Below are 56,743 nucleotides of genomic sequence, written 5' to 3' on the forward strand. Positions count from 1 at the left end.
ACTTCGAGGTGTCCACCCCGGCCCTGGACACGGCGGTCGACGCCGCGCTGGCCGCGGGGGCGCACGGCGCGCGGATGGTCGGCGGCGGGTTCGGCGGAAGCGTCGTCGCGCTGGTCGACCAGGACCGCACCGCGACGGTGGTCAAGGCGGTCCGGCGGCGCTTCGCCGCCGCGGGTCTTCCCGGTCCGCGCACGTTCGTGGTGGTCCCCGCCGCCGGAGCGCATCGGATCGGCTGAGTGCCCGGCCGGATTTGTGCGCGAATGTGCCCCGCCGGTAGGGCATGATCGCGCAGAGTGGTGTCTGCCGACACCATTCGGCGGGCGACGAAGAGGTCGCGCGCGCCGGGCAGGCCCAGCACGACGCACGCTGTCGCACGACGAGCGATCCCGCTCGCCGCCCCGGTTGTACCCGCCAGGAGGAACGCTGTGCCGCTCGCCGATCCGTCCGTTCTCGCCGCCGTGCCCGGACTGCACCCGGCCGCCCCGCCGCCGCAGCTGGTAGCCGCCGAGACCCTCCGGCTGGACGCTCAGCCCGTCGATTACGCGCTGGTCGCGCTGTATTTCGTGTTCGTGCTCGGCATCGGCCTGCTGGCCAGGCAGCGGGTGTCCTCCAGCATCGACTTCTTCCTGTCGGGGCGCTCGCTGCCCGCGTGGGTGACCGGTCTGGCGTTCATCTCCGCCAACCTCGGCGCGGTGGAGATCATGGGCATGTCCGCCAACGGCGCGGAGTACGGGTTCCCGACCTTCCACTACTTCTGGATCGGCGCGGTGCCCGCCATGCTGTTCCTCGGCGTGGTGATGATGCCGTTCTACTACGGCTCCAAGGTGCGCAGCGTGCCGGAGTTCATGCGCCGCCGCTTCGGCACCGGAGCCCATCTGGTGAACGCGCTGAGTTTCGCCATCGCGCAGATCCTCATCGCGGGGGTCAACCTGTACCTGCTCGGCTCGATCGTGAACGTGCTGCTGGGGTGGCCGCTGTGGGTCTCGGTGATCGTGGCCGCGGTGATCGTGCTGTCCTACATCACCCTCGGCGGTCTGTCGGCCGCGATCTACAACGAGGTGCTCCAGTTCTTCGTCATCGTGGCCGCGCTGCTGCCGCTCACCCTGGTCGGCTTGCACAAGATCGGCGGCTGGGAGGGGCTGCGCGACCGTGTCTCCGCCTCGCCGGGTGGTGCGCAACAGCTGGAGTCCTGGCCGGGCAATGCGCTCAGCGGATTCGGCAACGACTTCCTCTCGATCCTCGGCATCGTGTTCGGCCTGGGGTTCGTGCTCTCCTTCGGGTACTGGACCACGAACTTCGTCGAGGTACAGCGCGCGATGGCGACGCACTCCATCTCGGCGGCGCGGCGCACCCCGATCATCGGCGCCTACCCGAAGATGTTCATCCCGCTGATCGTGGTGATCCCCGGCATGATCAGCGCCGTGCTGGTGCCGCAGATGGCGGAGTACAAGGCGGCGGTGACCGCGAATCCGGACTTCGAGAGCGACACCACCTACAACCAGGCGCTGCTGTACCTCATGAAGGACGTCCTGCCCAACGGCCTGCTGGGGGTGGGGCTGGCCGGTCTGCTGGCGGCCTTCATGGCGGGCATGGCGGCCAACATCTCGGCGTTCAACACCGTCTTCAGCTACGACCTGTGGCAGCAGTACGTGCGGCGGGAGCGCCCGGACGGCTACTACCTCGGCGTGGGCAGGCTGGCCACCGTCGGCGCGACCGTGGCCGCGATCTTCACCGCGTTCATCGCCTCCGGGTTCAGCAACATGATGGACTACCTGCAAACCCTGTTCAGCTTCTTCAACGCGCCGCTGTTCGCCACGTTCATCCTCGGTATGTTCTGGAAACGGATGACGCCCACCGCGGGCTGGATGGGGCTGGTTTGCGGAACCGCTTCGGCCATCTTCGTTTTCATCCTGCACGAGACGAAGGTCTTCGAATTGTCCGGCCAGGGAGCCAGTTTCGTCGCCGCCGGGGTCGCCTTCGTCGTCGACATCGTCGTCAGCGTCGCCGTCACCCAGGTCACTCGGCCGAAACCGGCGGCGGAACTGGTCGGGCTGGTGTACTCGGAGACGCCGAAGGAAGTGCGCACCGACCCGGAGGCGGGCACGCTGCCCTGGTACCAGCGCCCGGTCCTGCTGGCGGGCATCGCGTTCGTGCTCGTCATCCTGCTCAACATCGTCGTCGGATAAGGAACCGCCGCCATGCTTTTCGATATCCGCACCATCGTCGGCGGCTTGCTCGGCTGCTACGCGATCGTCCTCGTGATCACCGGGTTGGTGCACGACACCGCCGCCGAGCAGGCCAAGACCGGCGGGGTGAACGTGAACCTCTGGGCCGGGCTCGGCATGGGCGTGGTCGCGTTTGTCTTCGTGGCATGGGCGCTGTGGCGTCCGGTCCAGGTGCCGCCGGAGTCGCACCCGGCGGAGCACGCCGATGAGGAGTCCGGCTCCGCCTGACACGTCCGGCGCCCCCTGGGAGATTCCCAGGGGGCGCCGGTTGTCACACGGGTCAGACGCCGGGAGTACCGGTTCCGCCGGGCCAGGTGCCCGTTCCGCCGGTGCCGGTTCCGCCGACACCAGGGGTGCCGGTCCCGCCGACACCCGGCATGCCGGTTCCGCCTGCGCCAGGCGTGCCGGTCGTGCCTGCGCCCGGAGTGCCGGTCGCGCCGCGCTCCGTGGCGGTGCTACCGGCGTCCGGCCGCGGAATGTCACCGCGCCAAGCACCGGTCTCGCGGCCTTGGTGCTCGATGAAGTGCTTGAAGCGCTCCAGGTCACCGTTCACCCGGTGCTTCAGCACGCCGAGCTTGTCGGCGACGTTCTCCACGAACCCTTCGGGGTCGACGTCCATCTGCGCGGTCACCCTGGTGTGGGTGTCGTCGAGCCGATGGAACGTGACGACGCCCGCGTGCTTGGGCCCGCTGTCGGACTTCCAGGCGACGCGTTCGTCGGGATGCTGCTCGGTGATGGTCGCGTCGAATTCCCGCGTCGACGGGCCGACATGGACACGCCAGTGCATATGCCGGTCATCGATCTGCTGTACCGCTTCGACACCCTCCATGAACTGCGGAAACGACTCGAACTGCGTCCACTGGTTGTAGGCGGTGCGAACCGGAACCTCGACGTCCACCGTGGCGGCCATTGTGCTCACTTGCTACCCCTTTCCTCGCCTGCCCGCACCATTCGCGGGCCGGCGTCTCTCGGTTGACAAGCGCTCCCTTGTGGGGCGACTCGGGACATTGATCGCTTACCCGGGGCGTTGGGGGGCAAACAGGCGGCGGTCCCGCTACCCACGCTCGGCGGCGCCGGCCGATCCGCCGAAATTCGGCCCTCGTGGCTTCGCCCTCGAATGCGAGGACCACCCGAAACGTGCGAGGACATCCGCTGACGCGTCGCGACATTCTTGCTGCTGCGGCAATCACACTTTCGTCATGGTGACCGCACCTGACCATCGAGTGAAGGAGGGTCCGAAATGAAGAAGGTCGGAATTTTCGAGATGCCCACCCGAAGCGAGATGCGCGATCCCGAGGCGGTGAAGAAGCGCGTAGCGGCCTCCAACGGCGGCCGGGACGACGCCTACGGCGCGTATCAGCTCGCCTGCCTGATGGCCGCCACCGAGGCGGAAGAGGACGGAAGCGACGACGAGTCCTGCCTCAGCCAGTTCGAAGACGCGCTACCCGGCTGGTTGAGCCGTCTCGGCTTGAAACTGGACGTCCACGCGTACGGCGTCTGCCACATGTCGGATGTCGACAGCACCGATCGGGGCGACGCGTCGTCGATCTATTGGACCTTGTCCGGGTTCCGGGACCGTTCCCGAATCTACGAGGCCATCGCCTTTCCGTCCGGCACACCGGCGCCGTCCGGTTCGATGATGGAGCAGTACGACGATTGGTCGCAGAACGCCGCCGCGGTAGCGGAAGAGGAATCCACCGACTCGGCGCGATTCGCCACGTTCGTCGACTCGATGTCGCGATACCTGAACTCTTCCGGCAAGAATTTCCCCGGAACCTCATTCGGCTACTTCAACAGCGCAGGCAGCGAAATCTATACGCCGAGCATGGAGGAAACCGGAATGCTCTGGAGCGTGGCCCCGCTGGGCTCCTTCGACGGCCACATGTACGAATGCGTCACCGCCCTGCCGAAGTGAGTTCGAGATCCACGGCACCTGATTTCGGCATCGTGCGGAGCACGTCCCCGACTGTGCCCTCGGGCGTCCGCACGGCCCTCGTCGACAGCCGAGCTCCTGCTACCGCAGCGAATCCGTTGGTCGAGCCCACCCGTAATCGACGGCCCGGCATCGAGTCGACCTCGATGCCGGGGCCGGAATGCCGCGAGTCACTGTGACGACTCGGTGCGAGCCTCAGTGGCACAGGAAGTACCGTCACGTCTCACCACCGTCGGGCTCGAGCCCTATTTGGCGTCCCCGTAGCATTCCACCACCGCCGTGGTGCAGGGAAACCGAACCGGTGTCGGTCCGAAGGCCAGCCGGCCCGCGGTATCGGCCGCGGTGGCGATCATCTCGGCGACCGTCGCCGCCTCCTCCGACGGGCAGTGCACCATCACCTCGTCATGCTGGAAGAAGACCAGCTCGGCACGGAGCCCGGCCCGAGCCATCGCCTGTCGCAGGGCCGCCAGGACCAGCAGGGCCCAGTCGGCGGCGCTACCCTGCACCACGAAGTTACGAGTGAAGCGGCCACGGGCACGCGCCGCCGAGGTACTGCCGTACTCGCCGGGTTTCTCCCCGGACAGGTCCTGATGGTCGGGCGGCGCGGCCGATACCGACGGGCACGTCCGCCCCAGCCACGTGCGTACCAGACGACCCTCCTCACCGGCGCGCGCCGCGTCGTCGACATAGGCCACCGCGGCCGGATATCGGCGACGCAGACCGGCCAAGTGGGTCAGCGCATCGCCGGAGGTCTGACCGTAGATGGCGCCCAAGAGGGCGAGTTTGGCTTGCGCGCGGTCGCCGCCGAAGCCACGGGCCGCCAGGTCCGCGTACAGGTCCTCACCTCGACCGGCCACCTCCATCAGCCCTGGATCGCGCGAGACGGCGGCAAGTATCCGTGGCTCCATTTGATCGGCGTCGGCGACCACGAGGCGCCAGCCCGGATCGGCGCGTATCGCCCGGCGGATCACTTTCGGGATCTGCAGTGCCCCACCACCATTGGTGGTCCAGCGGCCTGAAACCGTGCCGCCGGGCAGGTATTCGGGACGAAAGCGGCCGCCGTGCACCCACTGTTCGAGCCAGGACCAGCCGTGGGCGGTATACAAGCGATACAGCGACTTGTAGGCCAGCAGCGGCGCTACCGCGGGGTGATCGATGCGTTGGAGTTCCCATTTCCGCGTGGAAGACAACTCGATTCCGGCGCGGGCGAAGGCCTTGATGATGTCGTTGGGCAAGTCCGGACGGACCCGCACTCCGTTGCCGAAAGCCCGCGACACTTCTTCGGCCAACTCCGCCATCCGGCGCGGTTGCGACCCGCCCGGGTAGCGCTCGCCCAGTAGCGTGTCCAGCAACTCGCGGTGCACGTCCGCGCGCCACGGGATCCCCGACCGCGACATCTCCGCGGCAACCAGCATGCCCGCCGATTCGGCGGCGAGCAGCAGTCGCATCCGCTCCGGATGCTCGGTGGCCGCCGTCCGGGCGATCTGACCCGCGTAGACCTGCAACAGGGCGGTGAATTCATTCGTACCGGCCGGCAGCGGCACCGGGCCCGACTCGAACAACGACGGCTGGCTCTCGGCGGCCCGTGCGGGGGCATCCGGCGGAACGGGCAGATTGTGCAGGCGAGCCCAAGCGGCCGCCAGCGAACGAGGCTGACCCGACTGCCCCTCCTCATACCCGATCAGCAATGCCTCCGCGGCCTCCACGTCGTAGCAGCGCTCGACCCGCACGCCCGCCGCCAGCAGGGGCCGGTAGATCTCGGCGGTGGACCGCCACACCCACCGCTCGACCTCGGGGCGGGAACGCACTGCCTCGGCGATCGACGGCTCGTAGACCACCGCCCCAGCGGGCCGGCCGTCCGGATCGAGTGGACACAGATACGCGCCCCCCTCGCCCGATTCCGCCACCGCCCACCTCACATCCTCGAGTCTGGCACCAGTGTCCGACACCATCGGCAGCGCTTCGTCGCGTCGCCGGGCTGTTTCACCGGATCTCACCGCATGCCGACGGTCCAACCCTCGTCGGCCAGGCCCGACAGAATCGGCAACCGATGATTCCATCGGTTCGACGAGCTGGACGTGGACCCCGGCGCGGGACGGGGTATGTCCGGTCCCGGGCATACCCCGTCCGCTTTTCGAGGCTCAGTGCGGTTTCGCTCCAGCGCGCTGTCGGCCCGGCTCGGCCTTGGGCCGGTCAGCCGAGCGTGCGGGTGAGGAAGTCGCGGATCAGTGCGGCGATCTCGGTGCCGTGCGTTTCCAGGGCGAAGTGGCCCGTGTTCAGCAGGTGCAGTTCGGCGTCCGGCAGATCGCGCAGGTAGGCGCGCGCGCCGTCGGCTCCGAAGATCTCATCGTGCTCGCCCCAGGTGATCAGGGCGGGAGGCCGGTGCTCAGCGAAGTACTTCTGGAACTCGGGGTAGCGATCGAGGTTCAGTTTGTAGTCGGCGAAGAGCTGGAGTTGGATCTCCTTGTTGCCTGGCCGGTCCAGGTAGTGCTGATCCAAGGTCCAGGTGTCGGGGCTGATCCGCGTCCGCCGGTCGGCCGGGACGCCGTGGGTGTACTGCCATTTCGTGGCGTCGAGTTCGAGCAGCTTACGCACCTCGGGCTCATGTGCCGCCCGGTCGTTGGCATGTGCGAACAGCACCTCCCAGAAGGGGGTGAAGCCCTCCAGGTATGCGTTGCCGCTCTGGGTGATGATCGCGGTGACACGGTCCGGATTGCGGGAGGCGATGCGCAACCCGATCGGTGCACCGTAATCCTGGATGTAGAGGGCGAACCGCTGCACGCCCAAGACGTCCAACAGTTCCGAGGTGACCTCGGTGAGCTTCTCGAAGCTGTAGTCGAAGGCGAGCACGGACGGCATGGCCGACTGCCCGAACCCGATATGGTCCGGCGCGATCAGGTGATAGTCCGCGGCCAGCTCCGGCAGCAGATTGCGGAACATCGCCGAACTCGTCGGAAAGCCGTGCAGCAGCACAAGCGTCGGCTTGCTCGGATCTCCCGCCTCCCGGTAGAAGACCGGCAGCCCTTGGACCTCGACGGTGTTGTGACGCACTGCGTTCATCGTGTTTCTCCTGGTCGTGTTCATCGAACGGACACTCGGGGTCGGTCGTGGCAGCGGATGTCGCCGACCCGGCTTCGCGCCTCATGTCCCTCCTATAACCCTTCAAACATCTTTCAGTGGTTAAGGGTGTCCGCATAAATCTAACCTGTCAATGTGACATAGATGGTTATCTATAGGGGAATATCCTCAGCGCCGCACAGCAACCTCCCCGGGAGCCCAAGCCCGCACCATGCGTTAGCTAGTGCATGGGCTACCCGCGCGTGACACCGGCTACTGTGTCCTTTGTTCCGGAGATCTCGTCCATCAGCATCCGCAACGTGAGTGAGTGCTTCTCGGGCGGAAGCGCGTCCAACGCATTACGCGCCGCTCGGACACCCTCGGCTCGATCACCGGCTCTCACCAGCATCAGACCCCGATGCATCTCCAGATGTGTTGCGAAGCGCGGCAGTTCGGCCGGAAGTTCTCTTCGCGCTTGCTCTTGCGCTGCCACCGCCGATCTCTCATCTCCGACCCGTGCGGCCAGCAAGGAGAGGAACACGTTCATGCGCCACCACGGGTGGTCCCCCTTTGCGCCACAGGGAAGCACCCACGTGCCGGGGCACCCGAAAGGGGGAAGGCTGCGCGAACGGGACTCCGCATCGGTATGCCCAACCGACCTCGCCGCCAGCCTTCCCCCGATCCGCCTCAAACACACTGAGCGACAAAACGATCGCTATCCGCGTGACTACCTTTCGCGGAAGGTCCGCCTATGCACACTCCCAGTACGAAGCGGGGTATGTGATGACATCCCCGCAACCGAACGAGCCGGATGTGCACCTGGTTGTGCGGCTGCGCGGCTACCACCTGCACTATGCGGCATGCCTCACTGCCGCTTTGATCTTCGTCCAGGACGAAGGGGTACGGCACCGCACAGACGGGGTTTCGGTGGCTGGTGACGCATCCGACCGCCTACCGAGATTGCCTGGTGAACGGCTGTATGTAGAGCGATGATGATTCCGGAGGACATCCCACGATCGCGACATGCCGCCTGTGGCCGTCGTCCGGGGGCGCGAAACTGTAGTGCTTCGATCATGACGAGAAGGAGGTAGACGTGGGGAATGACGAGCAGATAATCATGGATCTCGGCGTACCCGTCGAGCAGACTAAGTGGGGTATATGGGTTGCCCCTGACCGGCATGCGGCACAGGTGCGGAAATTTCTCGATCGCGCCGGATTGCCTGCATTGCCGCAAGAACCATGGGACTTCGAATCGGACGAAGCAGACCAGATCAGCGATAAGATCGCGGAGCTGTTTCCGGATGTGAAGGCTGTAACGCTCCCCGAAAATGCAGACAACGTCGATCAACTGGTGTGCTTCATCGGAGAATGGTTCATCCGGTATCTCGATGCGCGATGGCTCGACCTGGCCGATATGCCGCCCGGCTACAACGACTGCGAAGATTTCTCCATATACGACGACATCAAGCCGGGTATAGCTTTCAAATTTCAAGGCTGGAAGACCTGCACCGCAGAACTGCTTGTGTACTTCGTTGTAGAACATGAGTTCATAGACATAATCGAACTGGTGTCCGTTGCGTTCTGGAGACTGCGTAAGGGCAGCACCCCATTGTTCTCCGAGTTGAGCACCAACTTCTCGGGCCATCCTCCTTTCATGTGACCCGCACATTGATATTTGCTTCGTAAGTTCGGGGGCGGGATTGCCTGGTGACGGCTATGACAGTGATCGCAACGGATTCGATAACAATGAACGGGGGCGAATCTTCGAGAATGGTGCCGATCGATTCTTCCGCGACCGGGAGAATGGGTACGTCATCCACTCTCGAACTTACGAAGTCGGGAAAGATCGGATTCAATTCGACAAGATCAAGGAAGATCGCGGTGTCACCTACACCATCGAAGAAAAGTCGGGCAGAATCCGGGGAGAGAAAGACGAAAAGCAACTCAGAGCGGTGCGAGAGCTTCTTGATAAGAATAAGAACCACCAGCATGTATTGCGATCCGTGCAAGGTGAGTCGATATCGAAGGAAGCGCAGGAACTCATCGTCGGATTGCTTCGAGACTTCCCGGATCAGTTCACACACCAAGTCATAGCGCGAGCCGATGCCCGCGAGATTTGGGCGCGAGGGCGCGCGTTGGAGCAGGGCCAACAACTCGAATTGCCCGGCGTCGGCGAAAAGGCTCGTCAGCAGCGACAGCAGGAGAAGGCGAAGCGGCAGGAGAAGATCGCAGAGCTGGCGAAGGCACGCGACCGAGCCGAGAAGTTCCGGAAGATGCAGAAATTCCGGGAAGCCGTCGCGCGTGGCCGGGCAGATGCGCCACAGAAGATCCAACGCGAATGGCAGGTCCGAGCAGAGGCCGAGGGAGCCAGGCAAGCACACCAGACGCCGGAAACCGAACGGGCGCGGATCGAACGAGAGGCCGCCGAACGGGTGGCGCGGGAATTCCCGGTGCCCAGCCAGTATCAGGAACGCGAAACCGCCGACACCGGGGAACAAGCGGCCCGCGCAGCGGCCGAGAAGGAGCGAGAGGCCGCGATCAAAGTGCAGGACCAGGCGCGGGACGCCGCGTTCAAGGAGTTGGACGAGAAAGGGCGTCTGTCCGAGGTGGAAAGACTCGTGTGGTTGGGCCAGGCGACCCACCCGCAAGCGGCCGTGCGAGAGCTGCCTGGTCATGCGCCGAGCGTTGAGCGTGGCGGCACCGGACAAGGACAAGGCCGCTCACGGGGAGTAGCCCGCGACCGATGACCGCCCGCGCTCGTTCCCAGTGCGGTCGGCCCCTCATTAGTGATGCGGTTCGCGTCGCGCGGCGGACCGACGCGGGCAGGGACCAGCCCGGACAACAGGATCGGCAGCGGTGGAGCACGCACTCGACAACGGGCTGCTGCCGCAACAGCTGGCTCACCTGTCGGCTCACACCGCCGAGGAAGCCCGGCATCGGGTAGCCGCTCCCGATGCCGGGCCTGGAATCACTTCTGCGGAGTGGGCATGGGCGAGTTGATCGTGGAGAAGTACATGATCGCCGCCCCGATGGCGACCGGGGCGGTCACCAGGATCTGGCCCGCTACCGTGCCGAGGGCGCCGACGGCGACGATGCCGCCGAGGCAGCCGACGGCGGCGGCCGGGATGAACGGGCCGAACATGCCGACGATGGTGGCGGCGGCGACGGTGGCTCCAGCGATGCCGCCGAGGACGCAGCCCACCGCCGCGCCGCCGATGCCGCCGACCAGGGTGCCGATGGTGGCGCCCATGGAGAGGGTGCTGGTCATCCGGGACCAAGCGGCCTGTTCACGGTCGTACTCCGTCTTCCATGGCGCCTTGTCCTCGAACGGCAGGGCGACCGGCTTGTAGGTCGCGTGCGCCAGGTCGAACTGCGGGGTCAGCGTCGCGGTGCGCTCGGAGATCTCCGCGGTGATGGGGAATTCGAACTCGTCGACCAGGAAGGTCAGCGGCGTGCCCGCGACGACGGTGCCGTCGGCGGCCTTGATCTTCAGCACCTGGTCCTCGACCACCAGCGAACCGGAATCGATCGTGATGATGCTGGCGGTGTCGGTGGCGTGGGCGGTGAAACCGATGGCCTCGGCGGCCTCCGTGGACGTGGCTTCGACGGACGTGCTGTCCGCCGTAGCGACTTCGGGAGCGGCGGAACTCGTGCCCGCGGCGATGCTCACGGCAGCGGTGGTGATCGCGGCGGCCAGGGCTAGTTTCGTGATCTGCATGGAGAATCCTTGGTTTTCGAGGCATGGCGGAGCGACGGCCATACCAGTGACGTTCGGTAGGTCGTGGAAGTAACGGGCCTTCGCCCGTGGATGTGTGGTTAAGCGGCCGCGCGGAACCGTCCGGCGAGCCCGAGCAGCGCGTCGATCGCGAGGAAGACGAGCAGACTCACCCCGACCAGCGGGACGAACCAGCCCACCACCAGCGCGGCGGCCACCAGCGGCACGACCAGCCACAGCGAGGTCTTACGCAACGCGCCGCGCCGGGGAGCCCGGCCGAGAACGAACCGGCCCGCGTCCCGGGTGGGTCGCCTGCGCCACCACATGAGGTAGCCGCGCACGATCACGGTGATCAGGCCGATCATCGCCGCGAGCAGCAGCAACTGGTTGAGCAGCCCGAACATCAGGCCCATGTGGAACTGGATGCCCCAGTTGGTGAGCTTGGCCATCAGCGGCCAGTCGGCGTAGGCGAGCCGGTCGGTGACCGCGCCGGTCGCACCGTCGACGGCGACGGAGTCGACGGTGTAGGTGCCGGGCATCCGGCGTTCCTTCACCGCGAATGCTGTGCCCGGCGCGGCCGGGACGGCGATCTCCGCCGCTTGCGTGATGCCTTCGGCACGGGCGGTCGCATACACCCGATCCAACTGGGCGATCCGGTCGGCCGGGTCCGCGGGCGCGTGCTCCGTATGGCCGCCGCCATGGTGATCGGAACTCGAATCGTGGCTCGGGGCAGCGGTTCCGGGCAGGGCTGTGCTGACCGCCGGTGTGGTCCAGCTCAGTTGCTCACGCAATGCGGTGATGTTCTCGCCCGCGTAGGTCGACCAGGTCACGCCGGTGGCCGACAGCAGCAGCACCAGGGGAAGCACCCACATACCGACCGCGCCGTGCCAGTTCAGGGTGCGGCCCCGCGCGCGCTGCGACCGATCGGCCGCCCACAGCCAGCCCCAGCCGTTGCGGCCCCGGCGGCTGCGCACCCGGCGCACCCAGATCACGAGTCCGGCCAGCGCGACGATCCACAGCCAGGACGCGGCGAGTTCGCTGTAGAGCCGGCCGGGCTCGCCCAGGTGCAGATCCCGGTGCAACCGATCGATCCAAGTGCGCATCGGCAGCGCCCCCGAGCTGCCGTACACGACGGCATCGCCCACCGGCTGCGCGGTGTACGGGTTCACGAACACCGCCAGCCGCTCGGATTCGCCCAGCGACGGGTCGATGAACAGCACCCGGGTGGTGTCTTCGGCGCCCGCGGCCGGGGCGACGGCGACGAGCGGCAGGTCCGGGCGGGTGGCGACGGCCGCGCCGACCTGCTCCGACAGCGGCTTCGGCGTTCCGCTCTGCGTGACCGTCAACAGGTCACGCGACGCGATCGACTCCAACGTCGGCGAGATCGCGTAGAGCGCGCCGGTGACGGCCGCTATGAGGATGAACGGCCCCACGAACACTCCGGCGTAGAAGTGCAGCCGCATGGCCAGCGCGTACAGGCTGTTCCGCGCGGTGGTCCGGCGTGGGCCGGGGGAGTCCGACGGCTCCGATAAGTCGGCGTCGGGAATGGTTTCTGTTGTACTCACGGTCGTTTCGTTTCTGACGGCGGAAACCCGGATGGGGCACAAACCACGTCCCGAAGGGCACGGGCGACAAGCACCTACCTCGCGCGGGAACGTTCGCCACGGAGCGTCGACCGTCCCCGTCACGAAGGCGATCACACCGCCGAAGGATGGGTTTGCGACCCGGACGACGGCGTCGCGTCGGCACGCTCAGGCGTGGGCACGAGAGTGCGCGGCGACACCGCGCTGCACGGAAAACCGTGACGCTGAGCGACAACTCACGCCACAGCGCGGGTGCACCGGGTGTAGGAAGAATTCAGAGAACGACCGCGAGAGGCGGGGCCCGGGTGCGCAGCGCCTCGGCGGCGAACACACGGAGGACGACCCGGTCGCGGTGGAGCGTTCGCAGGGGAGCGCGGTCCGCGACTACGGGCGGGGTGTGCCGCAGCGGGAGCACGCGGTGCAGCACCGCGGTTCCGATCCGGTACGCGGCTTCCGCGCCGCGGATCACGACGGCCGCCGCGAACGCGGCGCACACGTGCGCGACGAGCATGGCCGGAGTCAGCTGGGCGTCACCGTGATGCAGGTGTCCCGAGCCGATCCCCATGGTGAAGTGCCCGAGCAGCTGCCCGGCGACCAGCGCCGCGACCAGCCCGGACGACGTCTTGCGCAGCGGAGCCAGACCCGACACCGACGCGCCGAGCACGGCGGACGCGGCGGCCAGCAGCGCCAGCGCGGTGGTGTCCGGCAGCATGCCGCCGGAGGCCCAGCCGTGCGCCGCGACGGAAATAGCCCCCGAGATCGCACCGGCCGAGCCACCGCGCACCCGCGCGACGGCGCCGCGACGTCCCGCGGCAGACCGGTCGAACTCGTAACTCACCCGCTGATGATAGCGGACCGATTGCACGGGTCCGACCGCATCGGCTCGCACCGAAGCCGCAGCTTCGGACCGGAATTCACTTCGGCCTCCCGGGGCGGGCGGCAGGCGCACCGCCCGGCAGGCCCGGGACGCGAACCGCTCAGCCCGCGTCGATCTCCATCTCGATCAGCGGCTTGCGCAGCAGCTTGCCGGTCGCGTTGCGCGGCAGCTCGTCCAGGAAGATCACCTCGCGCGGGACCTTGTAGCGGGCGAGGTTCGCCTTGACGTAGTCCTTGATCTCCTGCGGGTCGCGCTTGCACTCGGGACCGGGCACCACGAACGCGCGCAGCCGCTTGCCGTACTCACGGTCGTCCACGCCGACGACAGCGGCTTCGAAGATGTCGTCGCGGCCGGCGATGAGGTTCTCCACCTCGAGCGGGAAGACGTTCTCGCCGCCGGAGACGATCATGTCGTCGTCGCGGCCGTCGATGTAGAGCAGGCCGTCGGCGTCGAAATGCCCCACGTCGCCGCTGGACATCATGCCGTCGACCATTTCCTTGGTGCGGCCGTCGGTGTAGCCGGTGAAGGCGAAACCGTTGTCCACGAAGATGGTTCCGGTGACGTTCGGCTCGGTGATCGGCTTGCGGTTCTCGTCCAGCAGCACGATCCGGATGCCGACCGGAGCCTTGCCCGCGGTGGTCGGGGCCTTGCGCAGATCCTCGGGGGTCGCCACGGTCATCACGGCGCACTCGGTGGAGCCGTAGAGGTTGTAAAGGCTGTCGTTGAAGTGATCCAGCGTGCGGGTCACCACGTCGGGCGCGATGGCCGAGCCCGCCGCGAAGATCACCTTGATGCTGCTGACGTCGTACTTCGCCAGCACGTCCGCGTCCAGGTCGAGGATGCGTTGCAGCATGGTCGGGACGACCACCAGGGAATCCGCCCGGTACTTCTGGATGTTCGCCAGCGTCTGCTCGGGGTTGAACCGGCGCTGCTGGAAGACCACCCGGTTGCCCAGCGCGAGACCGAGGGTGAACTGCGACAGGCCGGTGCCGTGGAAGATCGGCGCGGCCATGATCATGGTGCCGTTGTTGGGCAGCGGCACCCGGTCGATGAACTGGGCCGAGGCGAAGGGGCTCACCCGGTCGCGCGGGGCGCCCTTCGGGGTGCCGGTGGTGCCGCTGGTCAGGATGACGATGCCGCCCGGCTTGGCCGGGGCGGGCAGCGCGGCGCCGGACTGTCCGCTGATCAGCGAGTCGACGGTCGGGATCGCGGGATCGGCGCCGTCCTTCTCGTCCACCCAGGTGAGAATGCGCGGAATCGCGGCGGGGATGGCGCTCATCAAGTCGATGAACTCGCTGTCGTGCAGCACCGCCTTGACGTTCTCCCGCTCGGCCACGTCGGCGAACTGCGGCTTGGCGAACCCGGTGTTCATCAGCACCCCGCGCACGCCGAGCTTGCCCGTGGCCAGCAGGCTCAGCACCATGCCGCGATGATCGCGGGCCAGGATCGCCACCACATCACCGGGATCGACGCCACTGCTCTGCAAGCCCCGCGCCAGAGCGTTGGACTGCTCGTTGAGCTGGCCGAAGGTCAACTCCCCGCGTTCGTCGACGATCGCCACGGCGTGCGGCCTGGTCTGCGCGGCGTGCATGACGACACCCGCGAACGGGCCGAACTTCAAGATATTGAAGGCGGACCGTGCCGCATGGTCGGGCCGCAGCGGATTGAACAGCCGCCGCTTGACCATCACGTTCACGCCAAGGGCCAGATCGCCCGCCTTGCGGGCGGTACCGCCCAGCGCGGGGAGGGAAAGAGACATCGACGACAACCTTCCGGCGGTGTCACCCGGTGATCCTCCGGGTGGTGCGGACCGCAATTCGATATACCCAGTGCTGGTGCTAACACTAGCAAGCGTGTGTAACTGGTTGTGTCACGTATCTCATCGGGTCCATACCCGCTGGTAATGGGCCGGGCACGAGGGCCCGGCCCGCCGTCGATCAGGCCTTGACCTCGTACTCCACCAGCACGCGGCGCAGCAGTTTGCCGGTCGCGTTGCGCGGCAGGTCGTCGAGGAAGACCACCTCGCGCGGCACCTTGTAGCGCGCCAGGTTGTTCTTCACGTACGCCTTGAGCTCCTCGCCGTCGGGCGAGTGACCCGGCTCCGGAACGACGAAGGCGCGCAGGCGCTTACCGAATTCCACGTCGTCCACGCCGACAACCGCCACGTCGAAGACGTCGGGCCGCTCCAGCAGCAGGTTCTCCACCTCTTGCGGGAAGACGTTCTCGCCGCCGGACACGATCATGTCGTCATCGCGGCCGTCCACCATGAGCAGGCCGTTCTCGTCGAAGTGGCCGACGTCGCCGCTGGACATGTAGCCGTCGATGATCTGCTTGTGCCTGCCGTCGGTGTAGCCCTCGAACGGCGCGCCGCTGCGGATGAAGATGCGCCCGGTGGTGTTGATCGCGGTGACGCGCTGGTCGTTCTCGTCGTAGAGCCGCACTTCGCAGGTGATCGGCGCGCGCCCGACGGTGCCGGGCGCGAGCGCGAGGTCCTCCGGGTTCGCCACGGTCGCGACGGCGCATTCGGTGGAGCCGTAGAGGTTGTAGAGCACCGGGCCGAACGCCTCGGTGGCCTTGATCGTCAGCTCCGGCGACAGCGCCGAACCGGCCAGCACGATCGCCTTCAGGGAGGACGTGTCGTACTTCGCCCGGATCGCCGGATCCAGCTCGACCATCCGGTGCAGCATCGTGGGCACCGCCACCAGCATGTCGGCCTTGTGCTCGGCCACCAGCGCGAGCGTCGCCTCGGCGTCGAACCGGCGGCGCACCACCACCTTGTTGGACAGGGCCGCGCCGACCAGCCAGGTGGCCAGGCCGGTGCTGTGGAAGATCGGCGAGACGATCACCTGGGTGCCGCGCCGCGGGAAGGGGATCCGGTCGACCATCTGCGCCGTCGACAGCGGAGTGACCTTGGTGCGCGGGGCGCCCTTGGGCAGGCCGGTGGTGCCGCTGGTCAGGATGATGAAGCCACCCGGCTTGCTCGGCGCGGGCAGCGGCTCGGTGGAGTTCGCGGCGACCAGGTCGTCGAGCGTCTGCGCGCCCTCGGGCAGCGCGGTCCCCTCGTCGACCCAGGTGAGGTAGCGCGGCAGGTCGGTGGGCAGCGCGTCGAGCAGGCCGAGGAACTCGCTGTCGTGCAGCACCGCCTTGACCTTCTCGCGCTGGCACACCTCGGCGAACTGCGGTTTGGCGAACCCGGTGTTCATCAGCGCCACTCGCACGCCGAGCTTGCCCGCGGCGGCCATGGCGATGATCAGCCCGCGGTGGTCGCGCGCCAGCAACCCGATCACCTGGCCTTCGGTGATGCCCGCCGCTTGCAGGCCGCGCGCGACGGCCGTCGACCGGTCGTCCAGTTCGCGGTAGGTCAGCTCGCCCGCCTCGTCCACGATGCCCGGAGCGTCCGGCGCCACGCGCGCGGAGTGCCGGATCAGGGTCGCCTGGGGGCCGAGGATGCGCGACTCCTTCATCGTCCGCAGCGTCTCCAGCGGCTTCTTGGGGTCGGTGACACCCCGGCTGCGCAGCACCCCTAGCGCCTTGACGGCCTCCAGCGTGTGGGCCAAGTTCATGTCGAATTACCTCCACAAAACCCTCGCGTCGGTCCTCGACCTAGCGAACCGGTACGGCGTGTTGACTTGCCACCGTAGCAGTGCGGAGTGTGACAGGTCACAGTTGAAACGGACAAATCAGTCTCGGTTCGGTTGCGTCCGCCCCAGGTCGAGACCGTCCGCGGGCCGATTCCGGCCTTTCCGCTCTCGGCTACCGGTCGGTAGGGTTATCCTCGCAGCGTCTCGAGACCGCTCGAAGGGAGACGCGGCCGATGTCCGATCCGAAGGACCGTGCACCGTTCATCGACATTCCCGGCGATCTGCCCGGCATCCGGGGTTTGTTCGCTTTCAAGCCCGAAACCGGAGCCGCGCTCAGCGAATTCGCGCAGACCCTGTTGCGCGGGACTTCTCCACTGACGCCGGGGGAGCGCGAGACGATAGCCGCCTACGTCTCCTCGCGCAACGAAACGTATTTCTGCACGCAGTCGCACGCGGCGACCGCGGCGGTGCTGGTGGACGGCGGCCGCGACGTGATCGACGCCGTCATCGAGGACGTGGAGTCCGCCGCGATCGAGCCGAAACTGCGTGCGTTGCTGCGCATCGCGGACAAGGTGCGCCGGTCGGGGCTCGAAGTGACCGCCGAGGACGTCGAGGACGCACGTGCCGCGGGCGCCAAGGACGAGGACATCCACGACGCCGTCCTCGTCGCCGCGGCGTTCTGCATGTTCAACCGCTATGTGGACGGCCTGGCGACGGTCGCGCCCCGGGAGCGGGCGACGTACGAGCAGATCGGTGGCATGCTCGCCACCGCGGGATACGTGGCCGCCGGCGTGCCCCCCGAATCAGCGCCGGGCGCTGGCCAGAGCGACCAGTAGCGGAACCACCCTGGCGGCGGGAACCTCGAACCGGCCGCGGCCCGCGGTGTGCAGCCAGCCCACCGCGGCCAGCTGGCGCAGGTGGTGATAGATCTGGCCGGAGCTGCCGACACCGTCCACCCCGGCCAGCTCGGCCGCGGTCCTGCGCCCGCCCATGATCTCGCGCAGCAGCCGCAACCGGACGGACTTCCCAGCGCCGCAAGGCATTCCGCGGTCTCGGCCCAGTCGTCCTCGATGAGGTCGCCGGTGGTGAACCGGGCCTGCCACTCGCGCTGCTGGTCGTTGGGCAAGCGGACCGACCCGGCGAAGACGACGCCGCCGTTGGGCTCGTCGGCCGCCGCGAACTCCTCCCGCAGGCGCTCGACCGCCCACTCGTCGGTGCCCGGCGGGAGACTCTCGGGCCGTAGGTTCTCTTCGAGCGCGCTGAGCCGCCGCTCCAACTCGGCGACTCGGTCTTCCAGACTCACGAATCCCCAAGCTACGGAACTACGTAATGTCCGACAAACCGACGGCTCCGGCTCCGTGGCGGCGGGAGCCGGAGCCGCCGCCCTCAGTTGTAGACCGCGCCGAACGACGGCACCGAGATGGTGCCGAGCCGGTAGGCGTACCCGTCCGGGTTCTCGTCGCTGACGGGCACCGACCAGCGGTGCCACAGCGACCCGTACACGGCGGCGACCACCGGGCCCGCGCCGGTGTCCAGGGCGCGTGTGCGAATGGTGGTGTCCACCGGAACGTCGTTGTGCTCGTAGAGCAGCTCGGTGCCACTGCGCCCATTGGCCAGGTTGATCCAGAGCACCTCGAGCTTCGCGCCGCCCTGGTTGGGCGAGATGGTGCCCGGCCCGCCGAAGAACCCGAGGCGGAATCCGTCCATGCCCAGGGCGATTCCGGACCCGTACACGCCCGGGCCCTCACCGCGTCCGATGTCCGACTGCGCCGGGATCTGGAACGGTTGCGCGGGCAAGGCCACCTGCTCGGCCTTCGCGAGCTGCCCGGAGGTGATCAGGCGATCCACGGCCTGCTCGGCTGCCGGATTCCCGGCCGCGGCGGCACGCAATTGCTGCGCGGCGGCGGTCCAGTCCACCGCGGCCGGCTGCGCGGCGGCGTGCCCGGCGAACGGTGCTACGAACACCGCGGAGGCGGCGACGGCGGTGGCGAGGCGACGCGTAAGACTCAGTCGTTGCATAACCAGTTCTCCTCGAAGTTCTCTGGTACTGCGCGAGTGAAATACGTCCGCTGATTGGTCGATCCAGCGACAGGGCGATAGGCTGCCCGGTCAGTTACGCGCCTGTCCAGAGGGGAACGCCGAATGGCGTGATCGTGTCGTTGACTCATCGATGCAACGGCGTGCTTGTCAGGTCCCGGCGCAAGCGTCGGGCTGCCGACCGTGGCCCTGAACAGCGCTTTCTCGATAAACCGTTCCGTATGGTCCGGTCGAGGGTAGTGTGGGTTTCGAGGCGACCGCCGAATCCGCGGCGGCGGTGACCGTATCTATACGGTGCGCCACCCATTCGGGCGTCATCGATCGCGAGTGAGCGGAGAATCCAGAAATGCATCGAAGTGACCGGTCCCCGTTGTTCAGCCATCCGAATGAACCCTCCGAGGTCGGCGCACCCGCGGTCGGAGTGGTTCGCACGCCCGTATTCAGTGACCTCGTCGTCGCGACGCCGTCCGCGGTGACCGACGAAGCGGGACCGGTCGAGTCCGGCGGCGATTAGTGCACCCCTCCGGCCGGGTATGGGACCTGGGTTACGCCGCCGGTTGGCGGCTGGTCCGCGCCTTGCCGGAACCGTTGGCGGTCCGCCTCTTCGACGCGGGCGCCGAACGAGCGGCCCGCAACGGCGGTCCGAATCAATTGCGCCGGAACCTGTCTCGAGTATTGGGCACAGCGCCGGACCAGGTGCCGCAGACGCTGATCCGGGAGAGTTTGCGCTCCTATGCCCGCTACTGGCGCGAAGCCTTCCGGCTGCCGTCGATGGATCCGGTGCGACTGGCCGACACCATCGAATCCGTGGCGACCGGGCTCGAACACATCCACCAGGCGGTCGAACGCGGCACCGGTGCGGTGCTCGCCCTACCGCACAGCGGTAATTGGGACCTGGCGGGCGTCTGGCTGGTGCAGCGCGTGGGCTCGCCGACGGTCGTCGCGGAGCGGCTCGCACCGGAATCGTTGTTCCGGCGCTTCGTCCGTTTCCGTGAACGGTTGGGATTCGAGATCATCCCGCTCACCGGTACCGCGACGCCGCCGTTCCCCCAGCTGGTCGCCCGGATCCGGCAGGGACGGATAGTCGGGCTGCTCGGTGAACGCGACTTGTCCGGCACAGGCGTACCGGTGACCTTCTTCGGTGAGCCCGCTCGGCTGCCCGCCGGTCCGGCTCGCCTGTCGATCGACACCGGCGCGCCACTTCTTCCCGTGCACTGCTGGTACACCCCCGACGGCTGGGGATTTCACGTGAGTCCCCCCGTCGACACCAGCCGTGGCGTGCGCGAGACCACCCAGGCGCTGGCCGACCGATTCGCCGCGGGCATCGCCGCCCACCCCGCCGACTGGCACATGCTCCAGCCGCTGTGGACGGCCGACGTCACCGCCGCCCGGCTCGCCCGCCGGACGTCGACCCCGCCGAACTGAACTATTCGGAGGGCGCGGAGGAGGCTTCCTCAGTCGCCTGGCAACCCCCACGCGAATCCGGCCGCGATCACGAAACAACTGACAACCGAAATGAGAACAATGCTCCACATGTGCGCGAAGGGTACGGAACATCCGGTACGAAATCCATAGCCCATTCTCGCCGAATGTGTTTCAGGACACGTCATTCGTTTCGTCGCCGGGTGCGGAAACGAAATCCGGTGCGAGACCGAGAAGCTCGCACCGGATTTCGTCGTCGATCGTCTAACGCAGCGTCACTTCAGTTCGGCGCTGGTCTTGCCCAGGATGCGGCGGGCGACGATGAGCTGCTGGATCTGCTGGGTGCCTTCGAAGATGTCCAGGATCTTCGAGTCGCGACCCCACTTCTCCAGCAAGGTGCGCTGGGAGTAGCCGATGGCGCCGGCCAGTTCGACGGCCTTCAAGGTGACGTCGGTGCCGGTGCGGCCCGCCTTCGCCTTGGACATGGACGCCTCGAGCGAGTTCGGCTTCTTGTTGTCGGCCATCCACGCGGCGCGCAGGGCGAGCAGGTAGGCGGACTCGTAATCGGCTTCCATCCGCAGGAATTCGGCGGCGGCGGCGTGCTGATTGTTGGCCGGGACGTCGTAGGAGATGTCCACGCCCGAAGCGGTCAGGATCGAGCGCAGCTCTTCGAGCGCGGCGCGCGCGACGCCGATCGCCATCGCGGCGACGAGCGGACGGGTGTTGTCGAAGGTCTGCATGACCCCGGCGAAACCCTTCTCCACGTTGACTTCCGGGCTGCCGAGGATGTTGTCCTTCGGGATCCGGCAGTCCTGCAGCAGCAGCACGGCGGTGTCGGAGGCCTTGATGCCGAGCTTGTGCTCGAGCCGCGCCACCGACAGGCCGGGCGCGTCGCGCGGCACGACGAACGACTTGATCGCCGCGCGGCCGAGGCTCTTGTCCACCGTCGCCCACACCACGATGTGGGTCGAGCGCTGACCGGCGGTGACGAAGATCTTCTCGCCGTTGAGCACCCACTCGTCGCCGTCGAGCACGGCGGTGGTGGACACGGCGGCGGAGTCGGAGCCGAAGGACGGCTCGGTGATGGCCATCGAGGCCCACACCTTGCCGAAGCGCTTCAGCTGCTCGTCGGTGGCCACGGCGGCGATGGCCGCGTTGCCCAGGCCCTGGTAGGGGATCGACAGCATGAGGCCGACATCGCCCCAGGAGGTCTCCAGCGCGTTCAGCAGTGCGGACATGTTGCCGCCGTTGGTGTTGCCGAGCAGCTCGGTGGCGTGGCGGTCGGCGTCACCGTCGTCGGAGCGGCCACCGGCGGCGCCGCCGATCTTCTGGGTGCCGGAGTCGGCCAGGCCCTCGACCATGGCGGCCATGGTGTCCAGCTCGACCGGGTAGTCGTGTTCGGCGAGGTCGTACTTGCGCGAGATCGGGCGGAAGATCTCCTGCGCGACCTGGTGCGCCTGATTCGCGCTGGCCCGCAGCTTCTTGGGGAGTTCGAGGTTGATCATGGGGAAGGTCTCCTGGAGAACGGAACGAGCCGGTTTAGATGAGCACGACACCTTCGGCGACGCCGATCGCCCGCAGGTCGCGGTACCAGCGCTCGACCGGGTGTTCCTTGGTGAAGCCGTGACCGCCGAGCAACTGCACGCCGTCGAGGCCGATCTGCATGCCCTTGTCGGTGGCGAGCTTGCGGGCCAGCGCAGCCTCCCGGCCGAAGGACAGGCCCTGCTCCGCGCGCGAAGCGCCGCGCAGCGTGACCAGCCGCAGGCCGTCGAGTTCGATCGCGATGTTGGCGACCATGAACGCCACCGCCTGGCGGTGCGAGATCGGCTCACCGAACGCTTCACGCTCGTTGACGTAGGGGATCACGTAGTCCAGCACCGCCCGGCTGGTGCCCGCCGCCAGGGAAGCCCACCCGAGGCGGGCCAAGCGCACGGCATCGGCGTACTCCTCGGCGCGGGTCGCCGCGTCACCGTCGCCCAGGACGGCGTCGGCGCCGACCGCGACGTTGTCCAGGATCAGCCGGCCGAGGCCGGCGGCGCGCAGACCCATGCTCGGGTCGGCCTCCACGACCAGGCCGGGCGCGTCCGACTCCACGATGAACAGCGCCGGACGGCCATCGAGCTCGGCGGCGATCAGGAACAGCTCGGCGTCGGCCGCGGCGGGCACCAGGCTCTTGACGCCCGAGATGCGGTAGCCGCTCGGCGAGCGCACCGCCTTGGTCTCCAGGGCGAACGGGTCGAACAGCGCGCGCGGCTCGCTGATCACGACCGAGGCCTGCGGCACGTTCTCGCCGGTGAAGGAGGGCAGGTAGGTCTTCTGCTGTGCGTCGCTGCCCCATTGCGAGAGCGCGACCGCGACGCCGCTGGGCGCCAGGATGGGCAGGGCCAAGCCCATGTCACCGTGCGCCAGCGCCTCGGCGACCAGCGAGTTGGTCACCGCACCACGCTCGGAGGCCGCACCCTCGAGTTCCTCGGGCACGTTGATCAAGGTGATGCCGAGTTCGGCGGCGCGCTCGAGCAGGTCGCGCGGCGCCTTGGCGGCGTTGTCGGCCTCGTAGGCAGCCGGACGCAGGATCTCGGCGGCGAATTCCTTCACCGTCTCGACGATCATCTGCTGCTCGTCGGTCGGCGTCAGGTCGAAGAAGTCCTTGTTCTTCGCCTCGTTGGCCGCCAGGCGCTTGGGGGCGCCGGTGCCCGCGACCTTCGCGAACGCGCGGGTCGCCGCGCCGAGCGTGCGGAAGCCGGTCTTCGTGCCCTCGTAGGTGACGCGCTCGATCGGCTTGCGCAGGTTGTATTTCTCGGCCAGTTCCGACCCGGTGAGAGTCGTCATGACCCGCATCGCCGCGCCCATCCAATCCCGCTTGGGTTGGTTCAGGCCGACCGCGGACGTATCTGGACGTCGCTTCGTCGCGCTGTCTCGAGTGCTCATCATCACCTGTTTTCTCGGATGGGTTGGTGCGGTCTGTCCCCAGCTATCTTACTCCGGAGTAAGGCTATCTTACTGCCGAGTAAGAAGCGCGTCGAGGTGCAGCATACGCCCGGAATCCACACCTTGCTGGACAAGTGCCCAAAGTTGCGTCCCGGGGTCGGTAGGCTTCCCCGCCGCGCGTCGTGCTATGCCTCCCGTCGCGATGAGCTGCGCTTTCGGGAAAACGGACGGACGTGTCGGGCCGGATAGCCGGATTCACCGCCGCATGTTCGCCTCGCTCCAAGGCTATGGCGGTGATCGATGCAGAACCGTTATGGATCCGGCAGGGGCAGATCCCGTCCCACGAATGGGCTGTGAACGATGCGGCCCGGCCCGGCGCAGGCTCGAACACGGCGCCGGTGCCATGGGCAGCGGCGCGGTCGCGCATGGTGGCGACAGGGATGCCGACGGAGGCCGGGTGGCGGTGTCGCCGTGATTACAATCCGACGCATGTCAGCGATCTTCGACTGGGCCAGGCCGGACAACGTACAGCCCGAGCCGATCACAGTCGACATCTGGCGCGAGCTGCCCGAAGAGTTCTGCCGCTTGGTCGAGGTGGTGAACGGGGATGCGGTCCGTTGCGAGTCTCCGAACAGGGCACATCAGAAAGCCGTCCACCGACTACTGGCAATGCTGGAATCGGCCGCTCGCGAATACATGGCCGAAGATCCGTCGGCATGCCTGTACGCCAACCATGACTTCGACGTGGTGCTCTGGGAAGTGCCCCGGGCGACTATTCGTCGCCCCGACATCGCACTGTTCGAGTGCGTGCCTGCGGATGTCCGGCCGATGCCCGCGCGCCATATGAAGATCGCTGTCGAGATCATCTCGCCCAGTCATGTCAAAATCGACCGGCTCGAGAAGATGAGCGAATACGCGGCGGCCGGAATTCCGTGGTACTGGCTGGTCAGTGTGTCGGACACCGAGGTGACCGTCATCGAGACCTACGGCCTCGACCACAGCGTCGGTCACTACCGGCTCGCTCGTGTCCTGAAGCCGCAGACGGCGTTCGCCGTCGACCTGCCGATCCGAATTCAACTCGATTGGGACGAACTGACCGACCTTGTGTTGTGAGTCGCCATCGGGTCGGCCGCTGTGCGGGCGGGCCGGTGGCACTGCGGCCACCGGCCCGGCCGATCACTCGCGCACGTAGTACCGCAGCGTCGCGTAGGCCGTGATGGCCGCGAAGACGACGCCGACCGGGGCGATGACCAGCGCGGTCATCGCGATGTCGTCGCCGGTGATGCGGGGGAACACCTTGCTGGCGAACAGGTCGCCGAGGGCCCGGTCGATCACCAGCGGGCGGGCGATGAGCAGGCCCAGCATGGCGAGTACCGAACCGGCCAGCGCGGCGACCACGGCCTCGAGCAGGAACGGCAACTGGGTGTACCAGCGGGTCGCGCCGACCAATCGCATGATGCCGACCTCGGTGCGCCGGGTGAACGCGGCGATCTGCACCATGTTCGCGATCAGCATCACCGCCGCCAGCGCCTGCAGCACGGCCAGACCGAACGCCGCGTTGCGCAATCCGTCGAACAGGCTGACCAACCGGTCCACGATGTCCTTGTCGTTGCGCACCATGCCGACGCCAGGGCGGTCGTAGTACTTCTCGTAGATGGTGGGGTAGAGCTCCGCATCCGCCATCTTCACCCGCAGCGACGCGGGCAGCGGCGTCTCGCTGACGTACTTGGCCAGCTCGGGCTGGTCCTTGAAGGTCTTCTCCTTGGCCTCCCGGACCGCTTCCTCCCGGTTGAGGAACTGGACCGACTCCACGCCGCTGGTCGCCTTCAGATCCGCCATGAGCGCCCGGCACGGGTCCTGCGAGCAGTCCGGGTCGTTGGCCGACACGTCCTCGGTGAGGTACAGCCGCACCTCCAGCCGATCCAGGAAGTACTGCTCGGTCTTGTCCGCGATCCGCACCGCCAGCAGGCCCCCACCGAGCATGGTGAGCGAGACCGCGGTGGTCAGGATCATCGCGATGGTCATCGTGACATTGCGGCGCAGGCCGGCGGCGACCTCGCCGAACAGGAAGCTCGCGCGCATTACCGGCCCACCCCGTACACGCCCGTCGCCTCGTCCCGGACCAGGCGCCCGTGGTCGAGTTCCACCACCCGCCTGCGCATCGCGTCGACGATGTGATTGTCGTGGGTGGCCATCACCACCGTGGTGCCGATGCGGTTGATCCGCTCCAGCAGCATCATGATGTCCGCGCTGGTGTCGGGATCGAGGTTGCCGGTCGGCTCGTCGGCCAGCAGCACCAGCGGCCGGTTCACGAAAGCCCGCGCGATCGCGACCCGCTGCTGCTCACCACCGGAGAGCTCGGTCGGCAACCGGTCGGCCTTGCCGCCGAGGCCGACCATGTCGAGCACCTCGGGGACGGTGCGGTCGATGACTTGGCGCCGTTTGCCGATGACCTCCAGCGCGAACGCGACGTTCTGGTACACGGTTTTCTGCTGCAACAGCCGGAAGTCCTGGAAGACGCACCCGATGCGCTGGCGCAACTTGGGCACCTTGCGGCCGGGCAACCGGTCGACCCGGAAATCGGACACCCGGATCTCGCCCGCCGTGGGCGTCTCCTCTTTCAATAGCAAGCGCATGAAGGTCGACTTGCCCGAGCCGGACGGTCCGATGATGAAGACGAACTCGCCCTTGCCCACATCGACGGTGATGTTGTCCAGCGCGGGTCGCGTCGAGGTCTTGTACGACTTGGTCACGTTCCGCATGGTGATCACGGGGAGCCAGTGTAACCAGCAACCGGTCGCGGCCTGCGTCGTCAACCGTGGGAGACAGCGCGGCGGCGGTCCGTCCGCTCGGCTCAGCGGGCCGGCGGGTCAGTGAACACCGCTGCCGGAACAGCGTTGACCAGGGTGGCCGGAGCGGTGGTGGTCTCCTCGGGTTTGACGAAGACGTACAGCACGAACGTGGCGACCCAGGTTGCCATCAGGATCGCCGTGGATCTACGTGGTCTCACTGATTCCCTCCCGGCGCAGCGCCGCGGCGACTCGCACCCGCAGCTCGCGTCCGACGTCGAACTGTTTACCCGGCAACGTTCGGGCAACCATTCGGATGTTCATCTGGTCGACGGTGAGGTCTTCCACACCCATGACGGTGGGCTCGTCGAGCAGCAACGGCTTCAACCGAGCATCCTCGTACGCCTTTGTACCGACCTCGTGCAGGATCTCGTTGACCCTGGTGATGTCAGCGCTGGCGGCCACCGGCACGTCGATCGCGGCGCGCGCCCAGTCCTTGGACAGGTTCGTCACTTTCACGATCTGCCCGTTGGGCACCGTGATCACCTCACCGTCCGCGTTGCGCAGCGTAGTGATCCGCAGCGTGACGTCCTCGACCGTACCTTCCGCCTGCTCCGCGGCTCCAGTCACCGCGATCCGGACCACATCGCCGAACCCGTACTGCCGCTCCGTGATCAGGAAGAACCCGGCGAGGATGTCCTGCACGATGCGCTGCGCGCCGAAACCGAGCGCGGCGCCGAGCACCGCGGCGGGCGCGACCAACCCGGTGACGGCGAAGCCGAGCCGCCGCAGCACCTCCATGGTGATCAGCACGTAGACGATGGTCAGCACCACCCACGTGATCACCTGGGCCAGCGCGTGCCGATGTTTGGCAGCCTCGGTGCGCACCAGCGCGTCGCTGCTGCGGAATCCGGCGTCGATCCGGCGGGTGACCCGGTCGCGCAGGTACGTGGCGAGCCGGCTGAACAGGATGGCGCCGAGGATGAGCAGCACGATCTCCAGGCCCGAACCGCGTAGCCACGTGGTGAAACCGGTGGAAGCGATCGCCTGGATTCCCGCGACATTCATCTAGCTTCCCTGCTCTCGCATTCGCCAGCGGATACCCGACTCGATGAACCCGTCGATGTCGCCGTCGAGCACCGCCGACGGATTGTTGACCTCGTAGTTCGTCCGCAGGTCCTTGACCATCTGGTAGGGGTGCAGCACGTAGGAGCGCATCTGGTTGCCCCAGGACGCGCCCTCGTTGGTCTTCAGCGCGTCCATCTCCGCGCGCTCTTCCTGCCGCTTGCGCTCCAAGAGCTTGGCCTGCAGCACGCGCATGGCCGAGATCTTGTTCTGCAGCTGGGATTTCTCGTTCTGGCAGGTGACCACGATGCCGGTGGGCAGGTGGGTAATGCGGACCGCGGAGTCGGTCGTGTTGACGCTCTGGCCACCGGGGCCCGACGAGCGGTACACGTCGACGCGGATCTCCGTCTCGGGCACCTCGATATGGTCGGTGGTCTCGACCACGGGTAGCACCTCGACCTCCGCGAAGGATGTCTGGCGGCGGCCCTGGTTGTCGAACGGGCTGATGCGAACCAGCCGGTGCGTGCCCATCTCTACCGACAGCGTGCCGTAGGCGTAAGGCGTCTTCACCGCGAAGGTGGCGCTCTTGATGCCCGCTTCCTCGGCGTAGGAGGTGTCGTAGACCTCGACGCCGTACTTGTGCCGGTCCGCCCAGCGGATGTACATGCGCATCAGCATCTCGGCCCAGTCGGCGGCGTCCACGCCACCGGCGCCGGAGCGGATGTTCACCAGCGCGTCGCGCTTGTCGTACTCGCCCGACAGCAGCGTGCGGACCTCCATCGCCTCCACGTCGCTGCGCAGCGCGGCGCGCTCGGCGTCGGCCTCGGCGAGCGCGGTGGCCTTGGCCTCGCCCTCTTCCTCCTCGGCCAGCTCGTAGAGCACCGGCATGTCGTCGAGCCGCTGGCGCAGCTCCTCCACCCGGCGCAGTTCACCCTGGGCGTGCGACAGCTCACTGGTCACCCGCTGGGCGTGGTCCTGGTCGTTCCACAGGTCGGGGTCGGCGGCCTGATGTTCGAGCTCGTCGATACGACGGCGGAGCTCGTCGATGTCGAGGACCGATTCGACCGTCTTCAGGGTGGCGTCGAGTTCGGCGAGATCAGCGGAAACGTCAGGATGCACGATCGTCAAGCCTAGCTGCCTCTCCGTGACGGCAGCACACGAGTGCACGCGGGATGACCGGGGGCGGCGTCGGCGCGGGTGGCCTGCGCCGGGCGCTGGCCGAAACGGCGGATCGCCGGGACGTCATGCACTCGCTTCCCGGCCGCCGCCGGGTGGCTGTGCTGTGACGTACGCCTCATGAGTTCCTACCCTAAACGGCGACGGTGCTTGGCGCAGTTCGGGTTTGGATTTCGCGGCGGAGGTGACCGCTCCTCCGCCCGAGGGATACCGGTCGGGCGCATCCGTCGTCTCGCCGATCGCGCGGGTACCGGGCGGGGGCGGTGTGTCGAACCGCACTCTTTCCGCCGCGTGTTCGCCGTGAGCGGAGTCCGTGCGACTGGTCGCCGGCAAGCGAGTCGCGCGACGCCGCTCACGTTCGCGTTCGGCTGGGGATCGGAATGTCGATCTCGACCGGCAGCCGCTCTCGCGGTGCCGAGCGGTCGGAACCGGTATCGGGGAACGGGCGAGAGCAAGTCACCATTCGCAGGACCGGCGGAGCGTCGAGACGACTGTTCTCTATTGCGCGGCGATCGGCTCGGCACTGGGACACCATGCCAATCGATCCAGTCGTCCGCCAGGGTTGCGGCCAGTCGATATGCGCCCCCCGACCCCGACCGTGGGTTGTGGGTCTGCCGAGCGAGTCTCGCGGTACCTCCGCTCAGCCCGAGACCGCGCGCAAACCGCCGGGGCGGCGACCGGCGAGTGCGTCGAGGGCCGCGGCGGTGGCGTCGTCGGCCGGGAGATAGACGATGACGCGCTGGTCGTCGTCCGCGGAGAGCTCGAGGGACTCGTAGGCCAGGCGCAGCGATCCGGCCTCCGGATGGGCGAGACGGGTGACGCCGGTGGCGGCGGCCAAACTCGGCACGGTGTCCACCCGGTCGGCGAAGGCCGGGCCCACGGTGACGGTGAGCTCGTCGGCCAAGGCGGCGATGTGCGCGTCGGCGCGGAACGGGCCCTGCTTCAATGTGGCGACCATCTCATCGGCGACGTGGTCCCAATCCGCGTAGAGATCCCGTGCGCCGGGTCGGCAGAAGACGAAACGCGCCAGATTGGGCGGGGTGCCAGGTCCGTCGAAGAGCCCGGTCGGCGCCATCAGCCGGTGGTAACCGTCGGTGTGGGCGAGCACTTCGGTCAGGCGGTTGACCACCACGGCGGGCGCGGGTTCGAGCCGGTCCAGGATCGCGCGCACCGTCGGTCGCACCTCGCGCAGCGGCTGCGCGTCGCCCATGCAGGTGAACCCGCTGTCCACCGACTTGCTCAACCGGTGCAGGTGGACGCGCTCGGCGGGGCTCAACCGCAAGGCGTCCGCGAGCGCGGACAGCACCGGGGGCGAGGGCCGCCGGTCGCGCCCCTGCTCGAGGCGCGTGACGTACTCGACGCTCACTCCGGCCAAGGTGGCCAGCTCGGCGCGGCGCAATCCCGGGGTGCGTCGCCGCGCACCGGTGGGCAAGCCCACCTGGGCGGGCGTCACCGCCTCGCGGCGGGTGCGCAGGAAAAGCCCTAGTTCGTTGTCGCTCACAGTCCGAACCTAACAAGACGAAACGCCCTCAGGGTGTCCCTGCCACTACCACTCTTACGGCGGTCTCCCTGGGCGGCACGCGGGGCAGCAGATTGAGTGAGCGGCCCGCCCGGGCCGTTGACACCTGAGGAGGAACAGCATGTCCAACGCCCCACTGAAGCTCGCGGTGATCATCGGCAGCGTCCGGGAAGGTCGCTTCGGGCCCGTCGTCGCCTCGTGGTTCACCGAGCAGGCACGCCGGCACGGTCTGTTCGAGGTGGACGTCATCGATGTGGCCGAGGCGGACATTCCGTTGGAGTTGCCCGCCGTGCCGCCCGCGATGGATCCGAACCCTCAGCGCCCCGACGGCATGGCCGACCTCACGCGGCGGCTCACGGCCGCCGATGCCTTCGTCATCGTCACGCCCGACTACAACCGCAGCATCCCCGCGTCGCTCAAGGCCGTCATCGACTGGCATTTCACGCAGTGGGACGCGAAGGCGATCGGCTTCGTCGGCTACAGCGGAGCCTCCGGTGGCCTGCTCGCCATCGAGCACATGCGGCAGATCTTCAACGAACTCAACGCGCACACCGTCCGCAACTATGTGTCGTTCCCGCGGTACTACCTGCTTTTCGACGAGGAGGGCAAGTTGCGGGAGCCCGAGGAGCCGGCGGCCGCCGCGACGGCGATGCTCGACCAGTTGCACTGGTGGGCGAGCGCGCTGGCAGCGGCGCGGTCGCTGGAGACTGTGGGATGACGGCGCGAAGCCGGTACAGCCGCCGATTGCGGTAGCGGGCGCAGTACGGACAGTCGTCGTTCGCTGCCGCCTCGGTCAGCGACTGTGGGCAGCGAGCCGATGAGGTGGCGGTATTACGCCAGGCACACCGAGGCCTGCCCGGGCCTCGGACGCACGTTGCGTCCGCGTCCGTTGCCGTTGGGTCGTGACCTGCCCCACACTGGTACGGAATGGCGTGACCAGGCGGACCGATAGGGTGCGAGGCGTGGCTGTGTACTCCTCCGATCTCGAACTCGCCCTGCGACTGGCCGATGCCGCCGACGCGATCACCCGGGCTCGCTTCGGTGCGCTGGATCTGAAGGTCGACGCTAAGCCGGACCTGACTCCGGTGTCGGACGCCGATCTCGCCGTGGAACAGGCGATCCGGCAGGTGCTGGCCGAAGCCCGGCCGGACGACGCGGTGCTGGGTGAGGAATTCGGCGGCGCCGCCGAATTCAGCGGAAGGCAATGGGTGATCGACCCGATCGACGGCACGAAGAACTTCGTGCGCGGCGTGCCCATCTGGGCGACGCTGATCGCGCTGCTGGAGGACGGCGAACCGGTCGTGGGCGTGGTGAGCGCGCCGGCGCTGGTCCGGCGCTGGTGGGCAGCCGCGGGATCAGGGGCGTGGTCGAGCTTCGAGGGGCAGGCGAGCGAGCGGATCTCGGTCTCCGCCGTCGGTGAGCTGGGCTCGGCCAGCCTGGCGTTCTCCAGTCTGTCCGGCTGGCACGAGCGCGGCTTGCGCGAGCAGTTCATCACCTTGACCGACGACGTGTGGCGCGTGCGCGGCTACGGCGATTTCTTCAGTTACTGCCTGCTCGCCGAAGGCGCCGTCGACATCGCCTCCGAACCGGAGGTCTCCCTCTGGGATCTGGCCGCCCTGGACATCCTGGTCCGCGAAGCGGGCGGACGTTTCTCCTCGCTGGTCGGCAAGCCAGGGCCGCACGGTGGCGACGCCATCGCCACCAACGGCCTGTTGCACGACGAGGTCCTCGACCGCCTGCGCGGCTGAGGGCTCCGTTTCGCCGATCCTGCGCTCCGGGGAAACCTTCATCGGCCGATCACGCAGGCGCGAGGTGGTCGGCGTTCGCGGTCATGGCCGTGCACGCGACGGCGAGTACCGCGCCGAGCGGGTGCGCGCCGAATAGTGGCAGCCGCCACGACGGGCGCGTTTCGACCACTTTCGCCGGATGCGTGCAACCCGGCGACTCCGGCTTCCGCCAGCCGTTCCGATCTATCCGGCACGGGCCGGAGTCGCGGGAGTGAGATCCATCCCCGCCGGCGGGCGCAGGCGGCGCAGGGTGCCGTCCATGCTGGTGACGAACAGCGCCCAGGAGTCTCCGTCGCGGTCGATGCGCACCGACGTGGCGCCGTCCGGCGGGTTGCGCATCGGGCCGGGTTTGATCAAGCCCGTGATGATCGCGCAGGTGGCGCCGGTCGTCGTATCGACTTGATAGACGGCGCCGAGCACGTGATCGGCGACGAAAAGCGCCCCCGCCCGGGTGGCCTCCATGTCGTCGGGCAGCGCGACGAGGTCCGGGATCCCGGAGACGACGGTGGGATGAGCCGGATCGTCCAGCCGAACGCGCAGGATCTGCAGCGTCATGGTGTCGACGTAGACGGATTCACCGTCCGCGGCCAGGGCGAGGCCGTTGGAGGGCGGCAGCGTCGACCAATCCCGCTCGTACTCGCCGGTCTCGGGCCAGTAGCGCGAGATCCCGCTCGGACCGCTCAGGCCGATGGTGGTGAACAGCAGGCTGCCGTCCGGCAGCGACAACAGGCCGTTGGGCCCGTTCAGCCCGGTCAGCAGGACGCGTACCGCGCCGGTCTCGATGTCGTAGCGCTGCAACGTGCCCGGCGGTTCGCTGAGCCCGTCCCCGGTGAGGAAGTAGACGTAGCGCCCCGCGACGCGCACGCCCGCCGGGCGATGCAGGTCGGTGACCAGCTTCTCCATCCGTCCCGCGCGATCGACGCGCGCCAGGTAGCCGTCCATGAGCCCGGTCACGTAGAACCCGCCTCGCCCGTCGGAATCCAGATTCTCCAGATTGCCGACTCCTTCGATGACGGTCGTGGTCTCCCAGCCGTCCGAGCACCGGGCGGGAAACGTCTCCGCCCACGCCGCCGGCATCGCCGCGGTGACTCCGGCGACCACGGCGACAGCGCTCAGCGCCGCCGCGTATGCCCGGATCCCTATCCCTTTCGCCATGAGCGACAACATAACAGCGCGAAATCGGTCGGGAAGCCGTGGAACTCACACCCAATTGACGGGAAACCCCAGGTCAGCGCGCTGTGGCCGGAAGCTGCGGTTTCGGGTTGTCCCCATGTGGACAACTCGGTGGCTCAGCAGGGCGAACGCCCGGCCGAACGGGTACCGGTCATCCGAGCGCTCGTAGGATGGGCCGGGTGACTCCCCCCGATGATTTCGCGGCTGTAGCGACCGAAGTCGTGTCCGGTTCGGACGCCGGATCCGTTGCGGCGCAAGAGGTTCTACGCCGAGTCTTCGGTTACGACAGCTTCCGTGGCGACCAGCAGGCGATCGTGCAGCACGTGATCGACGGCGGCGACGCGCTGGTGCTCATGCCGACCGGCGGCGGCAAGTCGCTGTGCTATCAAGTCCCCGCGCTGGTGCGCCCCGGCGTCGGGGTGGTGGTCTCCCCGTTGATCGCCCTCATGCAGGACCAAGTGGACGCGCTCAGCGCGCTGGGCGTGCGCGCGGGCTTCCTCAACTCCACCCAGTACCCCGACGAGCGCCGGACCATCGAGGCGCAATTCGTCGCGGGGGAACTCGATCTGCTCTATCTCGCGCCGGAGCGGTTGCGGCTGGAGTCCACCGCGCAGCTGCTGGATCGTGGCAAGGTCGCGCTGTTCGCCATCGATGAGGCGCACTGCGTGTCCCAGTGGGGTCACGACTTCCGGCCCGATTACCTGGGTCTTTCCCTGCTGCACGAACGGTGGCCGGACGTACCGCGGATCGCGCTGACCGCGACCGCCACCGAGAAGACGCGCGACGAGATCATCCAGCGGCTCGATCTGGGTGCCGCCCGCCGGTTCGTCTCCAGCTTCGACCGCCCCAACATCCAGTACCGGATCGAGCCGAAGAACCGCCCCGAGCGTCAGTTGCTGGAATTCATCCGCGCCGAACACCCCGGCGACGCGGGCATCGTCTACTGCCTCTCGCGCAACTCGGTGGAGAAGACCGCGGCGTTCCTCACCGAGAACGGCGTCACCGCGGTGCCCTACCACGCGGGGTTGGACAATCGCACCCGCGCGGAGAACCAGTCGCGCTTCCTGCGCGAAGACGGTTTGGTGGTCGTGGCGACCATCGCCTTCGGCATGGGCATCGACAAACCCGATGTACGTTTCGTCGCCCACCTCGACCTGCCGAAATCGGTCGAAGGGTATTACCAGGAGACCGGCCGCGCCGGCCGCGACGGGCTGCCCTCCACGGCGTGGATGGTCTACGGCCTCAGCGACGTGGTGCAGCAGCGCAAGCTGATCGACTCCTCCGAAGGGGACGCCGCGCACCGCCGCCAGCTCCAGCTGCACCTGGACGCGATGCTCGCGCTGTGCGAGACGGTCGGCTGCCGGCGCACCCAGCTACTCGCCTACTTCGGTGAGCCCGGCTTGCCCTGTGGCAACTGCGACACCTGCCTGTCCCCACCGCAATCCTGGGACGGCACCGTGGCCGCGCAGAAGTTGCTGTCCACGGTGCTGCGGCTGAAGCGCGAACGCGGCCAGAGCTTCGGGGCAGGGCACATCGTGGACATCCTGCTCGGGAAGAAGAACCCCAAGGTCCTGCAGCACGACCACCATGAGCTGAAGGTTTTCGGTGTCGGTACCGACCTGCGCGACACGGAGTGGCGCGGGGTGGTGCGGCAACTGCTGGCGCACGGGCTGCTGGCCGTCCACGGCGACTACGGGGTCCTGACGCTCACCGAGGCAAGCAGCGAGGTGCTGTTCGACGGGCGGCAAGTACTGCTGCGCCGCGAGCCCGAGCGCGCGACCAAGCCCGCGCGGGCAGCGAAGGCCGCCAAGGCGGCTTCCGTAGACCTGGCACCCACCGACCTGCCGCTGTTCGAGAAGTTGCGCGAATGGCGCGCGGCCACCGCGAAGGAACAGGGCGTGCCGGCCTATGTCGTCTTCCACGACGCCACCCTGCGCGAGATCGCGGCGCGCAAGCCCGCGAGCCTCGCCCAGCTGGGCGGCGTCAGCGGTGTCGGCGAGAACAAGCTCACGAAATATGGCGAACAGGTGCTCGAAGTGCTCGCCGCCGGATGAGGCGCTACCGTCACGCGGGTCACCGGTGGGCGAGGATGGTCGGCGGTCACGGCCGTCGAAGACTGTGGAGGACAACGTGAGTCGGAGCGAGACGATCGGACGCCGGGCGTTCCTGACCGGTGCGGCCACTCTCGCGGCCGGGGCGACAGTGGTCGGGCGCACGCCGGCGCACGCGGTGCCCGTCGCCGAGGGGGTCGCCAAGTTCCCTTTCCCGGCCGAGCGCCGGGTGCGGGTGCTCGTGACCGGTGACGCGGGCACCGGCACCCGCACCCAATGGGCGGTCGCCGACGCCATGCGCGCCCTCCACGGCCGCGACCCCGTCTCGCTGGCACTGGGGCTCGGCGACAACATCTACGAGCACGGGCCCGACGGCGCGGCCGACGTCCAATTCGCGGACAAATTCGAGAATCCCAACGCCGGGCTGGATTTCCCCTGGTTGATGGTGCTGGGCAATCACGACAACAGTTCGGTGCTCGGCGGTGACGGGGGGTGGCTGCTGCGCGGCAACGCCGAGGTGGAGTACCACGCCAACTCCCGCCGCTGGTGGATGCCGAGCCGCTACTACTCGGTGCGGATCCCCGAGCGCAACCCGGTCGTCGAATTCTTCGTCCTCGACGTCAACCCGTTGGCCGCCTACCTGCCGCCGGTCTTCTCGCCCTACTGGGCGGTCGACGGTCAGTTCATTAACGAGCAGCGCGCCTGGCTCGATCGCGCCCTCGCCGAGTCGCCCGCCACGTGGAAGATCGCCTGCACCCATCACCCCTACCTGAACAACGGTCCGCACGGGGACGCGGGCCGCTACGAGGGCGTGTCACTGGAGCCGATCAACGGCGTGCACGTGCGGCGCTTCATCGAAGACCATGTGATCGGCCGGTGCCAGTTCCTCCTGTCCGGGCACGATCACTCGCTGCAGGTGCTCGAGCCCACGGCGACCTCGAAGGGGACCAGGCAGATCGTGTCCGGCGCGGCCGCGAAGACGGTCGGCGCCGAACCACGGCTCACGGCGAGCGCGGGCCACAGCGCGCTCTACGAGAACTACCACGAACTGGGCTTCATGGTCCTCGAGCTCACCGAGGACGGAGTCGATCTCGAGGTGCACACGGTCGACCTGGCGACCGGCGCGTCCGCCGAGGCGTTCCGGCGGCGTCTGGCCTGAGTTCCAACTGTGTTGCGCCGCGCCCGAATTGCGCCGCAGCGCCCTCGCGGCGGCTACCGTTCTGGCTATGGCACCGGGTGAGGGTTCCAGCGACGCGGGCGACGATGTCTCCATCGGCTCGGTGGGAGGTGAGACCCCGGACGCGCCGCCGTTTGTGCGCGGCAGGACCGATCCGGCTGTCGAGAACGTGTGGCTGCGCCGCAGTCCGCCGCCGCCGCGTCCCGGCGTACCGCGGCTGTCGACCGTGGCGCTGCTCGTCGCGTTCCTCGCCGTCCTCGCGCTCTACGTCGTGCTGCACCAGGGCGGCTAGGGCGTCCGCGACCTGCGGGAATAATCCGGTTGCCGGGTCACTTAAAGTGGACCGTTATGAAGGAGAAGGGGCGCAAGGTCATCGCGACCAACCGCCGAGCGCGGCACAACTACACGATCCTGGACATCTACGAGGCCGGGATCGCGTTGGTCGGCACCGAGGTGAAGAGCCTGCGTGAGGGCAAGGCCTCGCTGGTGGACGCGTTCGCGACGGTGGATAACGGCGAAGTGTGGCTACGTGGGCTGCACATCCCCGAGTTCAGCCACGGCACCTGGACCAACCACGCGCCGCGCCGGGTGCGCAAGCTGCTGCTGCACAAGCGCGAGATCGAGCGGTTGGTCGGCAAGTCGCGGGAGGGCAATCAGACGCTGGTGCCGCTGTCGATGTACTTCTCCGACGGCAAGGTGAAGGTCGAGCTGGCGCTGGCCAGGGGCAAGCAGGACTACGACAAGCGCCAGGACTTGGCCCGGCGCACCGCCGAGCGAGAGGTCACCCGTGAACTAGGACGGCGGGTCAAAGGCATGCGGTGACGGCCGTCCTGCTCGCGCTGGCAGCCGCGGTGGGCTACGGCGTGAGCGATTTCTACGGCGGGGTGGCGTCGCGGCGGGTGACCGCGCTGCGCGTCGTCATCTACTCCTATCCGTTCTCGGTGCTGCTGGTTCTCGCGCTGCTTCCGTTCGTGCCGGGGAGCGTGGACGCCGCGTCGCTGTGGTGGGGTGTGGCCACGGGTGTCGCGAGCGGCGTCGCGGTGTGGTGGTTCTACGCCGCGCTGGCCAACGGTCCGATGGCGGTGGTGTCTCCGCTGACCGCGGTGCTGGTCGCGGGCATCCCGGTACTCGCCGGACTGGTGACCGGCGAGCGCCCCGGTCCGCTCGCCTTCGGAGGCATCGTGTTCGCGCTGGTCGCGGTGCTCCTGGTGAGCCGGGAGTCACCGGACGACGTGACGGAGGAGATCACCGGCGGCCGCGAACTGCGATTCACCCGCAAGGTCGCCGCGCTGACCGTGGGCTCCGGCGCCGCGTACGGGTTGGCCTTCGTCTTCTTGCACGAGACTTCGGCGGACTCGGGACTGTGGCCGCTGCTCATGCAGCGCCTCGCGGCTACCGCGGTGGTATGGCTGACCGCTTTGACGGCCCGGGATCTCGGGCGGCTGCGCGGCGAACCGCTGCGCCTGGCCTGCTACATCAGCGCCTTGGACGTGATCAGCAACGCGGCGCTGCTGTACGCGTTCCACGGATCGCTGCTGTCGCTGGTGAGCGTGATCGGCTCGCTCTATCCGGCCGTGACCGTGCTGATGGCGATGGTGCTGCTCGGCGAGCGGGTCCACCGGCTGCAGCAGGCCGGTCTGGTGCTGGCGCTGGCCGCGGTCGCGCTCATCGCCGCAGCTTAGGCCCGCATCGTCGAGGGGGAGCGCCGTCGCCCGGGACCGGGCCGGATCGCAGGCCGGGCACCCAGGCGACGGCCGCGAATCGCCGCCGCCCGAGTTCCCCTGCCGACCCGAGAGCCAATCCGCCAGCTCGAGTCGTCGGCGGCGCGAGCCGAGTCCGCGGATCACCGCGTGCACGGCTCGCGCATCGCTATCCGCTTGAGGGTGGGACTGCGGTAATCGGCGACCACGGTGCGCGAACCCAATGACGTGGAGGGGTCCGGAACGTTGACCACCGCGCGCTGCGCCGCGACGTCGGGTTCTTCCCGCCCGTAGATCTGCGGTGCGGCCATCCCCTCGGAATCGACGGTGAGCCCGGCCAGGGCTTTGCGTAGGGTCGGCCGGTCGAGGCCGCCCGTCTCGGCTGCCTTGGTGAGCAGCGCTTTCATCGGATACGAGATGGCCCAGCCCAGGTTGTAGCCGAAATTCGTCGGTTCGCTCGGCGCGGCGTTCCTGGCGCGCTGGGCGCCGGTGCTCGTGCCGTCCCAGCCGTCGAACGGCGAGGTGTAGTTGTAGAGCGCCGTGAGCGCGGGTGCGGCCGGCGTCTTGAGCAGGGCGCTGTTCCAGGTCGGAGTGGACCCGAGGAACCGGCCGGTATAGCCGGATCTCGCCAATTTGCCGACGATTTCGGCGGCTTCGGCCGGGCCGGTGGCCAACAGGACCACGTCGGGCGGGTCGGCCATGATCTCCGCGACCGGGTAATCCTGGTTGCCGACTTCGGGATTGGGTCCGGTGTCGATCCGCGCGGTGATCGTCGCGCCGTTGTCCAATGCCCACTTGAGCGCTCCGCTGGCGTAGTCGCCGCCGTAATTGCCGCGGTAGGCGACCACACCCAGCGTGCGTGGCTGGTAGTAGCTCTGCGCGAACCAGTCCAGGCCGAGCACGGCTTCCGTGCAGTAGGAGAACCCGTCGTCCAGCACCAGATCGCGGTCGGTGGAGCGGTACTGCCAACCCGACCAGAGCGTGCCCGCCCCGGTCACCAGGTCCGCCTCGTCCATCTCGTGCAGCACGGCCAGCGTCTGCGCGGTGCCGAAACTCATCGCGAGCGCCAGCACATGGGGCGCCACGTTCTCGAATTCCGTGACGTGCCTGCGCGGGTCGTAAGCGGTGTCGCGACTGTAGGTCGCGATGTCGATCTCGTAGCCGCCGATACCGCCCTGCTTGTTCACTTCGTTCCAGAACGCGAGTTGCCCTTCCTGCAATGACTTCCCGAGCGGAGCGAAGGGGCCGTTGTTCAGGTCCGACAGGACGCCCAGATAGATACAGCCCTTGCCGGGGTGGATCGCGTGGGGGCACGCTTCCCGGGTGACGCCGGGGGCGGCGGGGGACGAGGAGGTCGAACAGCCGCCGGTCAGGACCAGCCCGAGCGCGAGGGGAGCGGCTACGACACGGAGCAACCGACGAAAATTACGGTGAAAAGGCATATCTCGCTCGCTTACGGCTGCACGCAGGGCTCGGTGAGGGTGATGCGGTCCTGGGTCGGGCCGTGGTAATTGGTGGCCAGGGTCTTCGCGCCCAGCGGCGCGGTCTGATCCGGCGCTTCGATGACCGCCCGCTGCCGGGCGAGGTCGGGTTTCGCCGTGCCGTAGATGTGTTCGGGAATCGCGCCCTCGTAGTCGACGCGCAGGCCGTGCACGGCTTGACGGACGCCTTTGCGGGTCAGCTTGCCCTCGTTGACCGCTCGGGTGAGCAGCGCCTTCAACGGATACGAGAACATCCAGCCCGCGCTGTAGCCCCAGGTGGAGGGTTCCCTGGTCGCCGAGGCCCTGGCCTTCTTGGCGCCGGCGCTGGTGCCGTCCCAGCCGTCCAGCGGCGAAGTCATATTGTAGCGAGCGGTGATCGCCGATGCGGCGGGGCTTTTCAGCAGCCCGCCGTTCCAGGTCGGGCCCGAGCCGAGGAACCTGCCCGGGAAGCCGGCCAGCGCCGCCTTGCCCATGATCTCACCCGCCTCCGCGGGGCCCGTGGCCAGCAGCACGAGGTCCGCACGGGCATTGAGGATCTTGGCGACCGCGGCATCCTGGTTGCCGATCTGGGTGTTCGGCTCGGTGTCGATCTGCGCCACCATGTCGACACGGTTGGCGGAGGCCCACTTCTTGGCGCCGGTGGCGTAGTCGCCGCCGTAATCGCCCTGATAGCTGACCGTGGCGATCGAGTTCGGCTTCGCCTCGTTCTCGGCGATCCAGTCCAGGGCGATGATCGCCTCGGAACAGTAGGAATAGCCGGACTCCAGCAGCAGACCCTTGTCGCTGTTCTCGAATTGCCACCCCGACCACAGGGTTCCGGCAATGGCGGTCATGTTCGCCGCGTCCATCTCGGGAAGTACCTTCTGCGTCTGCACGGTGCCGAAGCTCATCGAGAGCGCGAGGACGTGCGGCTCGATCCGCCGGTAAGCTTCGGCGTGCTTCTGCAGATCGTAGTTCGTGTCCTCGGTGTAGGTGGCGATGTCCACCTCGTATTTGCCGCCGATTCCGCCCGCTTCGTTCACCGCCCGCCAGAACGCCAGCTGGCCGTTGTGAATGTCCTTGCCGAGCGCGGCGAACGGCCCACTCGTCAGATCGGACAATACGCCGAGATAGATACACCCCTTGCGGGCGTCCACGGCGTTCGGACACGGGTCCGCGGTGACGCCCGGTTCGATCGCTTCGGTCGACTTGTCGCGCAGGGCGGAACATCCGGTCAGGACGAGCCCGGCGATGACGGTGAGGGCGGACAGGCGCAGCAACCTGTCCCGAATGGTGCGAACTGCCAAAGTGTTTCCTTAGTCTGAAATCGAGATCCGCTGCTCAGAGCCGATCGTACGGCTCGTGCAGTGTAAGTCGGGTTCGTCGCCTGGCCCGGGGAATCGACTACCAGCATCCGGGAAGGGTGGGGGTACTCGAAGGCGCGGTTCTCTCGAGGGGATGGCGGCGCTGTGACCCGGGCACGATCGTGCGATGTCGGCTGCTGGGCCTGCCTGCGGTGAGATCGCCGAGCGCCCGGCCGCCGCTGGTCTACGCGGCGAGCATCTGCGTGCTCCGTCGTAGTAGGGCACGCACAGCGCGAGTGTGCCGATGCGTGTGGTGTGCGGCGTCGGATGTCATCGGGGGTCCTAGTGTCGGCTCGGGCGCCCGGCCGACGGTGCGCTGCTCGTACGATCTCGACGAAACCTGGTCCGCCGGGCGGACCGCTGAACCGCGGGGATGATCGCTTGACGCTGATCGCCGGCCCGTGCTCCGTGCACGATCCCGCCGCGGCGCTGGACTACGCACGCCCTGGATCGGCAGCGACCCGCCCTACCGGTGGCACCAGTATCACCCCGCTGACCTGCGCGATCGACCTCAGACGGCCGCTGTTCGGGACGGTCGCGGGTGTGGCCGACGCCACCGCCTTTTATCGGGATGATCCCCGCTCTCGGCGGTGTTAACATGAACAGCCCGGCAAGGCGCCGGGGCGTACGGGGCTGAACGGTTTCGACTGCGTACGTTGATTCAGGGGAAGCGTGTCGGTGCAGGCAAGAGACCACCGTAAGCGTCGTTGCAACCAATTAAGCGCCGATTCTCATCAGCGCGAGTACGCTCTCGCTGCCTAACCAGCGAAGCGTCTCTGTCGGCCCGGGGCATGCCCTCGGCTCCGGTGCCGGCATCAGCTAGAGGGCTCACCGTCCTACTCGGTCGCGGAGTAGGACGGGACATCGAACAGCGACTGGGATCGTCATCCGGGCTTGTTCGCGGGACCCGGAGATCCGAGTAGAGGCACAGCGGACTGCACACGGAGAAGCCCTGAAGACGCGGCGGAGGACCCGGGTTCGATTCCCGGCAGCTCCACCAATGGAGGCGAGTGCTCGTGGAGAGCACTCGCCTTTTTGGTGGAGCTGAGTGTTTTGTGGGGGTGCAACCCCCACGCCCCGCCCGGCGGGCTTCGCCCCCGGACCCCCGGGTCGGTGGTTGCGTCGGGTGGTGATGCGGGGGTTCTGTCAGCTATTCACGTAAGTTCCCGCGAGCGGCGCTGTTCTGCCGACTTCACGCATTCGGGTCGCCGTAGGCTGCGGCGATGTCCTGGGAGCTGCTCCAGCGGCTGTAGGTGGGGGATTGGGGCCAGCCGGTGGGGGAGTCCTGCCATTCCTCTTGGCGGCCGTAGGGCAGCAGGTCGATCAGGGCGAAGGAGTGGCTGAGTTGTTCGGTGCCGCGGCCGCTGGTGTGCCAGGTGCGGTAGACGGTGTCGCCGTCGCGAAGGAAGACGTTGACCGCGAAGCCGCCGCCGGGCGGTGCGCCGACATCGGCGCCGAATGAACTGTTGGCCGTGGAGTACCAGGTCATCTTGTTTCCGACCCGCCGCTTGTAGGCGAGTGCCTCCTCGATCGGTCCCTGGGTGACGATGACGAAGCGGGCGTCGTAGTTGTTCAGGAACTCCAATCGGGTGAATTGCGAGGTGAAGCCGGTGCACCCCCCGCACTGCCACTGCTCGCCCGGGAACCACATGTGGTGGTAGACGATCAGCTGGGACATGCCGCGGAAGAGGTCCACCAGCCGGACCGGCCCCTCCTCGCCTTCGAGGGTGTAGTCGGGCATCCGGACCATCGGCAGGCGGCGGCGCTGGGCGGCGATCGCGTCGAGTTCCCGGGTCGCGGCCTTCTCGCGGACGCGCAGCGCTTCGAGTTCGCGCTGCCAGGTGTCGGCGTCGACGACGGGCGGCAGTGCCGTAGTGCTCATGGGGTCCTCCCTGGCCGTATTCACGAGGTGCGGGTTGCACAGGTGTAGACCGGGCTCACGAGCAGAACTCATCGGTGACCGCTGCCTGTCGGGCGCCATGCCCGGGAACGCCGCGTTCCGGCGGCCCTTTCGAGGCGGCCTGGAAAGGGTTAATTGCGGCGAATCGGGCGGATTCTGTTTGGTTGCTGACTGTGGTGGAATGCCGAGGGTAATGTCCACTGAGCAGGGAAAATGGGGTGTTAGCCCCCCGGTATCTGGATGGCTGCCATGATGCTCGAAGCCGAGATGCGGTACCTCTGCTCCCGGAGCGGGAACAGAGGGCTCGGGGGTCTGACATGACCGCCGGGGTGGCGGGTAACGGCATGCGGTCGATCCTGCGTGCCGCATGTGTGAGCGTCGGGATCGATGCGAGCGATGCCGAGCCGGTCGAGGTGCCGGGCGTCTACCGGTTGCGCGGCGGGATCGTCGTGCGGATCGGTGGGCGGGGACAGAAGCTCGCGACCGCGCGGGAAGTCGCCGTGGCGCAATGGCTGGAGAGCTGTGGGGTGCCCGCGGCGCGCGTCGTCCCGGATATTCCGCAGCCGGTCGTGGTCGACGGCCGTCCGGTGACCTTTTGGCAGGAGTTGCCGCCACATCATCCCGGTGAACCCGGCGAGGTCGCCAGGGCGCTCGCCCAGCTGCATCGGCTGCCCCTGCCCGGGTTCGAGCTACGTAGGATGTCGCCCCTGGCTCGGATAGCGGACGAGATCGACGCCGCGCGGACGGTGACCGAGGACGACCGGCGGTGGCTGCACAAGCACCTGGAGGAATTACGTGGCCGCTGGAAGGCGCTGCCGCGGGGTCTGCCGTGGTCGGTGGTGCAGGGTGGGGACGACGGCGTGGTGGTCGGCGACGACGGCGAGGTAATCCTGGCCGGATTCGGACGGGCGATGATCGGCCCGCCGGAGTGGGATCTGGTGCACACGGCGATCGAGTGCTGGACCGCCGCGAAGATCACCGCTGCGCAGTACGCCGAGTTCTGCGCCGGCTACGGACGCGACGTGATGCGCTGGGACGGTTTCTACCTGCTGCGCGATATCCAGGAGTTCCGCATGGCCTTGGCGTCGATGCGGGCCGCCGCCGTCGATCCCGCCTACCAGCGGCAGGCACTGCGCCGCCTCGCTTACATCCGCGGTGACGAGGGCATGCGGCCCTGGCCCGGGTGGGCGGACCTCGACTAGGCACTCCTATCGGCAGCTTCTGGATCGCGTGCCCGCATAGTGCACACCGCGTCGGAGCAGCAGTTCGGTGTAGCGGGGGCCGGAACCACAACGGGGCCGATAAGCCGGGAGCCGACACCGGGCACCCGGCCCCGCGCAGCAGATTATGGAGACGGACTTCGACACCTGGCGGCACCGGCGCGTCCTACGTCGTGCCCGGTTCGGGTAGCCGGATGCATGCATGAACGCGCCTTCGTCGACCCTGGTTCGCGTACAAGCGCCGGGTGTTGATGGTGACGACCGGCCCGCGCGGTCGTGGCCGTCGGCTCGTCCGCGCTGTTTCGCGGCAGCGAGCACCAGGGCGGCCAGGCTGGTGCCACGGACTGCGCGGCGGGGCCGCATCAGCACCACGCTGTCGGCCGCGCCCCCTACACAGACGAATCGGTTGGCGCTGACATCGACCTGGTGGACCTCGTCCCGGTCGACCATGACGAAGCCCATCAGGCCGTCGACAGTCTCGCCGCGCGGACGTCGAACGAGTCGCGGGGACGGACGGAGAGGAGGGTGTCGGGGACGTTGCCCAGGTGCGCGTCGCGCCAGCCGAGGGCTCGGCGACCTCGGGCCGGGCGCGGGCGCAGAACCGGGGCAACGTCCGTCATCCGCCGGACTGTAGCAGCGAACGTGCCGGGTCTCAGCCTTGCTGGGTAGGGACGACGACGAGCTCGGCGATGTTCACGTGCTGCGGTACGGCGACGGAGTAGGCGATCGCGTCGGCGATGTCGCCGGGTGTCAGGATCTCGATCGCCGTGCGCCACTGCTCCAGCCCGGCGCGCTGCTGCTCATCCTGCATCCCGGCGCCGAGTTCGGTGCCGACGAAACCGGGTTCGATGTTCTTCACCCGGACGCCGCGCGGCCCGAACTCGGCCCGCAGATTGCGAGTCAGATGCGCGACCGCGGCCTTGGTGGCGGTGTAGACGGCGTAATTGGGGAAGACCGTGTGGCCACCGATCGAGCCGACCAGCACCAGATCCGCTTTCCCGCCCCCGGTCGCGGCGGCCAGCAGGTCATCGATGAAAGCTCTCCCGGTGTAGAGCAGGCCGGTGATGTTGGTGCCGACCATCTGGTCCCACTCGTCGGTGAGCGCCGACTCGAACGGCGCCGCGAGCATGACGCCCGCGTTCGCTACGACCAGGTCGACGGGTCCGAACGCCGCCCGTACCGTGGCGGCGGCGTCGCGCAGGGACAGCTGATCGCCGACGTCGGCGACCACCGCGAGCGCGTCCGCGCCGATCTCGGCGGCGAGTTCCTCGATGCGATCCTTGCGCCTGCCCAGCAGGGCGACCTTGGCGCCCTCGGCTGCCAGCCGCCGCGCGGTGGCGGCGCCGATTCCACTCGATGCTCCGGTGACGACCGCGACGCGGCCGGTGAGGTTGTTCGTCATGTCCACTACCTTCCGTCCCGGCGAGCGCGCCTGACAGGCTGCGGACTTCCTGGTAGTCGCGGGGCCACCCAGGGCAGGCGCGGCTGACCTACGCTCGGTTCATGGATTCCGACAATCGACTGGGCGCCTTCCTGCGCGCGCGCCGCGAGCTGGTCCGACCGGAGGATTTCGGGATGTCGGGTGGCGGCCAGCGGCGGGTGGCGGGGCTGCGCCGGGAGGAGATCGCCTTACTCGCGGGGGTGAGCGCCGACTATTACGTGCGGCTGGAGCAAGGACGCGACCGGCACCCCTCCGAGCAGGTCATCGCGTCGCTGGCGCGGGTGTTCGCGCTGGACGAGGAGGGTACGGCGCATCTGCGGGAACTGGCCCGGCCGACCGTCAAGCGATCGAGGGCTCCGCGCAGGCCCGAACGCGTCGCCCCGGGGTTGCTGCGCCTGATGGACGCCTGGCCGCACACTCCGGCGCTGGTGCTGGGCAGATACCTGGACGTGCTGGCGGCGAATCCCTTGGCGGTCGCCGTCAACTCGTGCTCTGTCCCCGGGGTCAATCAGGTGCGGATGATCTTTCTCGATCCCGAGGCGCGCGACGTCTACCAGGATTGGCCGACCATCGCGGCGGACACCGTCGCCAGCCTGCGCGCGACCGCGGGCGCGGACCTGGACGATCCCCGCTTGACCGAACTGGTCGGGGAGCTTTCGCTGAAGAGCGAGGAGTTCCGGCAGCTGTGGGCGCGCCACGACGTGCGGGTGAAGACCGCGGGCGTCAAACAGTTCCGCAACCCCATGGTCGGGGACCTCACTTTGTCGTATGAGACGTTCAGCGTCAACGGCGCGCCGGGTCAGATGCTCATCGCCTACCACGCGGAACCGGGCTCGCCCTCGGAGCGGTCGCTGGCCCTGCTCGGCAGCCTGATCGCGGAGGATCCCGAGACGACTGGGGAACAGCGCCGTGACGCCGGGCAACCGGATGCGTCTCGGCAAAACGGCTGAGCGCGAACGAGTCGAGCAGCGCTCGCCGACTCAATCCTTCGCTTCGGTCCGTGTGGCCCCCGCCGAGGCCGCGACCACACACGCGACGCCCGCCCATTGCCCGAGATTCATGACCTGACCGAGGACGACCAGGCCCGCGATCGCCGCGACCGCGGGCTCCAAGCTCATCAGTACACCGAAGACGCGGGGCGGAATCCGCCGCAGCGCTTCCAGCTCCACCGAATACGGCAGCACCGACGACAGCATCGCCACTGCGAATCCGGCGGCGAGCACGGTCGGCTCCAGCAGCGCCGCGCCCGCGTCGACGACGCCGACCGGCAGCATGACCAGTCCGCCGAACGCCATGGCCAGCGCCAGCCCGCCGCCGCCACTGGTCTGTTCGCCGAGTGCGGCGCTGAGCAGGATGTAGCCCGCCCAGCACGCAGCCGCGGCCAGCGCGAACAGCACACCGGCCCAGTTCACCTCGCCGTCCGCCCGGGTCAGCAGCAGCACGCCCGCGCCGGCGAGCAACGCCCACAGCGGGTCGATCCAGCGGCGTGATCCGGCCAGCGCGACGGTCAGCGGGCCCAGGAACTCGATGGTCACCGCCATCCCGAGCGGAATCCGATCGATCGCCTCGTAGAACGAAAGATTCATCAGCGCGAGCACCGCCCCGTACCCGAGCACGACCGGCAGGGCGCCGCGCGCCACCCGAAGCGCGGATCGCCAGATCACCAGCAGGACGATTCCGGCGAAGACCAGCCGCAGCGTGACCGCCCCGGCGGCGCCGGTCGCCGCGAACAGCTGCTTCGCCACCGCCGCGCCCACTTGCACGCTGACGATGCCCGCCAGCACGAGCGCCGTCGGCGGTACGCCACCGAGCCCCTGAGCGGCGATCGAACGCCAGACCGACACCGGCCTCGCTCCGCGCACCATCCGCTCGAAGTCGATCGCCACCACGCCGCACCTCCGTCGTTCTCGGGAAGACCTTCGGACACACAATCACGCGGGGGTGACATGACCTCCCGGCGGCACGGTATGGATGTCGATAAGCGGCAGAGCGGGCGCGGGATCGAGCGCGAACAGCTCTGGTCGTGCCGCCGTGAACCTGCGCGTGCCAGGAGATTGCCGCACTGTTCGGATCTCGCATCGAGCAGGCTCATGAGGTCGACGGGCGAGCAGCGGTGGTGGGGTCGTGCGGCAAGGCAGCCTCGCCGGGGAATACACGCCGTCCAGCGATGCTGCAGTGACGCCGTACGACGATGCCGGGACGGGACCGGGGCGGCGGTCCGATCGAGATTCGGCGGTTCGCACCCCGTCGAAGCCGCGGGGGAGTGAGTATCTAGTTATCGCGCCGGTGCGCGGCCGGCGTCCGTTCGACGAAGAGCGACTCACGAGCGATAGGACCACCGCATGCGAAAACGAGTGGCCGCTTCGGCGGCGGCGATCGGAGCCGGCGCGGCAGTCGTCTCGGCCGTCTCGGCCGGAGCCACGGTGACCCAGGTAGGGATGTATCCCGGCATCAACTTCGGGTTGGTGACGAACTACGGGACGGGCTGCACCTACACCGCGCGCGCCACCGTGACCGACACTGTCGCACCGGTGACGTTCTACGACAACGGTATTCCGTTCGGGGTGGTCCGCCCTTCCGGCGGCGTCGCGCTGATCGACTGGGTGCCCGCCACGCCGGGGCCGCACACCGTCAGTGCGGTGCAGGAGCCGTACACGCCGTATGTGGCAGGTATCGACCTCCGGGTCGGCGAAGGCGTCCATCTGGGTTACGCGTGCGTCGTCCAGGGCGGTTGATGGCGAAGCTCGCCGTACCACCGCGCCGGTAGTGTCGAATCGGCGCTGCTGAGCTCGATCTTTCGGTAGGGAAGGGAGTCGGCATGCGAAGCAACGGGCCGATCGTGGTCGGTGTGGACGGGTCCGCCGGTTCGGGGGCGGCGGTCGCGTGGGGAGCGCAGACCGCCGCGCAGCATCGGGCGCCGCTGCGCCTCGTGCACGTGCTGGATCCGGTCGCCGACTACGGACCCGGCGTCACCGAGCCGCTCACCAGCACCGACTACGCCCGGTTGGAGGATCACGGTCGCTGGGTGCTGAACACCGCGGCCGAGGAGGCGCGGATCGCGGTCCGGGCGCTGCGGGACATCGAGATCAGCACCGAGCTGGTGCACGAGCCGGTGGGTCCCGCGCTGCTGGACCGGACCGGCGCGGCGCGGATGATGGTGGTCGGCACCCGCGAGCGCGGGACCGTGCGGCGCGCTCTGCTGGGATCGGTCAGTGCCGCACTGGCACGGCGCGCCCGCTGTCCTATGGTCGTGGTCCGGGAAGGCGCGCCGCTCACCGCGGAAGCCAGGAAGCGGCTGATCGTCGTGGGGGTGGACGGCACGGAGATCAGCGAACCCGCCATCGAAGCGGCGCTGCACGAGGCCTCGGCGCGGGGTGCGCCGCTGCTGGCCCTGCACGTCTGGACCGGCGTCGAAATGCCTTCCGTGAGCGCCGAACTCGCGGTGGATACCGAGAAGCAGATCGTGCTGGCGGAAAGTCTCGCCGGATGGCAGGAGCGCTTTCCCGATGTCGAGATCCGGCGCGAGATCGTGACCGACCGGCCCGAACGCTGTCTGCTCGAACGCTCCGGACAGGCTCAGCTGCTCGTGGTCGGCAGCCGGGGCCGGGGCGGTTTCGCCGGCATGCTGCTCGGCTCGACCAGTCAGGCACTGCTGCTGTCGGTGGCGTGCCCGATCATGGTCGTTCGCGATGTCTCGATGGCGGTGCGCTACCTGCCCGAGTGAGCGTCATGCTCCCGTCGTAGAGCCCGGCCGGACGATCATCAGGATGGTGACCGCCGCCCACAGCAGGTTGAACACCCCCGTGTCCATGGCCAGGCGGCGGATCAGCGCCGGGGTGGTCCCCGTCAGGTCGGCGAGGATCTTCTGCTGGCCGGGCAGCACGAGCAGGGCCAGCACACCCGCCGCGGCCGCGGTCAATCCGATCGACACCACCAGCCAGACGTCTCCGAGCACGCCCAGGCTCAGCGCGGTGAGCAGGCCGAAGGCCGGGACCACGACGCCGAGCAGGGCATAGACCCGGCAGATGCGATGCAACGTGCCGAGAACGGCGGGGTCGTGGCCGGTCGCGGGGACGGCGAGGGCGCGGCGGGTGGTGGCGGGGAACATGCTGGCCGCCACCGTCACCGGGCCGACGGCGATGATCACGGCGAGCACGTGGACCGAGAGCAGGAACTTCGTCACGGCGGTCGACACTAACGACGGAGGCGGGCCGACGGAATTGGCGAAAGTGCCATATACCGTTTGATTCCAGCCAAGACGATGAACTGTGGATATGTCGTGGACAGCCAGCAATAGCTGCTTGGCTGGATTCGACCGGATGTCTACTCTATTGCCATGCACACCGTGGTCGTCCTGGCGTTGGACCAGGTGGTCGCGTTCGATCTGGCCACGCCGGTGGAGGTGTTCGGGCGGACCTGTCTCCCCGATGGCAGGCCCGCCTATCGCGTGCTGGTCTGCGCGGGCACGCCGACGGTCGACGCCGGAGTGTTCACTATGCACGCGCCGCGCGGGCTCGAAGCACTGGGCGAAGCCGACACGATCGTGCTGCCGGGCTGCGCCGACCCGACCCTGCCGGTGCCGGACGAGGTGGTCGACGCGCTGCGCCGGGCCGCGGCCGCGGGCACCCGTATCGCGTCGATCTGCTCCGGCGCGTTCATCCTGGCGGCTACCGGATTGCTCGACGGCCACCGCGCTACCACGCATTGGCTCGCCGCCGCCGGACTCGCGGCTCGCTATCCGGATATCGAGGTGGACCCCGACGTGCTGTATGTGGACAACGGCGCCCTGCTCACCTCCGCGGGTGCCGCGGCCGGGATCGACCTGTGCCTGCACATGGTCCGTCGGGACTACGGATCGGCGGTCGCTGCCGACGCGGCCAGGAAGTCGGTCGTCCCGTTGGAGCGGGAAGGCGGGCAGGCGCAGTTCATCGTGCACGACCTGCCGCCGACGCCGCGCGGCTCCGCGCTGGAGCCGGTGCTGCGGTGGATCCAGGACAACTCCGCACGGGATCTCTCCCTCGACGACATCGCCGCCCACGCCGGGATGAGCACCCGCACGCTCAACCGGCGGTTTCGCGAGCACACCGGGACCACCCCCTTGCAGTGGCTGCTGCGCGCCCGGATCCGGCAGGCCCAGCATCTGCTCGAAGCCACCGGCCACTCGGTCGACCGGATCGCGGGCCAGGTCGGTTTCGGGTCGCCCACCGCGTTCCGCGACCGCTTCAAGCGAGTGGTCGGGACGAGCCCGCACAGCTACCGGGCGGCTTTCCACGGCTCCGGCCCGAGTCGGCTCGGCTAGCCCGGGGGCGTGCCGGGCCGGCCGATGAGTTCTCGCGCGTCGCCCCGTCGGATCAAGCGACAACCCGCGAACACCGATCCAGGAGCCACGCACATGAGGAAAATCACCGCCGGTCTGTTCATCGCCCTCGACGGCGTCATCGAGGACCCGCAGGACTGGCATTTCCCCTATTTCGACGACGCCATGGGCGCGGCGGTCGACGCCCAGCTCGGCGCCGCCGACACCCTGCTGCTCGGCCGCAGGACTTATGACGGTTTCGCGGGCGCGTGGCCGGAGCGTGAAGCAGCGGGCGGCCCGGACTCGGCGTTCGCGAAGAAGCTGGGCGACGCGCGCAAGATCGTGGTGACCCGGCAGCGCCGCGACTTCCCTTGGCGCAACTCCGAAGTGCTCGACGGCGACCTGATCGAGGCCGTGACGGCGTTGAAGAATCAGCCGGGCGGCGACATCGGCATGAGCGGTTCGGTCTCGGTCGTCCGTCAGTTGCTGGCCGCCGGGCTGTTGGACGAACTGCACCTGCTGGTGCACCCGATCGCGGTCGGCAGGGGCGAGCGCCTGTTCGAAGACGGCGCGGCCACGATCCCGCTGCGCCTGCTGTCCTCGGAGACCTTCGACACCGGCGTGCTGCATCTGGTCTACACCCGGGACGAGGCCGCGCTCACCGGCACCTATGAGGAGGCGAAAGTCCATCTGTCCCAAGGGGTCCAGTAGGGCGGTCAGCTCGGGGAATCCGCGGCCATGGTGAGCAAGAGGTCGCGCAGGGTCTGCTGCTGAGCTTCGGTCAGCGAGGTCAAGGGTGAGTTCGCGCCGAGCAATTCCACGGCGTCGTCTCGGCGTCGCAGGCCGGTCGGTGTCAGCACGATTTGTTTGGCGCGCCGGTCGGTGGGGTGCGGCTCGCGGCGGACCAAGCCCTGCTGCTCCAGCCGGTCCAGCACGAAGGTCGCGTTGGACGGCTCACACGACATCCGCGCCGCCAGCTCCCTGGCGGTGATCGGCTCGGACAACTCGCGCAGGGCGATCACCTGCGACGGGGTGAGGCCGAGCTGCTCGGCGACGCGGCGGACGTGCACGTCGAGCCGGTGGGTGAACCGATGCACCAGCTTGCAGACGTCGCGGTCGAGTTCGGTGTCCACCACGGGATTCGGCTGCCGCGTCATTGCACCGAGTCTAGCGCTTTCGCTTCGAACTGTGATAGTTCTAGTTCAAATCATTGCAGCTCGAATTATGCGGAAGGCGTGGGATGCGGTCCTCGGTGTTCTCTCTCGTGTTCGTGGTGTTCTGCCTGACCACCGGCGAGTTCGTGATCGCGGGCATCCTGCCCGAGGTCGCGGACGGTCTGGGCGTCTCGGTGGGCGCGGCGGGTGCGCTGGTGACGGCCTATGCCGTCGGCATGATCGGCGGTGGACCGGTGGTCACGGTGCTGACCGCGCGAGTGGCGCGCAAGCCTTTGGTCATCGGATTGATGCTGGTGTCGATACTGGCGAACCTGGGCTCGGCGCTCGCGCCGAATTACGTTGTGCTGGTGGCGACCCGGTGCGCCGCGGGCTCCGTGGTAGCCACCTTCTTCGCGGTCGCGATCGCCACCGCGGTCTCGACCGCGCAACCGGGCTTCGAAGCGGCGGCGGTGGCGCGGGTGGCCCTCGGGATGAACCTGGGCATCGTGCTCGGCACTCCACTCGGCGCGGCCATCGGCCAAAATCTCACCTGGCGAGCGACTTTCGCGACCGTAGCGTTGTGCGTGGCGGCGGCGCTTCCGCTGGTCCTGCGGTTCATGCCGGACATGCCGGGATCGGCGGCGGGATCAATCACGGGGGAGCTGCGCGTGTTCACCGATCGCGCTGTGCTCTGGGCCTTGGCGCTCACCGCCGTCGGAAACCTCGGCGCCGTCATGGTGTTCACCTATATCGCACCGCTGCTCACCGAGGTCGGCAGGTTTCCCGCGGCCGCGGTGCCCGTCCTGCTCTTGGTCTACGGTCTGGGCGCGGTGGTCGGCAACCAGCTCGGCGGCAAGCTCGCAGACCGGGCGTTGCTGCCCTCGGTGACCGCGCTGTTGGCCGCGCTCGCCGTCGTGCTGGTGCTGCTGCGACTGGCCGGTGACGTCCGGATCCTCGTGGTGCCGTTGCTCTTCCTGCTCGGTGCGCTCGCCTTCGCGATCATCCCGGGTATGCAGGCCAGGGTGATCGCGGCGGCGACGGCAGCTCCGACCCTGGCCGTCGCGGTGAACGCGTCGGGCTATCAGCTCGCCGCGGCGGGCGCGGGGCGGATCGGCGGCGCGGTCCTCGGCGACGGGTCGGGTCTGCCGTCGCTCTATCCGGTCGGTGCGGCGCTCACCGCTCTTGGGGTCGCGCTGGCGGCCTACCTGCTCTGGCGCGACCGCCGGATTCGAGCGAACGCGCAGAAGTGCTCTCGCCCGGCGGAATTCGACAAAATCTAATGTCCGAGCGCTTTCGCGACGATGCCCCCGGTCACCGCTTTGATGAGGTAATTGGTGGAGTCGTGCGGCGCCGCGCCGTTGTCGAAATACTGCTCGGTGACCGGAACGACGGCCCTGCCGGGATACGGCGGAAAGAACGGAGTGAGGTCGAGGTGGGCCGCCACGAGGTCGTCCTCGTCGACCAGGTTGTGCCAGTTCGTCACGGATTTCGGCACGCTGCTCGGCTGGGGTCGCAGCCTGTCGTACACGACCGTGCGCAAACCGAGCGGCGAGCCCATGGTCAGCAAGGTCACCGGTTGGTCGGTGCGGTGCAGCGCCTCATAGGCCACCACGCTGCCGAGGGAGTGCGCGATGACCAGGCGGGTGTCGGGACCGATGTGGTCGAGCACCTGCCGCTGGGCGTACTCCCGCACCTCGTCCTCGGTGAAGTACCGGGCCACCTGGGACAGCGCGCGGATGACGAACTTCTGCGCCAACCCGAAGCCGAACGGCGCGAACCAGCGCAACCGCATCAGCGCGTTGAGCGCGGGCCGCAGTCGCGCGTGGGCTCCCTGCGCCACCGCGTCCGGTGGTGGCGGAGTACCGAGCCTGCGGGCCGTCGCGCGGTCACGCTCGTCGCCGGCGTGCGCGGCGGCCGTCGCGAGCCATTCGGCGGCGAGCTGCTCCATCAGATCGAGCTGGGTCTCGTCCAGTTCGGTCCCGGTACCTTGAGCGCCCTCGACCAGGAAGCGATTGCCGTAGAAGGCCATCCGGGTGGACAAGCCGCCGGGAGTGCCGTTGCGCCACAAGCGGTCCGCGAGTTCCGGCGCACCGTGGTTGCGGACGCCCCCCGCGAGGCCGGGCAGCCAGCGCGCCTCCAATGTGTCGGCCGATTCCTGTTCCTGCGCGATGCCGTGTACGAGGACGATCGTCGCCAACGTCCCACCCCTTCCGATCCCCGGTGTCGGGAACAGTGTCCCCCATCGGGGCCGCCTCGGCAGCGTGGATCACCGTCCGGGGCGGTTTCGCGTGCGGATCGCTTTGCCTAGTGGCGCAATCGAATTGGCGAGGCCGAACAGAACACGCTCGGCGATCGAGTGCTGCGCGGGCAGGACGGCGAGCTGCCGGGCGAGGTCGAGCCCGTTGACGATCGCGGTGTTCGACTCGATCAGCCCGTCCCGCACGACGAACACGTCGGTGCCGAGGAGATCGAGGCGCCTTCCGTTCGGCGCCAGTCCGATCAGCCTGGCGGTGCCGTCGAACCGGCCCCGCATCCGCCAGTGCACCACGGCGCGGTCGTCCTGCGCCGTGACCGAGAGGATGTCCACCGCCAAGTCGGGAATTGCGGCGTGCACGTCGCGGAAGAAGGCCACGATCTCTTCCGGAGCGCGCAAGTCGGCGACGCCGACGAACACATCGACGGCACCGGGCCGCCAGCAGTCGGCGGCGGTCTGCCAGTCCTGCTCGCCGATCGCCTCGACATAACGACGCGCGACCGCGCCCGGGTCCCCTGGGTTGGTCACCGATAGTCCTTTCGCCGTTGCGCAGCGGCGCTTGTTTCGCTGCGCCCATCATGGCGCTCGGAGCGGCGATTGACACACGTTCGACACAATGAAACGCTAGTTCTTGCTTTGACTCATGAGTGCCGGAACGGGGTCGATGATGACCGGATTCGAGGAGCGCGCACCGGGCAAGACGGTGCGGATCGCGATCGTGACCTATCCGGGGATGACCGCGCTCGACGCGATCGGCCCGTACGAGGTGCTGCGATTCGCGCCGGGGGTGGAAATCCGCTTCGTCTGGCACGAGCCCGGGCCGATCACGACCGACAGCGGTGTGCTGCTGCTCGGCGCCACGCATTCGTTCGACGAGACGCCCGCGCCCGACATCGTGCTCGTCCCCGGTGGACCCGGTTCGGTGGCGGCCGCCGTCGACGACGCGCTCTTGGCCTGGCTGCGTCGAGCACATCACGGCACCCTGTGGACGACGTCGGTGTGCACGGGTTCGCTGGTGCTGGCCGCGGCCGGACTGTTGCGCGGACGCCCGGCCACCACGCATTGGCTGGCGCAGTCGGCCTTACGGGCACTCGGAGCGGACGCTCGCCCGGACGAGCGAGTCGTGCGCGACGGGAAGATCCTCACGGCCGCGGGGGTCTCCGCGGGCATCGACTTGGCGCTGTGGCTGGTCGGGGAGATCTTCGGCGCGGAGCAGGCGCAAACCGCGCAATTGATCATCGAATACGACCCGCAACCGCCGTACGACGCGGGTCATGTCGGCAAGGCATCCCGTGCCGTGCGGCTGGCCGCCACCGCCCAGCAGGCCAGGACGGTGCTCGAACCGGGCAATCTCGGGGAGTTCGCCAGGCTGTCGGCGGCCGTGCCGCGGCTGGCGTGGCGCAGCGCGATCCGTCGCGTGCGCGAACGGGGCAAAGGTCTCAGGCGTCCCGCCACTTGATCGAGCAACCCATGCTCGGCCGGTGCGGTTCGGGGGCGGGCGCGCCCGCCAGCACGGCTTCGACGGCCGTGCGCAAGTCGTCTCCGGTCAGCGGCTTCCCGTTGCCGGGTGTGGATTCGTCGAACGCGCCGCGGTAGGCGAGTCGCAGATCCGCGTCGTAGAGGAAGAAATCAGGGGTGCACGCGGCGCGGAAGGCCCGCCCGACGTGCTGCTGCTCATCGACGAGATAGGGGAAGGTCCAGCCTGCGCGGATCGCTTGGTCGCGCAGCCGCAGGGGGGCGTCGTCCGGGTAGGCGGTGGCGTCGTTGGTGCAGATCGCCACGGTCGGCATGGACGGCAGCGAGTCGACCAGTTCGCCGAGCGCCGCCTCGATGTGCTTGACGTAGGGGCAGTGATTGCAGGCGAAGACGACCAGCAGACCGGGCCCGTCCGCGAAGTCGTCCCGGGAGTAGATCCGCTGGTCGAGGTCGGGAAGAGAGAAGTCGGGTAGCGGGGTGCCGATGGGAACCATGTGTGAGGTATGCGCCATGGTGTGCCTTCCGTCGGGATCGCAGAGGACAGCGGGAGCCTAACCCCGCGTCGTCCGATTCGTCGGAAATACGCTGATGAGCCGTCAGTCGGCGTGGCGGCCGTCCCAGCTGGCCAGATCCGACGGATCGGTGTTCGCTCCGCAGAGCACCACGCACACCCGTTGGCCCGGATCGGGCCGGAACGCGGGCTCGTCGCCGAGTATCGCCGCGAGGGCGGTCGCCGCGCCGTGCTCGACGGCGATCCGCCGCCGCGCCCACAGGGCGCCGCGCGCCGCGACGATCGCGGCGTCGTCGACCAGTACGGACTCCACGTCGTACTGCCGTGCGGCCGTCAGCGCCATCTCCGACGCACGCCGGGCGCCGAGCGAGTCCGCGGCGACCGAGTCGACCTCCACGTCCACGACCTCTCCGGCCGCGATCGCGGCATGCAGCGCGCGGCACCGGGCGGGCTCCACGGCGACGGTCCGGACGCCGTAGTGCTCCGCCGTGGTGGCCACACCCGAGAACAGCCCGCCGCCGCCTACGGCGACCACGACGGCACCGAGATCTGGAATCCGCTCGTGGATCTCCGTCATGAGCGTGCCCGCTCCCGCGGCGATGAGCGGGTTGTCGTAAGCGTGGGAGAGCAGGGCGCCGGTGGCGTCGGCGAATTCACGACTGGCCGCCAGCGCGTCGGCGTACTGCGTCCCGACCAGGCGGACGTCCGCGCCATAGGAGGTGAGCCGGTCCACTTTCACCCGGGGGGCGGTGGCCGGCAGAAACACCGTGGCGGGGATCCCCTGACTGCGGGCCGCCCACGCACAGGCCAGACCGGCGTTGCCGCCCGAGGCGATCGTCACGCCCACCTCCGGGAGCGTGCCGTTCTCCCGG

54 protein-coding genes, 1 other RNA gene and 2 pseudogenes (2 of these 57 cut by a window edge) are annotated in these 56,743 nt (G+C 68.3%); 25 read left to right on the forward strand and 32 right to left on the reverse strand.

The window, feature by feature from the left end:
• The 3 genes from galK to QMG86_RS05620 all read left to right on the forward strand — a co-directional run.
• Positions 1-236: the 3' end of a galactokinase gene (gene galK / locus QMG86_RS05610; RefSeq protein ID WP_281878079.1), read on the forward strand. 889 nt of this gene lie to the left of the window's left edge; only the last 236 of its 1,125 coding nucleotides appear in the window; its start codon lies beyond the left edge, outside the window; it ends in the stop codon at positions 234-236.
• Between the two features lie 231 nt (positions 237-467).
• The gene (locus tag QMG86_RS05615) at positions 468-2,186 is read left to right on the forward strand and encodes a sodium:solute symporter family protein (RefSeq protein WP_434086194.1); all 1,719 of its coding nucleotides are present in this window, start codon (positions 468-470) and stop codon (positions 2,184-2,186) included.
• A gap of 12 nt (positions 2,187-2,198) precedes the next feature.
• Positions 2,199-2,453: a hypothetical protein gene (locus QMG86_RS05620; protein ID WP_281878081.1), complete on the forward strand. Its 255-nt coding sequence runs from the start codon at positions 2,199-2,201 to the stop codon at positions 2,451-2,453.
• Between the two features lie 235 nt (positions 2,454-2,688).
• Here QMG86_RS05620 and QMG86_RS05625 read toward each other — a convergent pair.
• Positions 2,689-3,144: pseudogene (locus QMG86_RS05625) on the reverse strand (SRPBCC family protein); the annotation flags it as partial.
• A 321-nt stretch (positions 3,145-3,465) separates the two neighbouring features.
• Between QMG86_RS05625 and QMG86_RS05630 the strand changes: the two are divergent.
• Positions 3,466-4,140, forward strand: a complete 675-nt coding sequence (locus QMG86_RS05630) for a hypothetical protein (RefSeq protein ID WP_281878082.1) — start codon at positions 3,466-3,468, stop codon at positions 4,138-4,140.
• Between the two features lie 263 nt (positions 4,141-4,403).
• Here QMG86_RS05630 and QMG86_RS05635 read toward each other — a convergent pair whose 3' ends face one another.
• Positions 4,404-6,077, reverse strand: a complete 1,674-nt coding sequence (locus QMG86_RS05635) for a bifunctional 3'-5' exonuclease/DNA polymerase (protein WP_281878084.1) — start codon at positions 6,075-6,077, stop codon at positions 4,404-4,406.
• Positions 6,078-6,351: 274 nt separating this feature from the next.
• Entirely contained in the window at positions 6,352-7,218 is an 867-nt protein-coding gene (locus QMG86_RS05640) for an alpha/beta fold hydrolase (protein ID WP_281878085.1), read from the reverse strand.
• Positions 7,219-8,308: 1,090 nt separating this feature from the next.
• Here QMG86_RS05640 and QMG86_RS05645 point away from each other — a divergent pair.
• A complete protein-coding gene (locus QMG86_RS05645) occupies positions 8,309-8,875 on the forward strand; it encodes a hypothetical protein (RefSeq protein WP_281878086.1) in 567 nt (188 codons plus the stop codon).
• On the opposite strand, the gene QMG86_RS05650 is transcribed toward QMG86_RS05645, so the two are convergent.
• From QMG86_RS05650 to QMG86_RS05675, 6 genes are all read right to left on the reverse strand, one after another.
• Complete coding sequence (locus QMG86_RS05650; protein WP_281878087.1) at positions 8,868-9,890, reverse strand: hypothetical protein; 1,023 nt, start codon at positions 9,888-9,890, stop codon at positions 8,868-8,870. The genes QMG86_RS05645 and QMG86_RS05650 overlap by 8 nt on opposite strands.
• A gap of 293 nt (positions 9,891-10,183) precedes the next feature.
• Entirely contained in the window at positions 10,184-10,933 is a 750-nt protein-coding gene (locus QMG86_RS05655; protein ID WP_281878088.1) for a DUF8020 domain-containing protein, read from the reverse strand.
• Between the two features lie 98 nt (positions 10,934-11,031).
• A complete protein-coding gene (locus tag QMG86_RS05660) occupies positions 11,032-12,495 on the reverse strand; it encodes a PepSY-associated TM helix domain-containing protein (RefSeq protein ID WP_281878089.1) in 1,464 nt (487 codons plus the stop codon).
• Between the two features lie 292 nt (positions 12,496-12,787).
• A complete protein-coding gene (locus QMG86_RS05665; protein ID WP_281878090.1) occupies positions 12,788-13,351 on the reverse strand; it encodes a hypothetical protein in 564 nt (187 codons plus the stop codon).
• A gap of 139 nt (positions 13,352-13,490) precedes the next feature.
• Positions 13,491-15,149: an acyl-CoA synthetase gene (locus QMG86_RS05670; RefSeq protein WP_281878092.1), complete on the reverse strand. Its 1,659-nt coding sequence runs from the start codon at positions 15,147-15,149 to the stop codon at positions 13,491-13,493.
• A gap of 178 nt (positions 15,150-15,327) precedes the next feature.
• Positions 15,328-16,953 carry an acyl-CoA synthetase gene (locus tag QMG86_RS05675; RefSeq protein WP_281878094.1) on the reverse strand — a complete coding sequence of 542 codons (1,626 nt, stop codon included), beginning with the start codon at positions 16,951-16,953 and terminating at the stop codon, positions 15,328-15,330.
• 251 nt (positions 16,954-17,204) lie between these two features.
• Between QMG86_RS05675 and QMG86_RS05680 the strand changes: the two genes are divergently transcribed.
• Positions 17,205-17,807: a carboxymuconolactone decarboxylase family protein gene (locus tag QMG86_RS05680; RefSeq protein ID WP_281878096.1), complete on the forward strand. Its 603-nt coding sequence runs from the start codon at positions 17,205-17,207 to the stop codon at positions 17,805-17,807.
• Here QMG86_RS05680 and QMG86_RS05685 read toward each other — a convergent pair.
• Together QMG86_RS05685 and QMG86_RS05690 are read right to left on the reverse strand one after the other, a co-directional pair.
• Entirely contained in the window at positions 17,775-18,014 is a 240-nt protein-coding gene (locus tag QMG86_RS05685) for a helix-turn-helix domain-containing protein (RefSeq protein WP_281878098.1), read from the reverse strand. The genes QMG86_RS05680 and QMG86_RS05685 overlap by 33 nt on opposite strands.
• Before the next feature lie 343 nt (positions 18,015-18,357).
• A complete protein-coding gene (locus QMG86_RS05690; RefSeq protein WP_281878100.1) occupies positions 18,358-18,990 on the reverse strand; it encodes a hypothetical protein in 633 nt (210 codons plus the stop codon).
• 531 nt (positions 18,991-19,521) lie between these two features.
• Here QMG86_RS05690 and QMG86_RS05695 point away from each other — a divergent pair.
• Positions 19,522-20,433 carry a phosphatidylinositol mannoside acyltransferase gene (locus tag QMG86_RS05695; protein WP_281878102.1) on the forward strand — a complete coding sequence of 304 codons (912 nt, stop codon included), beginning with the start codon at positions 19,522-19,524 and terminating at the stop codon, positions 20,431-20,433.
• A gap of 272 nt (positions 20,434-20,705) precedes the next feature.
• On the opposite strand, the gene QMG86_RS05700 is transcribed toward QMG86_RS05695, so the two are convergent.
• Positions 20,706-21,935 (reverse strand): acyl-CoA dehydrogenase family protein, encoded by a 1,230-nt coding sequence (locus QMG86_RS05700; RefSeq protein ID WP_281878103.1) that lies wholly within the window; start codon positions 21,933-21,935, stop codon positions 20,706-20,708.
• Between the two features lie 34 nt (positions 21,936-21,969).
• Positions 21,970-23,364, reverse strand: a complete 1,395-nt coding sequence (locus QMG86_RS05705; RefSeq protein WP_434085545.1) for an acyl-CoA dehydrogenase family protein — start codon at positions 23,362-23,364, stop codon at positions 21,970-21,972.
• Between the two features lie 588 nt (positions 23,365-23,952).
• Between QMG86_RS05705 and QMG86_RS05710 the strand changes: the two genes are divergently transcribed.
• On the forward strand, positions 23,953-24,471 hold the full coding sequence (locus QMG86_RS05710; protein ID WP_281880797.1) for a Uma2 family endonuclease: 519 nt from the start codon (positions 23,953-23,955) through the stop codon (positions 24,469-24,471).
• Between the two features lie 63 nt (positions 24,472-24,534).
• On the opposite strand, the gene ftsX is transcribed toward QMG86_RS05710, so the two are convergent.
• The 6 genes from ftsX to QMG86_RS05740 all read right to left on the reverse strand — a co-directional run bounded on the left by ftsX (position 24,535) and on the right by QMG86_RS05740 (position 29,889).
• Positions 24,535-25,440 (reverse strand): permease-like cell division protein FtsX, encoded by a 906-nt coding sequence (gene ftsX, locus QMG86_RS05715; protein WP_281878106.1) that lies wholly within the window; start codon positions 25,438-25,440, stop codon positions 24,535-24,537.
• Entirely contained in the window at positions 25,440-26,129 is a 690-nt protein-coding gene (ftsE, locus tag QMG86_RS05720) for a cell division ATP-binding protein FtsE (protein WP_281878107.1), read from the reverse strand. The genes ftsX and ftsE overlap by 1 nt, the downstream gene beginning before the upstream one ends.
• Positions 26,130-26,212: 83 nt before the next feature.
• Entirely contained in the window at positions 26,213-26,338 is a 126-nt protein-coding gene (locus QMG86_RS05725; protein WP_281878108.1) for a hypothetical protein, read from the reverse strand.
• 16 nt (positions 26,339-26,354) lie between these two features.
• Entirely contained in the window at positions 26,355-27,215 is an 861-nt protein-coding gene (locus QMG86_RS05730) for a mechanosensitive ion channel family protein (RefSeq protein WP_281878109.1), read from the reverse strand.
• Positions 27,216-28,331, reverse strand: a complete 1,116-nt coding sequence (prfB, locus tag QMG86_RS05735) for a peptide chain release factor 2 (RefSeq protein WP_281878110.1) — start codon at positions 28,329-28,331, stop codon at positions 27,216-27,218. It lies immediately after the preceding gene.
• Between the two features lie 697 nt (positions 28,332-29,028).
• Positions 29,029-29,889, reverse strand: coding sequence for a helix-turn-helix transcriptional regulator (locus tag QMG86_RS05740; RefSeq protein ID WP_281878111.1), 861 nt, complete (start codon positions 29,887-29,889; stop codon positions 29,029-29,031).
• Between the two features lie 139 nt (positions 29,890-30,028).
• Between QMG86_RS05740 and QMG86_RS05745 the strand changes: the two genes are divergently transcribed.
• Together QMG86_RS05745 and hisN are read left to right on the forward strand one after the other, a co-directional pair.
• The gene (locus QMG86_RS05745; RefSeq protein WP_281878112.1) at positions 30,029-30,625 is read left to right on the forward strand and encodes an NADPH-dependent FMN reductase; all 597 of its coding nucleotides are present in this window, start codon (positions 30,029-30,031) and stop codon (positions 30,623-30,625) included.
• 244 nt (positions 30,626-30,869) lie between these two features.
• Entirely contained in the window at positions 30,870-31,655 is a 786-nt protein-coding gene (hisN, locus tag QMG86_RS05750) for a histidinol-phosphatase (RefSeq protein WP_281878113.1), read from the forward strand.
• A gap of 222 nt (positions 31,656-31,877) precedes the next feature.
• On the opposite strand, the gene QMG86_RS05755 is transcribed toward hisN, so the two are convergent.
• Entirely contained in the window at positions 31,878-32,849 is a 972-nt protein-coding gene (locus QMG86_RS05755) for an NHL repeat-containing protein (protein WP_281878114.1), read from the reverse strand.
• A gap of 188 nt (positions 32,850-33,037) precedes the next feature.
• Here QMG86_RS05755 and recQ point away from each other — a divergent pair, with 188 nt between their 5' ends.
• From recQ to QMG86_RS05780, 5 genes are all read left to right on the forward strand, one after another.
• A complete protein-coding gene (gene recQ / locus QMG86_RS05760) occupies positions 33,038-34,921 on the forward strand; it encodes a DNA helicase RecQ (protein WP_434086158.1) in 1,884 nt (627 codons plus the stop codon).
• A gap of 76 nt (positions 34,922-34,997) precedes the next feature.
• Positions 34,998-36,077, forward strand: a complete 1,080-nt coding sequence (locus QMG86_RS05765; RefSeq protein ID WP_281878117.1) for a metallophosphoesterase — start codon at positions 34,998-35,000, stop codon at positions 36,075-36,077.
• Between the two features lie 67 nt (positions 36,078-36,144).
• Positions 36,145-36,387 (forward strand): WLR motif membrane protein, encoded by a 243-nt coding sequence (locus tag QMG86_RS05770; RefSeq protein WP_281878119.1) that lies wholly within the window; start codon positions 36,145-36,147, stop codon positions 36,385-36,387.
• Between the two features lie 56 nt (positions 36,388-36,443).
• Positions 36,444-36,917 (forward strand): SsrA-binding protein SmpB, encoded by a 474-nt coding sequence (smpB, locus tag QMG86_RS05775; protein WP_040868858.1) that lies wholly within the window; start codon positions 36,444-36,446, stop codon positions 36,915-36,917.
• Positions 36,914-37,777 carry a DMT family transporter gene (locus QMG86_RS05780; RefSeq protein WP_281878122.1) on the forward strand — a complete coding sequence of 288 codons (864 nt, stop codon included), beginning with the start codon at positions 36,914-36,916 and terminating at the stop codon, positions 37,775-37,777. The genes smpB and QMG86_RS05780 overlap by 4 nt, the downstream gene beginning before the upstream one ends.
• A 161-nt stretch (positions 37,778-37,938) precedes the next feature.
• Here the strand turns inward: QMG86_RS05780 and QMG86_RS05785 are convergent, their stop codons facing one another.
• Together QMG86_RS05785 and QMG86_RS05790 are read right to left on the reverse strand one after the other, a co-directional pair.
• Positions 37,939-39,210: an ABC transporter substrate-binding protein gene (locus QMG86_RS05785; protein WP_281878123.1), complete on the reverse strand. Its 1,272-nt coding sequence runs from the start codon at positions 39,208-39,210 to the stop codon at positions 37,939-37,941.
• A 38-nt stretch (positions 39,211-39,248) separates the two neighbouring features.
• A complete protein-coding gene (locus QMG86_RS05790; protein ID WP_281878124.1) occupies positions 39,249-40,562 on the reverse strand; it encodes an ABC transporter substrate-binding protein in 1,314 nt (437 codons plus the stop codon).
• Positions 40,563-40,979: 417 nt separating this feature from the next.
• Between QMG86_RS05790 and QMG86_RS05795 the strand changes: the two are divergent.
• Positions 40,980-41,063, forward strand: a pseudogene (locus QMG86_RS05795) (hypothetical protein); the annotation flags it as partial.
• Positions 41,064-41,248: 185 nt separating this feature from the next.
• Positions 41,249-41,619, forward strand: a transfer-messenger RNA (tmRNA) gene (gene ssrA / locus QMG86_RS05800).
• 192 nt (positions 41,620-41,811) lie between these two features.
• Here ssrA and QMG86_RS05805 read toward each other — a convergent pair.
• A complete protein-coding gene (locus QMG86_RS05805) occupies positions 41,812-42,501 on the reverse strand; it encodes a DUF899 domain-containing protein (RefSeq protein ID WP_281878125.1) in 690 nt (229 codons plus the stop codon).
• 335 nt (positions 42,502-42,836) lie between these two features.
• Here QMG86_RS05805 and QMG86_RS05810 point away from each other — a divergent pair, with 335 nt between their 5' ends.
• The gene (locus tag QMG86_RS05810; protein ID WP_281878126.1) at positions 42,837-43,721 is read left to right on the forward strand and encodes a phosphotransferase; all 885 of its coding nucleotides are present in this window, start codon (positions 42,837-42,839) and stop codon (positions 43,719-43,721) included.
• Positions 43,722-44,200: 479 nt separating this feature from the next.
• On the opposite strand, the gene QMG86_RS05815 is transcribed toward QMG86_RS05810, so the two are convergent.
• Complete coding sequence (locus tag QMG86_RS05815) at positions 44,201-44,359, reverse strand: hypothetical protein (protein WP_281878127.1); 159 nt, start codon at positions 44,357-44,359, stop codon at positions 44,201-44,203.
• Positions 44,360-44,391: 32 nt separating this feature from the next.
• Positions 44,392-45,141 (reverse strand): SDR family oxidoreductase, encoded by a 750-nt coding sequence (locus QMG86_RS05820; RefSeq protein ID WP_281878128.1) that lies wholly within the window; start codon positions 45,139-45,141, stop codon positions 44,392-44,394.
• A 101-nt stretch (positions 45,142-45,242) separates the two neighbouring features.
• On the opposite strand from QMG86_RS05820, the gene QMG86_RS05825 reads away from it, so the two are divergent.
• Entirely contained in the window at positions 45,243-46,130 is an 888-nt protein-coding gene (locus QMG86_RS05825; RefSeq protein WP_281878129.1) for a helix-turn-helix transcriptional regulator, read from the forward strand.
• Positions 46,131-46,160: 30 nt separating this feature from the next.
• Here the strand turns inward: QMG86_RS05825 and QMG86_RS05830 are convergent, their stop codons facing one another.
• A complete protein-coding gene (locus QMG86_RS05830) occupies positions 46,161-47,066 on the reverse strand; it encodes an EamA family transporter (RefSeq protein WP_281878131.1) in 906 nt (301 codons plus the stop codon).
• Positions 47,067-47,522: 456 nt separating this feature from the next.
• On the opposite strand from QMG86_RS05830, the gene QMG86_RS05835 reads away from it, so the two are divergent.
• Both QMG86_RS05835 and QMG86_RS05840 read left to right on the forward strand, forming a co-directional pair.
• Complete coding sequence (locus QMG86_RS05835) at positions 47,523-47,915, forward strand: hypothetical protein (RefSeq protein WP_281878132.1); 393 nt, start codon at positions 47,523-47,525, stop codon at positions 47,913-47,915.
• An 83-nt stretch (positions 47,916-47,998) separates the two neighbouring features.
• Positions 47,999-48,904, forward strand: a complete 906-nt coding sequence (locus QMG86_RS05840; protein ID WP_281878133.1) for a universal stress protein — start codon at positions 47,999-48,001, stop codon at positions 48,902-48,904.
• A gap of 3 nt (positions 48,905-48,907) precedes the next feature.
• Here the strand turns inward: QMG86_RS05840 and QMG86_RS05845 are convergent, their stop codons facing one another.
• Positions 48,908-49,363, reverse strand: coding sequence for a hypothetical protein (locus QMG86_RS05845; RefSeq protein WP_281878134.1), 456 nt, complete (start codon positions 49,361-49,363; stop codon positions 48,908-48,910).
• Positions 49,364-49,516: 153 nt separating this feature from the next.
• On the opposite strand from QMG86_RS05845, the gene QMG86_RS05850 reads away from it, so the two are divergent.
• Positions 49,517-50,479, forward strand: a complete 963-nt coding sequence (locus QMG86_RS05850) for a GlxA family transcriptional regulator (RefSeq protein WP_281878135.1) — start codon at positions 49,517-49,519, stop codon at positions 50,477-50,479.
• A 93-nt stretch (positions 50,480-50,572) separates the two neighbouring features.
• Positions 50,573-51,187, forward strand: coding sequence for a dihydrofolate reductase family protein (locus QMG86_RS05855; protein ID WP_281878136.1), 615 nt, complete (start codon positions 50,573-50,575; stop codon positions 51,185-51,187).
• Positions 51,188-51,192: 5 nt separating this feature from the next.
• On the opposite strand, the gene QMG86_RS05860 is transcribed toward QMG86_RS05855, so the two are convergent.
• Positions 51,193-51,633 (reverse strand): MarR family winged helix-turn-helix transcriptional regulator, encoded by a 441-nt coding sequence (locus QMG86_RS05860; RefSeq protein WP_281878137.1) that lies wholly within the window; start codon positions 51,631-51,633, stop codon positions 51,193-51,195.
• Between the two features lie 95 nt (positions 51,634-51,728).
• On the opposite strand from QMG86_RS05860, the gene QMG86_RS05865 reads away from it, so the two are divergent.
• Positions 51,729-52,910: an MFS transporter gene (locus QMG86_RS05865; protein ID WP_281878138.1), complete on the forward strand. Its 1,182-nt coding sequence runs from the start codon at positions 51,729-51,731 to the stop codon at positions 52,908-52,910.
• On the opposite strand, the gene QMG86_RS05870 is transcribed toward QMG86_RS05865, so the two are convergent.
• Together QMG86_RS05870 and QMG86_RS05875 are read right to left on the reverse strand one after the other, a co-directional pair.
• Positions 52,907-53,827, reverse strand: a complete 921-nt coding sequence (locus QMG86_RS05870; protein WP_281878139.1) for a hypothetical protein — start codon at positions 53,825-53,827, stop codon at positions 52,907-52,909. The two genes, QMG86_RS05865 and QMG86_RS05870, sit on opposite strands and share 4 nt — an antisense overlap.
• A 69-nt stretch (positions 53,828-53,896) precedes the next feature.
• Positions 53,897-54,412, reverse strand: a complete 516-nt coding sequence (locus tag QMG86_RS05875; protein ID WP_281878140.1) for an ester cyclase — start codon at positions 54,410-54,412, stop codon at positions 53,897-53,899.
• Between the two features lie 139 nt (positions 54,413-54,551).
• On the opposite strand from QMG86_RS05875, the gene QMG86_RS05880 reads away from it, so the two are divergent.
• A complete protein-coding gene (locus tag QMG86_RS05880; protein ID WP_281880799.1) occupies positions 54,552-55,343 on the forward strand; it encodes a DJ-1/PfpI family protein in 792 nt (263 codons plus the stop codon).
• On the opposite strand, the gene QMG86_RS05885 is transcribed toward QMG86_RS05880, so the two are convergent.
• A complete protein-coding gene (locus QMG86_RS05885; RefSeq protein WP_281878141.1) occupies positions 55,324-55,872 on the reverse strand; it encodes a thioredoxin family protein in 549 nt (182 codons plus the stop codon). The genes QMG86_RS05880 and QMG86_RS05885 overlap by 20 nt on opposite strands.
• 84 nt (positions 55,873-55,956) lie before the next feature.
• On the reverse strand, positions 55,957-56,743 hold the 3' portion of the coding sequence (locus QMG86_RS05890) for a threonine/serine dehydratase (protein ID WP_281878142.1). Its footprint extends 173 nt past the window's final position; the window shows 787 of its 960 coding nt (coding positions 174-960); its start codon lies off the right edge, out of view; the stop codon is at positions 55,957-55,959.

Source organism: Nocardia sputorum, assembly GCF_027924405.1.
In the GTDB taxonomy this organism is placed as follows: domain Bacteria; phylum Actinomycetota; class Actinomycetes; order Mycobacteriales; family Mycobacteriaceae; genus Nocardia; species Nocardia sputorum.

Coding starts and splice junctions, on each gene's coding strand:
- QMG86_RS05620 (WP_281878081.1), top strand. CDS start 2,199: ATGCTTTTCGATATCCGCACCATCGTCGGCGGCTTGCTCGGCTGCTAC.
- QMG86_RS05630 (WP_281878082.1), top strand. CDS start 3,466: ATGAAGAAGGTCGGAATTTTCGAGATGCCCACCCGAAGCGAGATGCGC.
- QMG86_RS05640 (WP_281878085.1), bottom strand. CDS start 7,218: ATGAACGCAGTGCGTCACAACACCGTCGAGGTCCAAGGGCTGCCGGTC.
- QMG86_RS05650 (WP_281878087.1), bottom strand. CDS start 9,890: ATGACCAGGCAGCTCTCGCACGGCCGCTTGCGGGTGGGTCGCCTGGCC.
- QMG86_RS05655 (WP_281878088.1), bottom strand. CDS start 10,933: ATGCAGATCACGAAACTAGCCCTGGCCGCCGCGATCACCACCGCTGCC.
- QMG86_RS05670 (WP_281878092.1), bottom strand. CDS start 15,149: ATGTCTCTTTCCCTCCCCGCGCTGGGCGGTACCGCCCGCAAGGCGGGC.
- QMG86_RS05675 (WP_281878094.1), bottom strand. CDS start 16,953: ATGAACTTGGCCCACACGCTGGAGGCCGTCAAGGCGCTAGGGGTGCTG.
- QMG86_RS05680 (WP_281878096.1), top strand. CDS start 17,205: ATGTCCGATCCGAAGGACCGTGCACCGTTCATCGACATTCCCGGCGAT.
- QMG86_RS05685 (WP_281878098.1), bottom strand. CDS start 18,014: ATGCCTTGCGGCGCTGGGAAGTCCGTCCGGTTGCGGCTGCTGCGCGAG.
- QMG86_RS05690 (WP_281878100.1), bottom strand. CDS start 18,990: ATGCAACGACTGAGTCTTACGCGTCGCCTCGCCACCGCCGTCGCCGCC.
- QMG86_RS05700 (WP_281878103.1), bottom strand. CDS start 21,935: ATGATCAACCTCGAACTCCCCAAGAAGCTGCGGGCCAGCGCGAATCAG.
- ftsX (WP_281878106.1), bottom strand. CDS start 25,440: ATGCGCGCGAGCTTCCTGTTCGGCGAGGTCGCCGCCGGCCTGCGCCGC.
- QMG86_RS05725 (WP_281878108.1), bottom strand. CDS start 26,338: ATGGCAACCTGGGTCGCCACGTTCGTGCTGTACGTCTTCGTCAAACCC.
- QMG86_RS05730 (WP_281878109.1), bottom strand. CDS start 27,215: ATGAATGTCGCGGGAATCCAGGCGATCGCTTCCACCGGTTTCACCACG.
- QMG86_RS05745 (WP_281878112.1), top strand. CDS start 30,029: ATGTCCAACGCCCCACTGAAGCTCGCGGTGATCATCGGCAGCGTCCGG.
- QMG86_RS05755 (WP_281878114.1), bottom strand. CDS start 32,849: ATGGCGAAAGGGATAGGGATCCGGGCATACGCGGCGGCGCTGAGCGCT.
- recQ (WP_434086158.1), top strand. CDS start 33,038: ATGGGCCGGGTGACTCCCCCCGATGATTTCGCGGCTGTAGCGACCGAA.
- QMG86_RS05770 (WP_281878119.1), top strand. CDS start 36,145: ATGGCACCGGGTGAGGGTTCCAGCGACGCGGGCGACGATGTCTCCATC.
- smpB (WP_040868858.1), top strand. CDS start 36,444: ATGAAGGAGAAGGGGCGCAAGGTCATCGCGACCAACCGCCGAGCGCGG.
- QMG86_RS05805 (WP_281878125.1), bottom strand. CDS start 42,501: ATGAGCACTACGGCACTGCCGCCCGTCGTCGACGCCGACACCTGGCAG.
- QMG86_RS05810 (WP_281878126.1), top strand. CDS start 42,837: ATGACCGCCGGGGTGGCGGGTAACGGCATGCGGTCGATCCTGCGTGCC.
- QMG86_RS05815 (WP_281878127.1), bottom strand. CDS start 44,359: ATGACGGACGTTGCCCCGGTTCTGCGCCCGCGCCCGGCCCGAGGTCGC.
- QMG86_RS05820 (WP_281878128.1), bottom strand. CDS start 45,141: ATGACGAACAACCTCACCGGCCGCGTCGCGGTCGTCACCGGAGCATCG.
- QMG86_RS05825 (WP_281878129.1), top strand. CDS start 45,243: ATGGATTCCGACAATCGACTGGGCGCCTTCCTGCGCGCGCGCCGCGAG.
- QMG86_RS05835 (WP_281878132.1), top strand. CDS start 47,523: ATGCGAAAACGAGTGGCCGCTTCGGCGGCGGCGATCGGAGCCGGCGCG.
- QMG86_RS05840 (WP_281878133.1), top strand. CDS start 47,999: ATGCGAAGCAACGGGCCGATCGTGGTCGGTGTGGACGGGTCCGCCGGT.
- QMG86_RS05850 (WP_281878135.1), top strand. CDS start 49,517: ATGCACACCGTGGTCGTCCTGGCGTTGGACCAGGTGGTCGCGTTCGAT.
- QMG86_RS05855 (WP_281878136.1), top strand. CDS start 50,573: ATGAGGAAAATCACCGCCGGTCTGTTCATCGCCCTCGACGGCGTCATC.
- QMG86_RS05860 (WP_281878137.1), bottom strand. CDS start 51,633: ATGACGCGGCAGCCGAATCCCGTGGTGGACACCGAACTCGACCGCGAC.
- QMG86_RS05880 (WP_281880799.1), top strand. CDS start 54,552: ATGACCGGATTCGAGGAGCGCGCACCGGGCAAGACGGTGCGGATCGCG.
- QMG86_RS05885 (WP_281878141.1), bottom strand. CDS start 55,872: ATGGCGCATACCTCACACATGGTTCCCATCGGCACCCCGCTACCCGAC.